This is a genomic window from Dactylosporangium sp. NPDC051485 (assembly GCF_040682015.1).
Lineage (GTDB): Bacteria > Actinomycetota > Actinomycetes > Mycobacteriales > Micromonosporaceae > Dactylosporangium.
Genome location: NZ_JBFAZW010000030.1, coordinates 1 through 57,671, shown reverse-complemented (window position 1 = coordinate 57,671; position 57,671 = coordinate 1). Strand labels below are relative to the sequence as shown.

At 72.7% G+C, this 57,671-nt stretch carries 47 protein-coding genes and 1 pseudogene (1 of these 48 running past the window's edge); 29 read left to right on the top strand and 19 right to left on the bottom strand.

Annotated features, from left to right (window positions below):
* Positions 1–12,060: the 5' portion of a type I polyketide synthase gene (locus AB0M46_RS19205; RefSeq protein WP_363337677.1), read on the bottom strand. Its footprint begins 1,395 nt before the window's first position; only the first 12,060 of its 13,455 coding nucleotides appear in the window; it begins with the start codon at positions 12,058–12,060; the stop codon falls past the left edge of the window.
* A 186-nt stretch (positions 12,061–12,246) separates the two neighbouring features.
* On the opposite strand from AB0M46_RS19205, the gene AB0M46_RS19200 reads away from it, so the two are divergent.
* The gene (locus AB0M46_RS19200; RefSeq protein WP_363337675.1) at positions 12,247–12,648 is read left to right on the top strand and encodes a nuclear transport factor 2 family protein; all 402 of its coding nucleotides are present in this window, start codon (positions 12,247–12,249) and stop codon (positions 12,646–12,648) included.
* Between the two features lie 98 nt (positions 12,649–12,746).
* Here AB0M46_RS19200 and AB0M46_RS19195 read toward each other — a convergent pair whose 3' ends face one another.
* Positions 12,747–14,006, bottom strand: coding sequence for a cytochrome P450 (locus tag AB0M46_RS19195; protein ID WP_363337673.1), 1,260 nt, complete (start codon positions 14,004–14,006; stop codon positions 12,747–12,749).
* 223 nt (positions 14,007–14,229) lie between these two features.
* Between AB0M46_RS19195 and AB0M46_RS19190 the strand changes: the two genes are divergently transcribed.
* The 3 genes from AB0M46_RS19190 (at position 14,230) to AB0M46_RS19180 (ending at position 17,984) form a co-directional block, all read left to right on the top strand.
* Positions 14,230–14,994 (top strand): SDR family oxidoreductase, encoded by a 765-nt coding sequence (locus AB0M46_RS19190; RefSeq protein ID WP_363337671.1) that lies wholly within the window; start codon positions 14,230–14,232, stop codon positions 14,992–14,994.
* A gap of 243 nt (positions 14,995–15,237) precedes the next feature.
* Positions 15,238–16,443 (top strand): acyl-CoA dehydrogenase family protein, encoded by a 1,206-nt coding sequence (locus AB0M46_RS19185; RefSeq protein ID WP_363337670.1) that lies wholly within the window; start codon positions 15,238–15,240, stop codon positions 16,441–16,443.
* Positions 16,444–16,493: 50 nt separating this feature from the next.
* Positions 16,494–17,984: an NAD(P)/FAD-dependent oxidoreductase gene (locus tag AB0M46_RS19180; protein ID WP_363337668.1), complete on the top strand. Its 1,491-nt coding sequence runs from the start codon at positions 16,494–16,496 to the stop codon at positions 17,982–17,984.
* Positions 17,985–18,059: 75 nt separating this feature from the next.
* Here AB0M46_RS19180 and AB0M46_RS19175 read toward each other — a convergent pair whose 3' ends face one another.
* Positions 18,060–18,593 (bottom strand): flavin reductase family protein, encoded by a 534-nt coding sequence (locus AB0M46_RS19175; protein WP_363337666.1) that lies wholly within the window; start codon positions 18,591–18,593, stop codon positions 18,060–18,062.
* Positions 18,594–18,781: 188 nt separating this feature from the next.
* Between AB0M46_RS19175 and AB0M46_RS19170 the strand changes: the two genes are divergently transcribed.
* Both AB0M46_RS19170 and AB0M46_RS19165 read left to right on the top strand, forming a co-directional pair.
* The gene (locus AB0M46_RS19170; RefSeq protein ID WP_363337664.1) at positions 18,782–20,290 is read left to right on the top strand and encodes an aminotransferase class III-fold pyridoxal phosphate-dependent enzyme; all 1,509 of its coding nucleotides are present in this window, start codon (positions 18,782–18,784) and stop codon (positions 20,288–20,290) included.
* 165 nt (positions 20,291–20,455) lie between these two features.
* A complete protein-coding gene (locus tag AB0M46_RS19165) occupies positions 20,456–20,788 on the top strand; it encodes a helix-turn-helix domain-containing protein (protein ID WP_363337662.1) in 333 nt (110 codons plus the stop codon).
* A 1-nt stretch (position 20,789) separates the two neighbouring features.
* Here AB0M46_RS19165 and AB0M46_RS19160 read toward each other — a convergent pair whose 3' ends face one another.
* Positions 20,790–23,096 carry a BTAD domain-containing putative transcriptional regulator gene (locus AB0M46_RS19160; RefSeq protein WP_363337660.1) on the bottom strand — a complete coding sequence of 769 codons (2,307 nt, stop codon included), beginning with the start codon at positions 23,094–23,096 and terminating at the stop codon, positions 20,790–20,792.
* Between the two features lie 354 nt (positions 23,097–23,450).
* Between AB0M46_RS19160 and AB0M46_RS19155 the strand changes: the two genes are divergently transcribed.
* The 6 genes from AB0M46_RS19155 to AB0M46_RS19130 all read left to right on the top strand — a co-directional run bounded on the left by AB0M46_RS19155 (position 23,451) and on the right by AB0M46_RS19130 (position 30,223).
* Entirely contained in the window at positions 23,451–23,915 is a 465-nt protein-coding gene (locus tag AB0M46_RS19155) for a nuclear transport factor 2 family protein (RefSeq protein ID WP_363337658.1), read from the top strand.
* Between the two features lie 91 nt (positions 23,916–24,006).
* Positions 24,007–25,743 (top strand): fatty acyl-AMP ligase, encoded by a 1,737-nt coding sequence (locus tag AB0M46_RS19150; RefSeq protein WP_363337656.1) that lies wholly within the window; start codon positions 24,007–24,009, stop codon positions 25,741–25,743.
* Complete coding sequence (locus AB0M46_RS19145) at positions 25,740–26,696, top strand: beta-ketoacyl-ACP synthase III (RefSeq protein WP_363337654.1); 957 nt, start codon at positions 25,740–25,742, stop codon at positions 26,694–26,696. Before AB0M46_RS19150 ends, AB0M46_RS19145 begins: the two co-directional genes overlap by 4 nt.
* A complete protein-coding gene (locus tag AB0M46_RS19140; protein WP_363337652.1) occupies positions 26,693–28,249 on the top strand; it encodes an acyl-CoA carboxylase subunit beta in 1,557 nt (518 codons plus the stop codon). Before AB0M46_RS19145 ends, AB0M46_RS19140 begins: the two co-directional genes overlap by 4 nt.
* Positions 28,246–28,446, top strand: coding sequence for a hypothetical protein (locus AB0M46_RS19135; RefSeq protein WP_363337650.1), 201 nt, complete (start codon positions 28,246–28,248; stop codon positions 28,444–28,446). The genes AB0M46_RS19140 and AB0M46_RS19135 overlap by 4 nt, the downstream gene beginning before the upstream one ends.
* A gap of 25 nt (positions 28,447–28,471) precedes the next feature.
* Complete coding sequence (locus tag AB0M46_RS19130) at positions 28,472–30,223, top strand: biotin carboxylase N-terminal domain-containing protein (RefSeq protein WP_363337648.1); 1,752 nt, start codon at positions 28,472–28,474, stop codon at positions 30,221–30,223.
* Positions 30,224–30,312: 89 nt separating this feature from the next.
* On the opposite strand, the gene AB0M46_RS19125 is transcribed toward AB0M46_RS19130, so the two are convergent.
* The gene (locus AB0M46_RS19125; RefSeq protein ID WP_363337646.1) at positions 30,313–31,218 is read right to left on the bottom strand and encodes an NAD-dependent epimerase/dehydratase family protein; all 906 of its coding nucleotides are present in this window, start codon (positions 31,216–31,218) and stop codon (positions 30,313–30,315) included.
* A gap of 74 nt (positions 31,219–31,292) precedes the next feature.
* Here AB0M46_RS19125 and AB0M46_RS19120 point away from each other — a divergent pair.
* From AB0M46_RS19120 to chrA, 3 genes and pseudogenes are all read left to right on the top strand, one after another.
* Positions 31,293–31,397 (top strand): annotated as a pseudogene (locus AB0M46_RS19120) (DUF6223 family protein); the annotation flags it as partial.
* 37 nt (positions 31,398–31,434) lie between these two features.
* Positions 31,435–32,196 carry a metalloregulator ArsR/SmtB family transcription factor gene (locus tag AB0M46_RS19115; RefSeq protein ID WP_363337644.1) on the top strand — a complete coding sequence of 254 codons (762 nt, stop codon included), beginning with the start codon at positions 31,435–31,437 and terminating at the stop codon, positions 32,194–32,196.
* A 97-nt stretch (positions 32,197–32,293) separates the two neighbouring features.
* Positions 32,294–33,475 (top strand): chromate efflux transporter, encoded by a 1,182-nt coding sequence (gene chrA, locus AB0M46_RS19110; protein WP_363337642.1) that lies wholly within the window; start codon positions 32,294–32,296, stop codon positions 33,473–33,475.
* A 203-nt stretch (positions 33,476–33,678) separates the two neighbouring features.
* Here the strand turns inward: chrA and AB0M46_RS19105 are convergent, their stop codons facing one another.
* From AB0M46_RS19105 to AB0M46_RS19090, 4 genes are all read right to left on the bottom strand, one after another.
* A complete protein-coding gene (locus AB0M46_RS19105) occupies positions 33,679–34,482 on the bottom strand; it encodes a histidine kinase (RefSeq protein ID WP_363337640.1) in 804 nt (267 codons plus the stop codon).
* Positions 34,479–35,597, bottom strand: coding sequence for a DUF418 domain-containing protein (locus AB0M46_RS19100; RefSeq protein WP_363337638.1), 1,119 nt, complete (start codon positions 35,595–35,597; stop codon positions 34,479–34,481). The genes AB0M46_RS19105 and AB0M46_RS19100 overlap by 4 nt, the downstream gene beginning before the upstream one ends.
* Before the next feature lie 66 nt (positions 35,598–35,663).
* On the bottom strand, positions 35,664–36,314 hold the full coding sequence (locus AB0M46_RS19095) for a response regulator transcription factor (protein ID WP_363337636.1): 651 nt from the start codon (positions 36,312–36,314) through the stop codon (positions 35,664–35,666).
* Positions 36,315–36,318: 4 nt separating this feature from the next.
* Entirely contained in the window at positions 36,319–36,897 is a 579-nt protein-coding gene (locus AB0M46_RS19090) for a TetR/AcrR family transcriptional regulator (RefSeq protein WP_363337634.1), read from the bottom strand.
* Between the two features lie 88 nt (positions 36,898–36,985).
* Here AB0M46_RS19090 and AB0M46_RS19085 point away from each other — a divergent pair, with 88 nt between their 5' ends.
* On the top strand, positions 36,986–37,681 hold the full coding sequence (locus AB0M46_RS19085; RefSeq protein WP_363337632.1) for an SDR family oxidoreductase: 696 nt from the start codon (positions 36,986–36,988) through the stop codon (positions 37,679–37,681).
* 50 nt (positions 37,682–37,731) lie between these two features.
* Positions 37,732–38,463, top strand: coding sequence for a glucose 1-dehydrogenase (locus tag AB0M46_RS19080; RefSeq protein WP_363337630.1), 732 nt, complete (start codon positions 37,732–37,734; stop codon positions 38,461–38,463).
* A gap of 722 nt (positions 38,464–39,185) precedes the next feature.
* On the opposite strand, the gene AB0M46_RS19075 is transcribed toward AB0M46_RS19080, so the two are convergent.
* Together AB0M46_RS19075 and AB0M46_RS19070 are read right to left on the bottom strand one after the other, a co-directional pair.
* Complete coding sequence (locus tag AB0M46_RS19075; protein ID WP_363337628.1) at positions 39,186–39,602, bottom strand: PIN domain nuclease; 417 nt, start codon at positions 39,600–39,602, stop codon at positions 39,186–39,188.
* Entirely contained in the window at positions 39,593–39,817 is a 225-nt protein-coding gene (locus AB0M46_RS19070) for a hypothetical protein (RefSeq protein WP_363337626.1), read from the bottom strand. Before AB0M46_RS19070 ends, AB0M46_RS19075 begins: the two co-directional genes overlap by 10 nt.
* 257 nt (positions 39,818–40,074) lie before the next feature.
* Here AB0M46_RS19070 and AB0M46_RS19065 point away from each other — a divergent pair, with 257 nt between their 5' ends.
* From AB0M46_RS19065 to AB0M46_RS19050, 4 genes are all read left to right on the top strand, one after another.
* The gene (locus AB0M46_RS19065; protein WP_363337624.1) at positions 40,075–40,368 is read left to right on the top strand and encodes a hypothetical protein; all 294 of its coding nucleotides are present in this window, start codon (positions 40,075–40,077) and stop codon (positions 40,366–40,368) included.
* Positions 40,369–40,439: 71 nt separating this feature from the next.
* Positions 40,440–41,366 (top strand): helix-turn-helix transcriptional regulator, encoded by a 927-nt coding sequence (locus AB0M46_RS19060; RefSeq protein ID WP_363337622.1) that lies wholly within the window; start codon positions 40,440–40,442, stop codon positions 41,364–41,366.
* A 78-nt stretch (positions 41,367–41,444) separates the two neighbouring features.
* Positions 41,445–41,855, top strand: coding sequence for a nitroreductase family deazaflavin-dependent oxidoreductase (locus AB0M46_RS19055; RefSeq protein ID WP_363337620.1), 411 nt, complete (start codon positions 41,445–41,447; stop codon positions 41,853–41,855).
* 39 nt (positions 41,856–41,894) lie between these two features.
* Positions 41,895–42,248 (top strand): VOC family protein, encoded by a 354-nt coding sequence (locus AB0M46_RS19050; RefSeq protein ID WP_363337618.1) that lies wholly within the window; start codon positions 41,895–41,897, stop codon positions 42,246–42,248.
* A gap of 1 nt (position 42,249) precedes the next feature.
* On the opposite strand, the gene AB0M46_RS19045 is transcribed toward AB0M46_RS19050, so the two are convergent.
* Complete coding sequence (locus AB0M46_RS19045; RefSeq protein ID WP_363337616.1) at positions 42,250–42,894, bottom strand: CPBP family intramembrane glutamic endopeptidase; 645 nt, start codon at positions 42,892–42,894, stop codon at positions 42,250–42,252.
* A 31-nt stretch (positions 42,895–42,925) separates the two neighbouring features.
* Here AB0M46_RS19045 and AB0M46_RS19040 point away from each other — a divergent pair, with 31 nt between their 5' ends.
* The 4 genes from AB0M46_RS19040 (at position 42,926) to AB0M46_RS19025 (ending at position 47,510) form a co-directional block, all read left to right on the top strand.
* Complete coding sequence (locus AB0M46_RS19040) at positions 42,926–44,023, top strand: endonuclease/exonuclease/phosphatase family protein (protein WP_363337614.1); 1,098 nt, start codon at positions 42,926–42,928, stop codon at positions 44,021–44,023.
* Between the two features lie 109 nt (positions 44,024–44,132).
* Positions 44,133–45,107, top strand: a complete 975-nt coding sequence (locus AB0M46_RS19035) for a hypothetical protein (protein ID WP_363337612.1) — start codon at positions 44,133–44,135, stop codon at positions 45,105–45,107.
* Positions 45,104–45,595 (top strand): hypothetical protein, encoded by a 492-nt coding sequence (locus AB0M46_RS19030; RefSeq protein ID WP_363337610.1) that lies wholly within the window; start codon positions 45,104–45,106, stop codon positions 45,593–45,595. Before AB0M46_RS19035 ends, AB0M46_RS19030 begins: the two co-directional genes overlap by 4 nt.
* A 16-nt stretch (positions 45,596–45,611) precedes the next feature.
* The gene (locus AB0M46_RS19025; protein ID WP_363337608.1) at positions 45,612–47,510 is read left to right on the top strand and encodes a DNA recombination protein RecN; all 1,899 of its coding nucleotides are present in this window, start codon (positions 45,612–45,614) and stop codon (positions 47,508–47,510) included.
* A gap of 49 nt (positions 47,511–47,559) precedes the next feature.
* On the opposite strand, the gene AB0M46_RS19020 is transcribed toward AB0M46_RS19025, so the two are convergent.
* The 6 genes from AB0M46_RS19020 to AB0M46_RS18995 form a co-directional block, all read right to left on the bottom strand.
* Positions 47,560–49,212, bottom strand: a complete 1,653-nt coding sequence (locus AB0M46_RS19020; protein ID WP_363337606.1) for a PQQ-binding-like beta-propeller repeat protein — start codon at positions 49,210–49,212, stop codon at positions 47,560–47,562.
* A 193-nt stretch (positions 49,213–49,405) separates the two neighbouring features.
* Positions 49,406–50,323 carry a hypothetical protein gene (locus tag AB0M46_RS19015; protein WP_363337604.1) on the bottom strand — a complete coding sequence of 306 codons (918 nt, stop codon included), beginning with the start codon at positions 50,321–50,323 and terminating at the stop codon, positions 49,406–49,408.
* Positions 50,324–50,326: 3 nt separating this feature from the next.
* Complete coding sequence (locus AB0M46_RS19010) at positions 50,327–51,112, bottom strand: MerR family transcriptional regulator (RefSeq protein WP_363337602.1); 786 nt, start codon at positions 51,110–51,112, stop codon at positions 50,327–50,329.
* Between the two features lie 124 nt (positions 51,113–51,236).
* Positions 51,237–52,472: an Ig-like domain-containing protein gene (locus AB0M46_RS19005; protein WP_363337600.1), complete on the bottom strand. Its 1,236-nt coding sequence runs from the start codon at positions 52,470–52,472 to the stop codon at positions 51,237–51,239.
* Positions 52,473–52,627: 155 nt separating this feature from the next.
* Positions 52,628–53,005 (bottom strand): DUF427 domain-containing protein, encoded by a 378-nt coding sequence (locus AB0M46_RS19000; RefSeq protein WP_363337598.1) that lies wholly within the window; start codon positions 53,003–53,005, stop codon positions 52,628–52,630.
* 10 nt (positions 53,006–53,015) lie between these two features.
* Positions 53,016–53,570 (bottom strand): TetR/AcrR family transcriptional regulator, encoded by a 555-nt coding sequence (locus AB0M46_RS18995; RefSeq protein ID WP_363337596.1) that lies wholly within the window; start codon positions 53,568–53,570, stop codon positions 53,016–53,018.
* A 100-nt stretch (positions 53,571–53,670) separates the two neighbouring features.
* On the opposite strand from AB0M46_RS18995, the gene AB0M46_RS18990 reads away from it, so the two are divergent.
* From AB0M46_RS18990 to gsmA, 4 genes are all read left to right on the top strand, one after another.
* Positions 53,671–54,885: an MFS transporter gene (locus AB0M46_RS18990; protein WP_363337594.1), complete on the top strand. Its 1,215-nt coding sequence runs from the start codon at positions 53,671–53,673 to the stop codon at positions 54,883–54,885.
* 67 nt (positions 54,886–54,952) lie between these two features.
* Positions 54,953–55,135 (top strand): hypothetical protein, encoded by a 183-nt coding sequence (locus AB0M46_RS18985; protein ID WP_363337592.1) that lies wholly within the window; start codon positions 54,953–54,955, stop codon positions 55,133–55,135.
* A 4-nt stretch (positions 55,136–55,139) separates the two neighbouring features.
* Positions 55,140–55,772, top strand: coding sequence for a VOC family protein (locus AB0M46_RS18980; protein WP_363337590.1), 633 nt, complete (start codon positions 55,140–55,142; stop codon positions 55,770–55,772).
* Positions 55,773–56,080: 308 nt separating this feature from the next.
* Positions 56,081–56,734 (top strand): sporangiospore maturation cell wall hydrolase GsmA, encoded by a 654-nt coding sequence (gene gsmA, locus AB0M46_RS18975; RefSeq protein WP_363337588.1) that lies wholly within the window; start codon positions 56,081–56,083, stop codon positions 56,732–56,734.
* Positions 56,735–56,857: 123 nt separating this feature from the next.
* Here gsmA and AB0M46_RS18970 read toward each other — a convergent pair whose 3' ends face one another.
* A complete protein-coding gene (locus AB0M46_RS18970) occupies positions 56,858–57,307 on the bottom strand; it encodes an ester cyclase (RefSeq protein WP_363337586.1) in 450 nt (149 codons plus the stop codon).
* Between the last annotated feature and the right edge of the window lie 364 nt (positions 57,308–57,671).

Genomic DNA, 57,671 nt, shown 5'->3' with positions numbered 1-57,671 from the left:
CGCTCCCCCGCGGATCGCCAGTTGCGGCTCGCCGGCGGCAAGCGCGGCGCGGACGGTGCCGGCGTCGGCGGACTCGGCCTCCAGCAGCACGATCCGGCCGGGGTGCTCGGTCTGTGCGGAGCGCACCAGTCCCCACACGCCGGCAAGTTCCGGCGCGGCCGCGTCGCGGGTGACGACGACCAGCCGCGAGCCGGCGTACCGCTCGTCGGCGAGCCACGTGCGTACCAGCGCGAGGGCCGCGTGGATCGCCGCGGCCGGGTCGGCGGCGTCGCCCGCGACAGGCGCGACGACGACGGGCGGCGGGTCCTCCGGCAGCTGCCCGCCCGGGTCGACGAGTGTCCACAGCGGCGTCTCTGCGCCCGGTTCCGGCGCGGGGATGGGGGTCCAGCCGGGCCGCAGCAGCCCCGGCAGGGTAGCTGCTGCGGTGAGCGGCCGCAGCGTCAGCGTCCCGATCTCGATGACGGGCGCGCCGGCGGCGTCGGTGGCGGTCAGGGTGACGGTGTCGGCGCCGGTACGGGCGAGGCGTACCCGCAACGCGGCGGCTCCGGCCGCGTGCATCCGCGCCCCGGCGAAGCCGAAGGGCACCACGGCCGGTCCGTCACCGGCGACGCCGGGCAGCAGCGGGTGCAGGGCGGCGTCGAGCAGCGCCGGGTGCACGGCGAACCGGCCGGCCTCGTCGGCCTCGTCGAGTACCACCTCGGCGTAGATGACGTCCGCATCGCGCCAGACCCGCCGCAGCCCGCGGAACCCGTCGGTGTAGCCGTAGCCCAGGCTGGCGAGCCGGTCGTAGGCGCCATCAAGCGATACCTCGGCGGCCCCCGCCGGTGGCCACGCCGGGTCCGGCGCCTGCGGGCCGGGCTCGGCGGTGGCGGCGAGCGTACCCGTGGCGTGTGACGTCCACGGCTCGTCCGCGCCGACCCGGGCGTGCATCTCGACCGGGCGCGCGCCGTCCGGGCCGGGCGCGCCGACGCTCAGCTGCAACTCGACGCGGCCGCGGGCCGGCACGACCAGCGGTACGGTCAGCGACGCGTCGGCGACGACCGGACAGCCGGCCTCCTCGCCCGCGCGCAGCAGCAGGTCGAGCACCGCAGTGCCGGGGAACACGACGTTGCCCCGCAACGCATGCCCGGCGAGCCACGGCTGCCGTTCGAGGGACACGGTACCGGTGAGCACGAGCCCGTCACGGCCGGCGAGCGGCACCGCGGCGTCGAGCAGCGGATGGTCCGGCCCGCCGGCGGCCGGTGCGGGCGCGGGCAGCCAGTACCGGCGGCGCTGAAACGCGTAGGTGGGCAGGTCCACGCGGCCCGAGCCCGGGTACACCGCGGCCGGGTCGAGACCGGCCCCGGCCACGCGCATGGCGGCGAACCCGGCGGCGGCGGTGCGCGGCTCAGGCTGGCCGGCGCGCAGCAGCGGGGCGAGCGTGGCGCCGGGCAGGGTCTCGGCGGCGAGCGCGGTGAGCACGCCGTCGGGGCCGAGTTCGAGGCAGCGGCGCACGCCGAGGTCGTCGAGGGCGCGAAGGCCGTCGTGGAAGCGGACGGTACCGCGGATGTGGCGGGCCCAGTAGTCGGGTGTACCCAGCTCGGCCGGGCTGGCGACCGCACCGGTGAGGTTGGAGACGATCGGGATGCGCGGCTCGCGGAACGTGACACCGTCGATGGCGGCGCAGAACTCGTCGAGGACGCCGTCCATGTGCGGGGAGTGGAAGGCATGGCTGACCGGCAGTCGGCGGACCTTCCGGCCGCGGGCCCGCCAGGCGGCGGCGATCGCGTCGACGGCGTCGGCGTCCCCGGCGACGACGGTCGCGGTGGGGCCGTTGACGGCGGCGACAACGGCCTCGCCGGTGGGCGGCAGCGTCGCGCGGACCTCGTCCTCGGCGGCCTGCACGGCGGCCATCGCGCCGCCCTCACGCGCGGCCTGCATGAGCCGGCCGCGGGCGGCGACGACGGCGCACGCGTCGGCCAGATCCCACACGCCCGCGGCGTGCGCCGCGGCGACCTCGCCGATGGAGTGGCCGAGCAGCACGTCGGGCCGGATGCCGTAGGCCTCGGCGAGCCGGAACAGGGCGACCTCGATCGCGAAGAGCGCCGCCTGTGTGTACCTGGTCTGGTCGAGCAGCGCCGCGTCCGCGGTGTCCGGCTCGGCGAACATCACGGTGCGCAGCGGCCGCGGCAGGCCGGGATCCAGGTGCGCGCAGACGGCGTCGAGGGCAGCGGCGAAGACGGGGCTCGCCGCGTACAGCTCACGGCCCATGCCCGCACGCTGGCTTCCCTGGCCGGTGAACAGCAGCGCGGTCCGCCCGCCGGTATTCTCCCCGCGCAGCACGCCGGGCGCGTCCTGGCCGGCGGCGAGCGCGGCGAGCCCGTCGAGCAGCTGGGCGCGGCCGGCGCCGAGGACAGCGGCCCGGTGCGGCATGGCGGTCCGGGTGGTCGCGAGGGCGTGCCCGACGTCGCCGGTGCGCAACCGCGGGTTTGCGGTCAGGTGGTCGTACAGCCGGCGGGCCTGCTCCGGCAGGGCGTGCTCGGCCCGCGCGGACAGCACCCACGCCTCGACGGGCAGCGGTGGGACTCCGTCGGTGGGCGGCGCGGCTGCCGCCGCGGCGGGTTCCTCGATGATCACGTGGGCGTTGGTGCCGCTGATGCCGAACGACGACACCGCAGCGCGGCGCGGCCGGTCCTGAACCGGCCACGGCTGCTGCTGATGCAGCAGACGGACCCCGCCGGCATCCCACTCCACGTGCGGCGACGGCTCCTCCGCATGCAGGGTCCGGGGCATCACACCGTGGCGCATCGCCTGCACCATCTTGATAACCCCGCCCACACCCGCAGCCGCCTGCGCGTGACCGATGTTCGACTTCAACGAACCCAGCCACACCCCAGCCGACCCATACACCTCCATCAACGCCTGGACCTCGATCGGATCACCCAACCGAGTACCAGTCCCATGCCCCTCCACAACATCCACATCGGACGCCATCAGCCCACCGGCCGCCAACGCCTGCCGCATCACCCGCACCTGCGCCGGACCACTCGGCGCCGTCAAACCATTCGACGCACCATCAGAATTCACCGCACTACCACGAAGCACAGCCAAAACCCGATGCCCACGCTCGATCGCCGTCGACAACCGCTCCACCAACAGCCAGCCGACACCCTCACCCCAGCCCGTACCATCCGCACCCGCACCGAACGAACGACACCGACCATCGACCGACAGCCCACGCTGACGGGAAAACTCCACAAAGGTGCCGGGACCAGCCATGACCGTCACCCCACCGGCGAGTGCCAACTCGCACTCACCCTCCCGCAGGGCGTTCGCGGCCAGGTGCAGCGCGACCAGCGAAGACGAGCAGGCGGTGTCGACGGTGACGGCAGGTCCCTCGAGCCCGAACGTGTACGCGACGCGGCCCGAGGCGACGCTGGCGAGGTTGCCGGTGAGCAGGAACCCCTCCAGCTCGGCGGGGGCGGCGGCGCGGTGCGCGGCGTAGTCGTCGTACATGACGCCCGCGAACACCCCGGTACGGCTGCCACGCAACGCCTGCGGATCGATGCCAGCATCCTCGAACAACTCCCACGCCGTCTCCAACAGCAACCGCTGCTGCGGATCCGTAGCAGCAGCCTCCCGCGGCGACATCCCAAAAAACCCGGCATCAAACAGATCCGCGTCATACAGAAACCCACCGTGCCGCGTATACGACGTACCCAAATGCTCCGGATCGGGATCGTAGAGAGCGGACAGATCCCAACCACGGTTACCCGGAAACTCACCAATCGCATCAACACCGTCAGCGACCAGCCGCCACAAATCCTCCGGCGCACGGACACCACCCGGATACCGGCACGACATACCCACAATCGCGATCGGCTCGGCGGACGGCCGCGGCGCCTCCACCACCGTGGCCTGCGCGGGCCGTTCGCCGGTCAGGCGGCGCAGCAGAAACGCGGCCAGCGCGGCAGCCGACGGGTGGTCGAACACGACCGTGGTGGGCAGCCTGATCCCGCTGGCCACGCCGAGGCGGTTGCGCAACTCGACGCTGCCGAGGGAGTCGAGGCCGAGGTCGCGCAGCGCGTGCTCGGGGTTGACGCGGGCCGGCGGGTGGCCGAGGACGGCGGCGGCGGTGTCGCGGACGAGGTCCAGCACGAGCTGCCGGCCGTCCTCTTCGGACAGTCCGGCGATGCGGCGGGCGAGGCCGCCGCCTGCGCCTGTGCCGGGGCCGGCCGCCGGGCGGTGGGTGCGGCCGCGCAGGATCACCGGCCGGTCCTCGGCTCGGGAACCGATGAGCCGGACCGGGACGAGCAGCGGGTCGCCGGGGCGGGCGAGTGCGGCGTCGAACAGCGCCAGCCCTTCGGCCGGGGCGAGCGCGGCGATCCCGGCGCGCCGCCAGCGCTCGACGTCCGCGGCGCCGAGCGAGGCGCCCATGCCGGCCCCGTCCCACAGGCCCCACGCGAGCGACACGGCCGGCAGGCCGCGGGCGCGGCGGTGGGCGGCGAGGGCGTCGAGGTAGGCGTTGGCGGCGGCGTAACCGGCCTGGCCGGCGGTGCCGACCAGCCCCGACACCGACGAGAACAGCACGAACGCGGCCAGGTCGAGGCCGGCGGTGAGCTCGTGCAGGTGCCAGGCGGCATCGGCCTTCGGGCGCAGCGCAGCGCCGAGCCGTTCGGCGTCGAGGGTGTCGACGACGGCGTCCGCGAGGACCCCGGCGGTGTGCACCACGGCGATCAACGGGCGCTGCGCCGGGATACCGGCGAGGACCGCGGCGAGGGCGTCGCGGTCGCCGGCGTCGCACGCCGCGAACGTCACCCGGGCCCCGGCCGCTTCGAGGTCGTCGCGCAGCGGCGCGGCGCCGTCGGCGTGCTCGCCGCGGCGGCTGAGCAGGAGCAGGTCCCGGGCGCCGTGGCGGTGTACGAGGTGCTGGGCGATGAGGCTGCCCAGGGCGCCGGTGGCGCCGGTGACCAGGACGGTTCCGGCGTCCCACGCAGGTGCGGGGCCATCGCCGGCGGCCGGGGCCGGTGCGAGCCGGGGCACGTGCAGCCGCCCGCCGCGGACGGCGACCTGCGGCTCGCCGGCCGCCAAGGCGTCGCGCACCGACCGGTCGCCGGCATCGGTGTCGACATCGACGTCGATGATGGTGATCCGGCCCGGGTGTTCGGTGTGCACGACCCGCAGCAGGCCCCACACCGCGGCGCCGGCGAGGTCGGTAACGTCTTCGCCGGGTCCGGTGGCGACGGCGTTGCGGGTGAGGACGGCGAGCCGCGCCCCGTCGTCGGCGGCGAGCCGCTGCTGGACGAGGCGCAGCACGCTCAGCGTCTCGTGGCGTACGGCCTCCGGGTCGCCGGTGCTCGCCCCGGCGCGGATGACGGTGACGCCGTCGCCGTCCGGGCGAGCAGCCGGCGGGGCGATACCCGGCCAGTCCAGGACGTGCAGGCGGGCGCCGGGTGCGGCGGCGGGACGCATGGTGAGGCCCCGGACGGTGGCGACGGGGGCGCCGGAGAGGTCGGTGAGCACGAGGGTCCGCGGGCCGTCCGGCGGTGCCATGACGCGGACGCGGATGTCGGCGGCGCCTTCGGTGTGCAGCTCGACCCCGGTCCAGGCGAACGGCAGGTGGACCCGCCCGTCGGTGGCGGTGTCGAGCACGACCGCGTGGAGCGCGGCGTCGAGCAGCGCCGGGTGCAGGCCGTAGCGGCCGGCCTCGCCACGCACGGCGTCCGGAAGCCCGGCCTCGGCGTACAGGTCGGCGCCGTGGCGCCACAGCGCTCGCATGCCGCGGAACGCGGGCCCGTACTCGTAGCCCAGCGCGGCAAGCCGCTCGTATGCGTCGTCGACCGGCTCGGGCGTGGCGCCGGCCGGCGGCCAGTGACCGCCCGCCGCCCCGTCGGGGGCGGACACCGGCTCGGGGCTCGACGGCGCCGGGGTGAGGCGACCGGAGGCGTGCCGGGTCCAGCCGGTATCGCCCTCGGCGGGCTCGGGCGCCGCGTGGATCGTGAGGGCACGGCCCCCGCTGACGTCCGGCGCCGCGACCACCAGCTGCAGGCGCATCGGCCTCAGCGGCAGTGGCTCCTCGATGGTGAGTTCGTCGACGACCGGTGCCGCGCAGCGCGCCCCCGCCGCGGCGGCCAGTTCGAGGAACGCGGCGGCCGGCAGCAGCGCTGCCCCGCCGACGACATGGTCGGCGAGCCACCCGTGCTCCCCCGGTGCCAGCCGCGCCACCAGGACGGTCTCGTCCCGGCCGGCGACGGCGACGGCGGCGCCGAGCAGCGGGTGGCCAGCAGGTTCCAGACCGACGTGCAACGGGTCCCAGCCGGCGTCGGGCGCGAGCCAGTACCGCTCGCGCTGGAACGCGTACGTGGGCAGGTCGACGATCCCGGCGCCCGGCGCGAGCGGGCCGGTGCCGATCTGCGCCCTGGCGGCCCAGCACTGCGCGACGCCCTCGACGTACGCGGCGGGCTCGGGCCGGTCGCGGCGCAGGACGGCCACGGCGGTGACCGGATCGTCGGGCAGGCAGTCGGCGACAAGCGCGGTGAGCACGGCGTCCGGCCCGGCCTCGACGAACAGGTCCGCCCCCGCGGCCCGCAGCCCGCGTACCGCGTCGGCGAAGCGGACGGTGGCGCGGATCTGCTGCGTCCAGTACTCGGGCGAGGTCAGTTCCTCGGTGGTGGCGGGCCGGCCGGTGACGGTGGAGACCAGCGGCACGCGCGGCGCGTGGTAGGCGACCAGCTCGGCCACCGCGCGGAACTCGTCGAGCGCCGTCGTCATATGCGCCGAGTGGAAGGCGTGACTGACTCGCAGCGGGCGGACCCGCCTGTCCCGGGCCGCCCACCGCCGCGCGGCGGCGTCAACGGCCTCGGCGTCACCGGAAAGGACCACGGCCCGCGGCCCGTTGACCGCGGCGACGTCGACCGCTACGCCTGCGGCCTGGTCGGCGAGGTCGGCGGTGACCTCCTCCTCGGTGGCCTCCACGGCGAGCATCGCGCCGCCGCGCCGGGCGGCCTGCATGGCGTGCCCGCGAGCCGCGACGAGGCGGGCCGCGTCGTCGAGCGACCAGACCCCGGCGACGTGCGCGGCGGCCAGCTCACCGATCGAGTGCCCGGCTACCAGGTCGGGCAGCAGGCCATGCTGTTCCAGGAGCCGGGCCACGGCGACCTCGACAGCGAACAGGGCCGGCTGGGTGTACGCGGTCTCGTGCAGCACGGCGTCCCCGCCGAAGATCACCTCGCGCAGGGGCCGGTCCAGGTGCGGGCCGAACGCGGCGCACACCTCGTCGAACGCGGCGGCGAACACCGGCGACGCGGCGTACAGCTCGCGGCCCATCCCGGTGCGCTGGGCGCCCTGTCCGGTGAACAGCAGTGCGGTGTGCCCGGCCCGGGCGGCGCTGCCCCGCACGACGCCGGGCGCCATGTCGCCGCGCGCGATCGCGTCGAGGCCGGCGAGCAGCGCGGGCGCGTCGGCGCCGACGACGGCGGCCCGCTCGTCGAACGCGGCGCGGGTCTCGGAGAGTGACCGGGCGACCGCCGCCGGATCGACTTCCGCGGCGCTGGCGAGGTGGTCGCGCAGCCGGGCCGCCTGCGCGGCAAGCGCGTCGGCGTCGCGGCCCGACACCGCCCACGCCACCGGGATCGCGTCGTCCGGCCCGGTGCGGCCGTCTGCCCCGCTGGTCGATTCCCCGCCGCCCCGGCTTTCACCATCGGCTGCGGCTTCGCCACCGGACCCGCCGCCGCCGGCACGGGTGGCTTCAACGCCCGGCTGCGCTGGGTCGCCCTGTTCGAGGACGATGTGCGCGTTGGTACCGCTGATGCCGAACGACGACACCCCGGCACGGCGCGGGTGTCCGGTCGCCGGCCACGACCGCTCTGCCGTCAGCAGCTGCATGGCGCCCGCGGACCAGTCCACGTGCGGCGTCGGCGCGTCGACGTGCAGCGTCCGGGGCAGCACGCCATGGCGCATCGCCTCGACCATCTTGATGACCCCGGCAACGCCCGCGGCGGCCTGCGTGTGGCCGATGTTCGACTTCAGCGAGCCGATCAGCAGCGGCGCGGCGCCGTCACGGTCCCGGCCGTACGTGGCCAGCAGCGCACCGGCCTCGATCGGGTCGCCGAGGGCGGTGCCGGTGCCGTGCGCCTCGACCACATCGACGTCCACAGTGGACAGGCTGGCATCGGCGAGCGCGGCGCGGATCACCCGCTCCTGGGACGGCCCGTTGGGGGCGGTCAGGCCGTTGGAGGCGCCGTCGGAGTTGACGGCGGTACCGCGGATCAAGGCGAGGACCGGGTGACCGGCGCGGCGGGCGGCGGCGAGAGGGGCCAGGACCAGCACCCCGACGCCCTCGGCCCACGAGGTGCCGTCCGCGGCGGCAGCGAACGCCTTGCTGCGCCCGTCGGCGGCCAGCCCGCCCTGCCGGGAGAACTCCACGAACATGCCGGGTGTCGACATCACCGCCGCGCCGGCCGCCAGCGCCAGGGTGGACTCCCCGGACCGCAGCGACCGTACCGCGAGATGCAGCGCGACCAGCGACGACGAGCACGCCGTGTCCACGGTGACGGCGGGTCCTTCGAGCCCGAGCGTGTACGCGACGCGCCCGGACATGACGCTCGCCGTGGTGCCGGTCAGCACGTGCCCGTCGACATCGACGCCGGCGCTGTGCATGCGGGGGCCGTAGTCGAGGGCGGTGGCGCCGACGAACACGCCGGTACGGCTGCCACGCAGGGCTCGCGGGTCGATCCGGGCCCGCTCGACGGCCTCCCACGCGGTCTCCAGCAGCAGCCGCTGCTGCGGGTCCATGGCCAGGGCCTCGCGCGGCGAGATACCGAAGAACCCGGCGTCGAAACGGTCGGCGCCGCGCAGGAACCCGCCGTGGCGGGTCGCGGACGCGCCGGGTTGCCCCGGTGCACCGTCGAGGAGGCGGTGCAGGTCCCAGCCGCGGTCGTCGGGGAACGTGCCGATCGCGTCGACGCCGTCCGCGACGAGCCGCCAGAGGTCGTGCGGGGACTCGACGCCGCCCGGGAGGCGGCACGCCATCCCGATGACCGCGATCGGCTCGCCGGTCAACGCAGCCGCGGCCGGCGCGGCGGCGCCAACGGCGCCAGAGCCCGCGATCCGTTCGGCGAGGTGATCGGCGAGGGCCCGCGGGGTTGGCCGGTCGTAGAGCAGCCCGCCCGGCAGCCGCAGCCCGGTCGCCGTGGCGAGGGCGTCGGCCAGCTCGACCGCCATGAGTGAGTCGAATCCGAGATCCCGGAAGCGGGTGTCCAGACCGATCCGCTGCCCCGGCGCGGCGCCGAGCACCGCGGCGACGTGGCCCTCGACGGCACCGGCGAGCGCACGCCGCAGCGACTCGCCGGTGAGCCCGGCGAACGGCCCGCCGGCCGGAGCGTCCACAGTGGCCCGTGTCGTGGACGGTGCGGGGGCGGCGGGATCGGACACCGCACCGGCCGGCGCCGGCGGTACCGGCGCTTCGGTGAACCAGTGGCGGCTGCGCTGGAACGGATACGTGGGCAGGACGACCCGGTGGGTCTCGCGGCCGGTGTAGAGGGCGGCCCAGTCGACGCCGGCCGCCCCGCGGACAAAGACTCGGGCGAGTGCCTCGACGACGGTGCGTGCCTCGTCGCGTCCCTTCCGCAGCGACGGTACCGCCGCGACGTCCGCGTCGCCGATCAGCGCGGCGCCGATCTGGGCGGAGCAGACGCCGTCCGGGCCGAGTTCCAGGTAGGTGGTCGCGGCGCCCGACCGCAGCGCGTATACCGCGTCGAGGAAGCGCACCGGCTGGCGGACCTGCTGCACCCAGTACTCCGGATCGGTGGCCTCGGCGTCGGTGAGCCGCCGCCCGGTCACCGTCGATACGATCGGGATCTGCGGCGGGTGCAGCCGCAGGCCGCCCATGACGGTGCGGAAGTCGTCGAGCATCGGCTCCATCAGCGGCGAGTGGAAGGCGTGCGAGACGGCGAGACGGTGGGTGCGGCGGCCGCGGGCGGCGAGCGCGGCGCCGACCGCCTCGACCGCCTCCACGGCACCGGAGACGACGACCGCGGCGGGTCCGTTGACGGCGGCGAGCGCGGCGCGGCCGGCGTGCGGGGCCAGCAGTGGGGCCACCTCGTCCTCGGCGGCCTCCACCGCAAGCATCGCCCCGCCCGGCGGGAGGGCCTGCATGAGCCGCCCCCGGGCGGCGACGACGGCGGCGGCGTCGGGCAGGGACAGCACACCGGCGACGTGGGCGGCGGCAAGCTCGCCGATGGAGTGCCCGGCGAGCGCGGCGGGGCGCACGCCCCACGCCTCGGCCAGGCGGAACAGGGCGACCTCGACCGCGAACAGCGCCGGCTGGGTGTATCCGGTCTCGTCGAGGCCGTCGCCGGTGGCGATGACGTCGGCGAGTGGGCGGGGCAGGTGCGGGTCGAGGTGGGCGCGCACCTCGTCGAAGGCGCGGGCGAACACGGGGACGGCGGCGGCCAGGCCGAGGCCCATGCCTGCGCGCTGGCTACCCTGCCCGGTGAACACGACGGCGAGGTCGCCGGGCGTGGGCCCGCCGGTCACGAGGCCCGGGGCGGGCCGGCCGGCGGCGAGCGCGTCGAGCTGGGTGGCCAGCTCGCCGGGGTGGTCGCCGATGGCGACGGCGCGGTGCGGTAGCGCGGCACGCCCGGACGCGAGCGACCATCCGACCGCCACCACGTCCGCCCCGGCTTCCTGCCCGCCCGGCTCCGAAGCGGTGTCCGGGGCGGCGACCGGGTTGGCGAGTGGGCGCAGCCGATGGGCCTGCGCGGCGAGGGCGTCCGGACCCTGCGCGCTCACCGCCCACGGCACCAGCGGCACGGCGGGACCGTCCGGGGAGGGTGCCGGCGCGGCGGTGGCGTGCGGCGGGGCCTCGGCAACAACGACGTGGCAGTTCACGCCGCCCATGCCGAACGCGCTCACCCCGGCCACGAGCGGCCGCTGCGGCCGCGGCCACGGGCCGAGGTGCTGCTGCACGGCGAGGCCGAGCTCGGGGAACGGGATCGCCGGGTTGGGTTGGTCGAAGTTGCGGCTCGGCGGCAACTGCCGATGGCGCAGGGCGAGCAGCACCTTGACGAGGCCGGTGACACCGGCCGCGGCCTCCAGGTGGCCGACGTTCGTCTTCGCCGAGCCGATGCGCAGCGCGTCGCCCGGCACGCGCCCGGCGCCGAGGACCGCGCCGAGGGCCGCGGCCTCGATCGGGTCGCCGACCGGGGTGCCGGTGCCGTGCGCCTCGACGTACTGGACGTCGTGCGGGTCGACGCCGGCTCGGCGGTACGACTCCCGCAGCACCTCCTCCTGCGCGCTCGCGCTGGGCACGGTCAGTGCGGGCGCGGCGCCGCCGTGGTTGACGGCCGAGGCACGGATGACGCCGAGGATACGGTCTGCGTCGGCGAGGGCGCGGTCGAGCGGTTTGAGTGCGACGACGGCGCCGCCCTCGCCGGGGGCGTAGCCGTTGGCACGGATGTCGAAGGCGTAGCTCTCGCCGTCCGGGGACAGCGCGCCGAACCGGCGGGCGGTCAGGTCACGCTCGGGCAGCAGGCCGATGCTGACGCCGCCGGCGAGCGCCATGACGGACTCGCCGCCGCGCAGGCTCTCGCAGGCCAGGTGCACCGCGACGAGCGACGAGGCCTGTCCGGCGTCGACGGTGGCGCTCGGGCCTCGCAGGTCGAGGAAGTAGGAGACGCGGTTGGCGATGACGCCGCGGCTCAGGCCGGTCATCGAGTGCTGGGTGATGGCCTCGGCTCCATGCTGGTAGGCGAGGTGGGCGTAGTCGTCGCGCAGCGCGCCGACGAGCACCGCGGTACGGCTGCCGCGAAGTGTCGACGGGTCTGCGCCGGCGTCCTCCAGGGCTTCCCAGGCCAGCTCCAGCACGAGGCGCTGCTGCGGGTCCATCGAGGCGGCCTCGCGCGGGGAGATGCCGAAGAACGCGGCGTCGAAGTCGGCCGCGCCGGTGAGCCGGCCGCCACGGGTGCCGTCCGGGCCGGTCTGCAGCCCGCTGGCGCCCTCGCGCAGCAGCGTCCAGAATGCGTCCGGGTCCGGGGCTCCGGGCAACCGGCACGACATGCCGATGATGGCGATCTCCTTCATTGCCTGCCTTCCGCGCGACGTCGCAGCCAGCCTTCCCGGCGGCTCCCAGCGCGTAGTAACGAGGCAGTAACGACTCGTTTCGGTACACGAATGAGCGGAGGGTTGCCTCACGGTGGGGAGACGGTTGCGTACCGCCGGTTACGGTCGGCCGACGTCGTACACCAGCGCATCGGGGAGTGGACCGCCATGACCGTCACCCACGAACAGCTCGTCACCGCGGCCGAGGAGCACGGCCGGCGCTACGTCGAGGCCTTCAACTCAGGCGACATCGAAACGATCAACGGCATGTACACCGAGGACGCCATCTCGGTGTGGCAGCCCGGAGTGCCGCTGTCCGGGCAGGCACGCAAGGACAACCTGGCCGAGTTCATGAGCCAGAGGCCGAAGATGACCGCGACGCTGCGCGAGGCGCATGTGACCGGCAACACCGCGCTGCTCGTCGTGGACTGGCAGATCGACCTGGTCACCGAGGACGGAGCGGAGCACCTCGACGGCGTGGGCCTGGACGTGCTGCGCCTCGGCGAGGACGGGCAGTGGCGCTTCGCCATCGACAACCCGTTCGGTCAGACGCCGGTCCCCGCCGCCTGACGCGGACAGCGCACAGCAGCGAAGACAGAGCAACGCCGCCCGGGCCTCGCGCCGGGCGGCGTTTGCCGTGTTGCCGCTGTGTTGACGGGTGCGCGGCCTCAGGCCGCGACCGGGGCGGGCGCGGTGAGGTACACCGGCACCGAGTCGTGACCGTTGGAGACGAACGACTCGACCGGCGCCAGCGCCGCGTCGGGGTCGGCCAGCCGCAGGTCCGGGAAGCGCTCGAACAGTGCCGGCACGGCGACGTTGGCCTCCAGGCGGGCCAGCGGCGCGCCCAGGCAGAAGTGCACCCCATGGCCGAAGGACAGGTGGTCTGCGCGGTTGGGACGGGTGATGTCGAACTCGGCGGCGGTGGTGCCGAACACCTTGGGGTCGCGGCCGGCGCCGGCGAAGCTCACCAGGATCGCGTCGCCCTTGGCGATCGTCACGTCGCCGAGGTCGATGTCCTCGACCGCGAAGCGCAGCGGCAGGCTACCCAGCGGCGACTGCACCCGCAGCGCCTCCTCGACCGCGTCGGACCAGCTCGCCGCGCCCGACTCGATCAGCTTGCGCTGCTGCGGATGGGTGAGCAGCAGCACCGCCGTGTGGTCGATGAGGTTCACGGTCGTCTCGTGGCCGGCCGTGTACATCAGGAAGATCGTGTCGATGAGCTCGAGCTCGGACAGCCCGGCCGTGTTGTTCTCGTCGTCGCGGACCGCGATGAGCGCGCTGGCCAGGTCGTCGGCCGGGTTGGCGCGCTTGAGCGCGATGAACTCGGCGGCCAGCCCGTACAGCGCCATCTCGTTGGCGCGGGCCTCCTCCTCGGTCGCCGAGGTCTGGAAGATGGCCTGCATCTTGTCCAGCAGGTCGTCGCGCATGCCGGCGGGGATGCCCAGCAGCTCGGAGATGATCAGCGTGGGCAGCGGGTAGGCGAACTCCATGCGCAGGTCGACCTGTCCTCCTACGGGCATGGCGGCCATGCGGTCCAGCAGCCCGGCGGTGACCTCCTCGATGCGCGGGCGCAGGGCCGTGGAGCGGCGCGCGGTGAACGCCTTGGCCACCAGCCGGCGCAGCCGGGTGTGCTCCGCGCCGTACGCGGTGATCATGTTGTGGTCCTGCACCCAGATGGCGAGGGGCCACGACCGCGCCAGTTCACCCTCACCGTTCTCCCACGCCGGCCAGTGCTGGTAGGCATCGCGGGACACCCGGGGGTCGGTGAGCAGCCGCTTGATGAGGGCGTGGTCGGTGATGGACCAGGCGGGAACGCCACCCGGGAGCTCGATCCGGGCGGCAGGCCCGAGGGCGCGCAACGCCTCGGCCTCGCCGTGGATGTCGCGTCCGGCCGGGTCGATCGCGTAGGGGCACACTGCTTCGGTCACGGCTGACTCCTGTAATGACCGTCGGGAATACCTGGACAATGCGGCACCCGCAAGCGTACGGAGAATGCTGTAATCAACCGCTCACGGCGCAATCTATCGCCGTGAACACTAACCTTGAGGTAAGTGGGGACTTAGAGGTCTGTACTTGTGTGCCGCCATTCCTTGCGCAACGCTGGCGACCGAGTAAACGATTTGGACGCACCGCTGGGTTCGAGAGGGATGCATGAGCACCTACGCAGGCAAGAAGGTAGTGATCACCGGCGGCACGATCGGCATGGGTCTGGCGACCGCCAAGGCGGTTGTCGACGGCGGCGGCGAGGTGCTCGTCACCGGGCGTAACGAGAAGAACCTCGCTGCGGCGCAGGCCGAGCTTGGCGATGCCGCCCGCGTAGTGCGTTCCGACACGGCCGTGCTCGCCGACATCGAGCAGCTCGGCAAGGCCGTCGAGAAGGAGTTCGGCCAGATCGACCTGCTGTTCGTCAACGCCGGCTTCGCTCAGCCCGGCCCGTTCGGGCACGTGACGGAGGAGCTGTTCGACGCCACGTTCAACGTCAACGTCAAGGGCGCGTACTTCACCGCGCAGCGCATCGCGCCGCTGGTCAAGGACGGCGGGTCGATCATCTTCACCACGTCGATCGCGAACGGCTCGGGCAACCCCGGCATGGGCCCCTACTCGGCCGCCAAGGCCGCGGTCCGCGCCTTCACCAAGGTCATCGCGGCGGAGCTGCTGCCGCGCAACATCCGGGTCAACGCGGTGAGCCCCGGGTTCATCCACACCCCGACGGCCGGCATTACCGGCGCGTCGCCGGAGCTGCTGGCGACCTTCGAGAAGCTTGGCGACCAGCTCACCCCGATGCGCCGGCACGGCTCGTCGGAGGAGGTCGCCCGGGCGGTGCTGTTCCTCGCGTTCGACGCCACGTTCACCACGGGTGAGGAGCTCAACGTCGACGGCGGTCTCGGCCAGCGCATCACCCGTCCCCAGGGGTAGTCCACTGCCGCATTGCGACGGCGCCGCGAACAACAGTGTTGTTCGCGACGCCGTCGCTTTTCGCGTCGTCGTTTTCGCGCCATTATTCCGGCCGTCGATCATCGCCCGGTAATCGCGCCGCGAATGCGCTCCAGCGGCCGCCCGATTACCCGTTCATGACCGTCTTCGCGGGCAGCTCTGCCAGTATTCCCAGCGGTCGCTCCGGACGCGTCACCGCGCGTCGATGGACAAGGGAGAACACTGATGACCACCACCCAGAACGACGTCACGCCCACGCAGCCTGACGTCACGGCCGTGATCGAGGCCGTCCGGCAGATCGTCCCGCGGCTTCGCGACAACGCCCTGGAGGCGGAGGACCGCCGCTGGCTGCCCGACGAGAACCTGAGCCTGCTCGAGGACGCCGGAGTCCTGCGGATGGCCACCCCGGCATACCTGGGCGGCCTGGGCTTCTCCGTTGCCGACCAGGCCGCCGTGCTCGCCGAGATCGCCCGGGGTTGCGTGTCCACCAGCTGGATCGCGAGCGTCTGGACCTCCACCGCCTGGATGGTCACGCTCTTCCCGGAGGAGATCCAGAAGGAGGTCTTCACCAACCACTCGGTCCGCATCTCCGGCGGCTTCACGCCGTCCGGCGTGCTCACCCCGACCGACGGCGGCTACGTGCTCAACGGCGCCTGGAAGTTCAACTCCGGCTGCCGCGGCGCCCACTGGAACGTCGCGACCTCGGTCATCGAGCGTCCCGACGGTTCCTACGAAGAGGCCATCGCGATCGTGCCGATGTCGCAGTTCAGCATCGCCGACGACTGGAACGTCTCCGCGGTCGCGGGCACCGGCAGCTGCACCTCCAAGGCGGAGAACGTGTTCGTGCCTGAGCACCGGGTCGTGCCCGGCGACGCGGAGGCGTTCGAGGCCGCGTTCGCCGAGCTGCCCCCGGACTGGCAGCCGAGCGGCCGCGAGTACGGCCTGTACAGCTACATCATCGCGCAGGGCACCGCGACCCTCATCGGCGCCGGCCGCGGCGCTCTCGACGTGTTCCTGCAGCGCCTGCCTGGCCGCGGCATCACGTACACGCCGTGGACCGACCAGTCGCAGCACCCGCTCACCCACATCCAGGTCGCGACCGCCGAGGCCAAGATCAGCGCGGCCGAGGCGCTCATGGGTCGTGTCTACGACACGCTCCAGCGCCGCGCGGACGCGGGCGAGCTGCCGACGCTGCAGGAGAAGGCGGCAACCCGCAGTCACTCGGCCTATGCGGTACAGCTGGTCAAGGAGGCCGTCGACATCCTCTTCAACGCCAGCGGCGCCACCGCGATCCAGCGCAACGTGCACATCCAGCGCTTCCACCGCGACCTGCAGGGTCTCGCCCTGCACGGCATGATCCTGCTCTCCTCCAGCCTCGAGGTGCAGGGCCGCGTCCTGCTCGGGCTGGACCCACAGACCCCTCTCTTGTAACGCATCAGTCCCGTGCAACAGGCACGGGACCTGACCGATCGGGGACCCCTTTGACCAACGACCGTGTCGTGCCCGGCGCCAGCAGCGCCGGGCACCTCACACGCCGCTCCCTCGTTCGGACGGCAGGGCTGTCCGCCCTCGCGCTGTCCGCCGGTGGGTTAGGCATCCTCACCTCGCCGGCCGCGGCGGCGCCGTTACCGGCCGACCCGGGCAGCGGCGACACCAACGCGGTGCTTCCGGGCCGCGACGTCATCGTGGTGGGCGCAGGCTACGCCGGCGTCGTGGCCGCCCGCGAACTGCGGGCACGCGGCTTCCGTCCGGTGATTCTGGAGGCGCGCAACCGCATCGGCGGTCGCACCTGGACCAGCACATTCCAGGGCCAGCAAGTCGAGCTCGGCGCGCAGTGGATCGGGCCGGCCCAGCCGCTCGTCAACGCCGAACTGCAGCGCTACGGCGTCGGCACGCTCACCGGCACCCCGCCGACGCGGCTGCTCATGCCCGGCCTGAACGGGCCGCAGCAGGTCGGCTTCGAGGCGGCCGACACCCGCTACGGCGCCCTGATGGAGAGGCTGTTCGAGGGATCGAGGGATCTCTTCCCGCAGCCGACGAACCCGCTGTTGCGCAGCGACCTCGTCAGCGCCATGGATTCCGTGTCGCTGCGGGCCCGGCTGGACCAGCTCGGCCTGTCCCCCGAAGACCGGCTGTGGCTCAGCGGTACCACCGCGGGCTACTCGGGCGGTGACAGCAACATCGGCGCGTACACGGCACTCGCGCAGTGGTGGGCCCTCGCCGGCTACAACCTGGCCGGCTACGACGCGGCGATGTCCAAGCGGATCGCCCCCGGCATGACCGGCCTGCTGCAGCGCATCCTCACCGACGCGAATGCCGAGCTGCACCTCAACTCGCCGGTCGCCGAGATCACTGACACCCCGGCCGGGGTGTTCGTCACCACCACGACGGGCTTCACCTACTACGCGGTCGCGGCGGTCATCGCCGTGCCGGTGAACGTTTGGAAGACGATCCGCTTCTACCCGGGCCTGTCGGCGGTGCGCGCCCAGGCCACCACCCAGGGCGTCGGCGTGCCCAACAGCAGCAAGATCTGGATGAAGGTGACCGGCTTGCCGGACCGGGTGGTCGCGCGCGGCACGGAGGGCGACCCGTTCACGACGCTGCTGTCGCAGGGGGACGTCTCCGGCGGGCAGATCATGGTCGGCTTCAACAGCCTGCCCCGGGTCGACGGCGACAGCATCCCGGCCGTCCAGGCCGCGCTGCGGCACTTCCTGCCGGAGGCGTCGGTAACCGCGGTGCTGGCCCAGGACTGGGGCCGTGACCCATACTCCCTCGGCAGCTGGGCCCTGCGGCGTCCGGGCCAGCTGTCCACGCAGCTGCCGGCGATCCAGGCCCCCCAGGGGCGGCTGGCGTTCGCGACGGGCGACATCGCATCCGGTTGGGTCGGGTTCGTCGAGGGCGCGATCGAGTCCGGCTTGCGTGCCGCCGGACAGGTGGCCGCGATGGCCGGCAGCCCCTACGCCGTCGCCTGACACCTCGGCATCCTCCAGCTGTTCTGTTCTGTTCTGATGTCCTGTCCGGCTGCCCTTCACCCGGGCGGCCGGACCTCAGCGAGTGATACGTACCCCCGGTGCCGCGGGCTTCGCGGCACCGGGGCGGAACTTGCCGCCGTAGAAGATCAGACCCTCGCCGGCCGGACCGGTGAGGCTGCTGAGCACCGAGCCGATGAAGATCGAATGGTCGCCGGAGTCATGGGCTTCGATGATCTCGCATTCCAGCCAGGCCAGGGCGCCGGCCAGCAGGGGCGCGCCGGAGAGCGGGCCCGGATACCAGTCGACGGCGGCGAATTGGGACGGGCCGAGCGGGCGGGACTTGTCGGCGAAGTAACGTGCAAGGGCCTCCTGATCGGCGGCCATGATGGACATCGCGAAGCGCCGCTCGGCGCTGATGGAGCGATGCATGACGGCACTGTGGGCGACGCAGCACAGCACGAGCGACGGCTCCAGCGACACCGAGCTGAAAGCGTTGGCGGTCATACCGTGAATGTGCTCCCCGCCAACCGTGAGCAACATGACACCGGTGGCGAACCTCGACATCACGTCGCGCAAGCTGGCAGGGGTTGCCTGCTGCTGATCGGACACGGACAAACCCCCGTCTGATCAATGCACGAACTTGCTGGAAGCCTATTCGACAAATGGGCATCGGCCGGTCATCGGGCGGCAATCGCGGGGCGCCCCACCTGCGCTTACCGGTGCGATACCGCGCACTGCCGGCCGGCCGACGCACCGGCGGTACCGTCCCTGACAAAACATGCGGACTGGAGGGTCACATGCCTGCGACAACGCACGAAACCGAGCTCGCCGAGCCGCAGATGGCCGGCCTGCTGGCGTTTCTGGGAATCGACGTCGAATTCGTCCGGGCCGAGCGCAACACACTGTATTTCACCGACGCGGCCGGGGTGACGACGCCGGTGCTGGACTACGCCGGCGGCTACGGCGCGCTGGTCCTGGGCCACAACCATCCGGAGATCGTCGGCGCAGCCCGCGAGTTCCTCGACGCGGGCCGTCCGGTGCTCGCCCAGGCGTCGCGGCAGTCCGACACCTCGGCCGTCGCGAGCGCGCTGAACCGCATCCTCAACCGCGAGTTCGGTACCGGCGAACCGTACTTCGCGATCTTCGCCAACAGCGGTGCCGAGGGCATCGAGGTGGCGATGAAGCACGCCGAGTTCGACCGGGTGCTGCGGGTGCAGGCGCTGTCGGGGGAGATCTCGGCGCACCTGGACGCGGCGGGCGAGCTCGTCGACCAGGCGCTGCGCGACAAGGTCCTGGCGGAGCTGGCCGAGCAGGCGAGCCGGCCGCCGGTGTTCCTGGCGTTGCGGGGTTCGTTCCACGGCAAGCTCGCCGGATCGGTACAGCTGTCGCACAACCCGTCGTTCCGGTTGCCCTTCTCGGGCATGGCGGCGCAGGCCCGGTTCGTCGACCTGGGCGTTGCCGGGGCGGTGACCGACGCGCTCGCGGAGGTCGCGGCGAGCGTGTCCGATGTGGTCGTGGAGGGAGACGAGCTGCGGGTGATTCGCCGCCCGTTCCCGGCGGTCACCGCGTTCGTGCTGGAGGTGATCCAGGGCGAGGGTGGCATCCACGAGGTGCCCGCCGAGATCGCGGCGGAGTTGCGCCGGGCGTGCGACGCCGCGGACTGCCCGATCGTGATCGACGAGATCCAGTCCGGCATGGGCCGCACCGGTGCGTTCTTCGCCGCCTCGCACGTCGGGCTGCGGCCGGACTACGTCGTGCTGGCCAAGGGCCTCGGCGGCGGGCTGGCCAAAACGGCGGTCACGCTGATCCGGCAGGGCTTCTACCGGCCGGACTTCGAGCTTGTGCACAGTTCGACGTTCGCCCGCGACGGGCTGTCCACGGCGATCGCGCTGCGGACGCTGTCGGTGCTGGAGCGCGACGAGGGCGAGGTGTACCGCCTGGCGCGGCACTGGGGTGAGCGGCTCACCGCGCTGTTCGAGGAGCTGCGCACGGAGTTTCCGGACGTGGTCGTTGATGTGCGGGGCCGCGGGCTGATGCTCGGGCTGGAGTTCGCCGACCAGTCCGGCTCGGCCGTGGACGGGCTGCGCGATCTGGCCACGAGCGGCATGCTCGGCTACGTGATCGCCGGGCATCTCTTCCGGGCGCACCGCATCCGCACGTTCCCGACAGCGAGCGCGGTGAATACGCTTCGGTTCGAGCCTTCCGTATATCTCTCGGATGCCGAGGTCGACCACCTTGCTCAGGCACTACGCGGCGTTTGCCAGATTCTGCGCGATCAGGACATCGCCCGTCTCGTTACAATGTGACCGATTCGGCACGTTGCACTCGCATGCGCCACATGGCACCGTATGAACTGGCTCCATTCCGGACATCTGGCGACCGGCCGCCCGACCCGGCGGCCGGACCGATGACCGGAGTTCCGCCGCGCGCCGCGCGGCGGAGGTCAGGACGGGGACAGCAAGGGTGGGTGCATGAGTGTGCGAGCCAGGCCGGCGTTCTGCGGCCTCGACGCGGCGATGGAGATCATCAGCGGCAAGTGGAAGGTTCTGATCCTCTGGGCGCTGCGCAACGAGACGCAGCGCTTCGGGGCGCTGAAGCGGCAAGTGCCGGGGGTCAGCGAGAAGGTGCTGACCCGGCAGCTGCGCGAGTTGGAGGCCGATGGCATCGTGCTGCGGGAGGTCCGCAACGACGACGCCAGCCTCCGGGTCGAATACTCGCTGACCGATCGTGGCGTCGCCCTCAACGAGGCTCTCGAATCGCTCGGCGCGTGGGGCCGCAAGTATCTGGCGCCCACCCGCCGCTAACTCAGCCCGCCGCGCTCGACGGCGCCCCGTGGGTGAGCATTCGGGGCGGGTGCATCGACAGCAGCGAACGCAGGTACTGCCGCCGGTCGTCGGGACGCGAGTCCAGGTTGACGTGCAGCAGCTGGCGCAGCCAGCCCAGCGCCGTGCGCGGCTCGGCGGTCCCGCCAGCGGTCTCCAGCAGCCGGTCGACGGCGGCGTCGGACAGCGGCTCCAAGGTCAGCGTGGTGATGTGCCGCTTGCCGCCGCCCCAGTCCGGGCGCAGCTCGAACAGACTCGGGTGCGCGGTCGCCACGACCAGCAGCGGCGCGTCCGCGAAGTCCGCCAGCCGGCTGATGAGGTTGAGCACCGGCTCGCTCGCGCGGTGCAGGTCGTCGACGAGCAGCACGAGCGTCCGCTGCAGGGTCACGGGTCCGAGCAACCTCCACCAGGCCTCGAGCTCGACGGCGTCGTCGGTCAGGTGAGCCCGGTCGGCGTCCGGGTCGATGTACGCGGTCAGGCAGGCCAGCAGCCACTCCACCCGCGCCTCGTCGGTGACCAGGTCGCGTATCGTGCGCTCCAGCTTCTCCAGCCGCACGGCCACGGTGTCCGACGGCTGCACCTGGCACAGCGCGAGCACCAGCTCGCGGCACATGTCGAACACGTCACCGGACGCCGAGCGCCCGGCCCCCACGTTGAACCGTGCGGTGTAGGCCCGCGCGCCGATCGACTGGCCGAACTCGGTGAGGAGCCGCGTCTTGCCGATGCCGGCGTCGCCGACGATGGTCACCAGGTGCGAGGTGACCTGGTGCCGGGCCCGCTCCATCAGGTCGGACAGCAGCGACAGCTCGAACTCCCGCTCGACCATGGGCATGGCGTCGGCCTCGGCGTCGCGGCGTACCCCACGGGCGACCCACTCGCCAGGCTCGACGGCTTGGTCGCAGACGAAGACAGCCTCGGTCGCCTGGCGGGTGCGGTCGCAGAGGCGGATCTCGCCGGCGGCGGCGTGCGCGAGCAGCGCGTGGCAGCGGTCTACCACCTGCCCCGTGACGGCCACCGGCGCGCTTCGTTCGCCCGGGCTGTACCGCATCAGCGCGGCCCCGGTGACGACGGCGGCCCGGAAGGCGATGTCGGCGCCGGCCGGCGCCGGGAACACACGCAACCCATCACGCACGGCGAGGGCGGAGAGGACCGCGCGCCGCTCGGCGCAGTCGCCCTCGGGCACGGGGAACGTGGCCATCGACACCAGGCCGATGGTCGCGGCGACCTTTCCGCCGAACTGCTCGATGCTGTCGCGCGTCCACAGGGCCAGCCGCTCCAGATCGCCATCGACGTCGTCTCCAGACGCGCCGGCGCCGACCTCGCTGCGCACGAGCAGCACGCTGACGTCCTCCCGGCTGCCGCCCTCCGGCGGCGCGAGTGGCGCGAGCGGCAAGGACGGCACAGGCGGGGCGGACGGCCCAGATTGCGCGGGCGGCACAGACGGGGCCGACGGGGCCGGCGCGGTGTGCTCTCGGACCGCGGCCGGGGCAGCCGGGGCGCCCGGAATGGCTGTAGCGGTAGAACGCGCGGCCAGTTCGAGCGCCGGGTCCTGGGCGAGGATCTGCAGCTGTAGCAGCTGCAGCTCGCGGCCGGGCTCCAGGCCCAGCTCCTCGACCAGCGCGGCGCGGGTGCGGCTGTACACGTTGAGCGCGTCGACCTGGCGCCCGCTGCGATACAGCGCGAGCATCAGCTGCCGGCACGAGCGCTCCCGTAGCGCGGAGGCGTGTTCCACGACCGCCTCCAGCTCGCCGAGCATGGCCTGGTGCCGGCCGCAGGCCAGTTGCGCGTCGAAGTAGTCCTCCATCGCGTCGAGCCGTGAGTTCTCGGCAGCGGCCAGCTCGGGCCAAACGATGTCGGCCTCGACGAGATCGGCGAGGATCGGGCCGCGCCACAGTGCCAGGGCGTCACGCAGCACGTCGGCGGCCACCTCCGGCTCGCCCGCGGCCAGCCGTTCGCGGCCCCGCTCGACCATGCCCTGGAAGCGGAACAGGTCGACGTCGTGGACCGGCACGACAAGCCGGTAGCCGGGCGGCTGGGTGAGCAGCGAGACCGAGCCATCGGCGGCGGTGAGCACGCGCCGCAGCCCCCAGACGGCGTTCTGGAGGATCTTGCGCGCCGATGGTGGTGCGTCGTCGACGGGCCACAGGGCGTTCAACAGCTGGCTGGCCGCGGCGACCCGGTTGGCCCGCAGCAGGAGGTAGCCGAGCGTGGCGCGCTGCTTGGTGCCGCCCAGCGCCAACGATTCGCCGCCCTCCACGACCTCCAGCGGTCCTAGGACACCAAATTGCATAGCTCCCCCGCGGCTTATTCGCAATGAGGCTCGATCATATTTACAGACACCAATATATAAGCTTCGTTCCAACCTAACGATTAATCTGGAGTGAGACACCTCACAGAATTCGCGTGCACCTAGCGCAACCGCTCGGGATTAACCGCACGTGATGCGGACGTAACAAATCCTTAACAAAGGACAGCGGCCCGGCAATTGATCACATCGCCACTTGTGCACACGAAGCCGACCATACCGCGGCATGGTACCCAGAAGTAAGTACGGACTCTGAGGTAACTAGGTCTCGGCGCCGGTAATCCCGCGTTCACCGGCCCACTGTGCGGATGGTTACCGCACCGTTACCGCGTTTCGTCGGTGTCGTGGAACGCTTCTAAAGCGAGCGCCCGCCATCATCTGACCATTGAGCCACAGGAGCAGCCCGCCATGGACAGCATCGCGAACTCCGTGATTCCCGACGACCCCGACCTGCAGAACGACCTATTCGTTCGAATCTTCAATTCAGGCGACGGCGCGCTGTACGACTCGATGTACACGGCCGACGCAATCTCGAACATTTCCGGTGCCCCGCTGTCCGGCGAGGCGCGCACAAAGTTCTTCGTCGACTTCCTGTCCACCGGGCCGAAGATCCAGTCGAAGGTGTCGCAAACATACACCACGGGCGACACGTCGCTCTTGATCGTCGACTACCACCTCGAGATCCCCAACCCCGACGGCACCGTCACCCCGGTGCACGGCACCTGCACCGACGTGCTGATCCGCAACACCGACGGCGACTGGCGGCTGGCCATCGACCGCCCGGTGCCCGAAGAGCACGCCTGAGCAAGCGGGCCAGCCCCGGATGCCGTGCCCACGAGCCGGCTCCGGGGCGGCCGGTTCCACCGTGCCGGTGTGAAGAAGGAGACCCGAAAACATGAGCAATGCCAGCCCCGAGACGGCGCGCACGCTGCCCGAGGCGCTGCGGCTGCGCGGCGAGCACCAGCCCGACCAGGTCGCCTACGTCTTCCTGCGCGACGGCGAGGTGCCGGACGAGACCATGACCTACGGGGAACTCGCCGGCGCGGCCGGCACGCGGGCCGAGCTGCTGGCCGCAGCCGGGCTCGCCGGGCGCAGCGCGGTGCTGCTGTACCCGTCCGGCCTGGAGTTCGTGCGCACCCTGCTCGGCTGCATGGCCGGCGGCGTGGCCGGCGCGCCGGTCCAGGTGCCCCGCCGCCGCAACGGGCTGGTCCGGCTACGGCGCATCGCCGACAACGCCGGCACCACCACGGTGCTCACCACCACCGCCGTCAAGGCCGGCCTGGAGCGCAGCTTCGGCGACAGCCCCGAGCTGTCCGGCCTGACCCTGCTCGCCACCGACGGCCTCACCACCGACGGCGACAGCGCGCGCCGGATAGGCGCACCGGACCAGGACGCGATCGCGCTGCTGCAGTACACGTCCGGCTCCACCGGTGACCCCAAGGGCGTCGTGGTGTCGCACCGCAACTTCATGCACAACGCCCGCGAGACCGACGAGCTGTGGCCCTGCCAGCCCGGCGGCACCATCGTCAACTGGCTGCCGCTGTTCCACGACATGGGCATGCTCTTCGGCGTCGTCATGCCGCTGTGGGCCGGCATCCCGTCGTACCTCATGGCGCCCGAGTCGTTCATCCGCCGCCCGGCCCGCTGGCTGGAGGCGATCGCCCGCTTCGGCGGCACCCACGCCGCAGCGCCGAGCTTCGCCTACGAGCTGTGCGTCCGCGCCGCCGCCGAGGGCCAGACCGACGACGTCGGCGACCTGTCCCGGTGGCGGGTCGCGGCCAACGGCGCCGAGCCGGTGCGCTGGCAGACCGTCACCACGTTCATCCGGGCCTTCGCCCGCAACGGCTTCTCCCCCAAGGCGATGTGCCCCGGCTACGGCCTGGCCGAGAACACCCTCAAGGTCACCGGCACCAGCCAGCACACCTCCCCCGGCGCGCTGTGGGTCAACCCGGCCGCGCTCAGCGACGGCGTGGTCGAGCCCGTGCACGGCCCGGAGTCTGTGCCCGCGGTCAGCTGCGGCTCCACCGTGCCGGGCACCACCGTGCGGATCGTCCAGCCGGAGACCCTGACGGAGCTCCCGCCCGGGCGGGTCGGCGAGATCTGGGTCGCCGGGCCCTGCGTCGCCGGCGGCTATCTGGGCCGGCCGGAGCTGTCCGAAGAGGTGTTCCGCGCCCGGATCCGCGGCGGCGACGGCACGCCACACCTGCGCACCGGGGACCTCGGGTTCCTGCACGAGGACGAGCTCTACGTCACCGGGCGCCTCAAGGACCTCATCATCCGCAAGGGACGCAACTACTACCCGCAGGACATCGAGGAGTCCACCGAGCAGGCGGTCGCCGGGCTGCACCCGAACTGCGCGGCGGCGTTCTCGGTCGACGACGGCACCTCCGAACGGCTCATCATCCTCGTCGAGGTCGACGGGCGCGTCATCAAGAACATCGGCCCGGCCACCGCGCGCGACCTCGTCCATGCCGCTGTGTGGGAGCGGCACCGGCTGTACGTCGACGAGATCCTGCTGCTGCGCCGCGGGGCGCTGTCGAAGACCTCCAGCGGCAAGGTCCAGCGCCGCGCGTGCCGGCAGCGGTACGAGGAGGGCACGCTGGACTCCCTGCCGATCGAGGAGTCTCAATGAACTCCGCCGGGTCGGCGATCCTCGGCGTCGGCGCGTACCGCCCGGGCCGGGAGGTCGGCAACGACGAGATCTGCCAGCACATCGACTCCTCCGACGAGTGGATCCGCAAGCGATCCGGAATCGTGATGCGGCGCTTCGCCGCGCCCGGCGAGACGGTCATCACCATGGCCGTCGAGGCCGCCCGCAAGGCGATCGCGCAGTCCGGCACCGATCCGCGGTCCGTGAACATGGTGCTGCTCGCCTCGATGTCGTTCCTGGAGCAGTCGCCGGCCGCGGCACCGCGCGTCGCCGAGCTCATCGGCGCCCGGGATGCGGCCGGGCTGGACATCCACGCCGCCTGCGCCGGGTTCACCTACGCCCTCGCCATCGCCGACGCGGCGGTGCGCGCGGGCCAAGCCGACCGGGTCGTGGTCGTGGGCTCGGAGCGGATGAGCGACATCGTCGACCCCGCCGACCGCGGTACCGCGTTCCTGTTCGGTGATGGCGCCGGCGCGGTCGTCGTCGGGGCCGCGGACACCCCGGGAATCGGGCCGGTCGTCTGGGGTTCCGACGGCACTCGGCACGAGTTCATCGCCCACGACGGGCCCTGGCCCGGGCAGCACTACCTGCGCATGGCCGGGCCGGAGGTGTTCCGCTGGGCGACCCAGCTGGTACCGGAGCTGGCCGGTCGCGCGCTCGAGGCCGCCGGGGTCACGGTGCAGGAGCTGGCCGCGTTCATCCCGCACCAGGCGAACCTGCGCATCGTTGACGCCGCCGCCCGGGCGCTCGGCCTGGGCCCGCACACCGTGGTGGCCCGTGACATCGTGCACGCCGGCAACACCTCGGCGGCGTCGATCCCGATGGCCATGGACGAGCTGCGCTCCCGCGGCGCGGTCGGCAGCGGCGACCGGGCGCTGCTGGTCGGCTTCGGCGCCGGCCTCACGTACGCCGCGCAGGTGGTGACGCTGCCGTGAGCACCGCGGAACGCCTCCAGGAGCTGGTCCGCCGACGCGAGGCCGCCCAGCGGCCGTTCGACCCGCGGGCTGTGCAGCGCCAGCGCGACAAGGGCAAAATGACCGCCCGCGAGCGCATCGAGGGACTGCTGGACCCGGGCAGCTTCGTCGAGCTCGACGCGCTGGCCCGGCACCGCTGCCACAACTTCGGCATGGAGGAAGAGCGCCCGTACGGCGACGGCGTCATCACCGGACATGGCACGATCGACGGCCGGCCCGTGTGCGTGTTCGCCCAGGACTTCACGGTCTTCGGCGGCAGCCTCGGCGAGGTGTACGGCGAGAAGATCATCAAGGTGCTGGAGTTCGCCATCCGCAACGGCACCCCCGTCATCGGCATCAACGACTCCGGCGGCGCCCGCATCCAGGAGGGCGTGGTCTCCCTGGCCTACTACGCCGAGCTCATCAAGCGGCAGGTCGAGGCGTCCGGGGTGATCCCGCAGATCTCGCTCATGACCGGCCCGTGCGCCGGCGGCGCGGTCTACGCCCCGGCGATCACCGACGCCGTGGTCATGGTGGACGGCCTGTCCCACATGTTCGTCACCGGGCCGGAGGTGCTGCGCACCGTCACCGGCGAGAAGGTCGACCACGAGACCCTTGGCGGCGCCCGCAGCCACAACACCGTCTCCGGCAACGCCCACCACCTGGCCGCCGACGAGAAGGAAGCGTTCGAGTACGTACGACAACTGCTGAGCTACCTGCCCTCGAACAACATGGCCGACCCGCCGGTGTTCGCGGCTCCCGCCGAATCCGGCCGGACAGCGACCGACGCCGCGCTCGACGCGCTCATCCCCGACGACCGCAACCGCCCGTACGACATGCATCAGGTCATCGCGGCGGTGCTCGACGACGGCGAACTGCTGCCGGTGCAGCCGCTGTTCGCCCGCAACATCATCTGCGGCTTCGGCCGGGTCGACGGGCACAGCGTCGGCGTCGTGGCCAACCAGCCGACGCACCTGGCCGGTGCGCTCGACATCGACGCGAGCGAGAAGGCCGCCCGGTTCATCCGGCTCTGCGACGCCTTCCACGTGCCGGTGCTCACGTTCGTCGACGTGCCGGGCTTCCTGCCCAGCCGCGAGCAGGAGCAGGCCGGCATCATCCGGCGCGGCGCGAAGCTCATCTACGCCTACGCCGAGGCGACGGTACCGATGGTGACCGTGGTGACCCGCAAGGCGTACGGCGGCGGGTACGGCGTCATGGGCAGCAAGCACCTCGGCACCGACGTCAACCTGGCCTGGCCGACAGCCGAGATCGCGGTGATGGGCGGCGAGGGCGCGGTGAGCGTGCTGTACCGGCGGGCGCTGCGGGACGCCGAAGACCCGGCGGCGGAGCGGGCCCGGCTGCGTGAGGAGTACGACCGCACCCTGTGCAACCCGTACGTGGCCGCGGAGCGCGGCTATGTCGACGCCGTCATCCTGCCCAGCGAGACCCGGTCCCAGGTCGCCGTGGCGCTGCGGGCCCTGCGCGACAAGCGGGTCAGCCGGCTGCCGCGCAAGCACGGGAACATCCCGCTGTGAGCGCGGCGACGACAGGCACACCGGCCCCGCGGGACGACGAGGTGGCCGCCGTGCTGGCGGTGTTGCAGGCCGTGGCCGCCGTGGCCGCCGCGCAGGAGCGGCCGGCGCCGGCCCCGTCGCGGCGGATGCCGGCGCTGCGCGGGCCGCTGCCGGCGGTACGCGACGCGCGGGCCTGGCGGCACAGCGGCTGGCGGTGACGGTGAACGCAACGGAGGAGAGGCTGTGCGCAAGGTACTGATCGCCAATCGCGGCGAGATCGCCGTCCGGATCGCCCGGGCCTGTCACGACGCCGGCCTCGCCGCGGTGGCCGTGTACGCCGACCCCGACCGCGACGGGCCGCACGTCGCCGCGGCCGACGAGGCGTACGCGCTGCCCGGCGACACCCCGGCCGCCACCTACCTCGACGCCGAACGGCTGCTGGCCGTGGCCGCCACGGCGGGCGCCGACGCGGTGCACCCCGGCTACGGGTTTCTTTCCGAGAATGCCGCCTTCGCGCAGGCGGTCATCGACGCCGGCCTGACCTGGATCGGCCCGCCGCCGGCCGCGATCCGGGCGCTAGGCGACAAGGTTTCGGCCCGCGCCATCGCCCGGCGGGTCGGCGCGCCCCTCGCGCCCGGCACCATCGAGCCGGTCGCCGGCCCCGATGAGGTGGTCGCGTTCGCCCGCGAGTACGGCCTGCCGATCGCGATCAAGGCGGTCCACGGCGGCGGCGGGCGCGGCCTCAAGGTCGCCCGCACCCTGGAGGAGATCCCGGAGCTGCACGCGTCCGCGGTCCGCGAGGCAACGGTCGCGTTCGGCCGCGGCGAATGCTTCGTGGAGCGGTACCTGGAACGGCCGAGGCACGTCGAAACCCAGTGCCTGGCCGACCGGCACGGCACCGTCGTCGTGGTGTCCACAAGGGACTGCACGCTGCAGCGGCGCCACCAGAAGCTCGTCGAGGAGGCCCCGGCCCCGTTCCTGACCGCGACCCAGGACGCCGAACTGCGCCGCGCCTCCAAGGCGATCCTGGCCGAGGCCGGCTATGTCGGTGCCGGCACCTGCGAGTTCCTGGTCGCCGCCGACGGCACGATCTCGTTCCTGGAGGTCAACACCCGGCTGCAGGTCGAGCACCCGGTCAGCGAGGAGGTCACCGGCATCGACCTGGTCCGTGAGATGTTCCGCCTCGCCGACGGCGAGCCGCTCGGCTACGCAGATCCCCCGGTCCGCGGCCACGCCATCGAGTTCCGCGTCAACGGCGAGGACCCGGGCCGCAGCTTCCTGCCCGCCCCGGGTACCGTCGTGCGCTTCGACCTGCCGTCCGGTCCCGGCGTGCGGGTCGACGCCGGGGTGCGCGCTGGCACCATCGTCGGCCCCAGCTGGGACTCGCTGCTGGCCAAGCTCATCGTCACCGGCGCCACCCGCGAGCAGGCGCTGCAGCGTGCCCGCCGCGCACTGGCGGAGTTCACGGTCGAGGGCATCGCGACGGTACTGCCGTTCCACCGCACGGTCGTCACGGAGCCCGACTTCACGGCGGCCCCGCTGCGGGTACACACCGGCTGGATCGAGCAGGACTTCGACAACCGCATCGCACCGTATGCCAGTCCCGAGGACGCCGCGCCCGCCGGCCAGGAGCCCACGGCCGAGCGCCGGACTGTCGTGGTCGAGGTCGACGGCCGCCGGGTGAGCGTGTCCCTGCCTACCGAACTGTTCTCCGCCCCCGACTCGGCACCGGCCCGCCCCCGGCGACGCGCGTTCACCGCGGCGTCGTCGGCTGCCACGGGTACCACCCTGACCGCACCCATGCAGGCCACCGTGGTCCGGGTCGAGGTCAGCGAGGGCGACCAGGTCGAGGAGGGCTCCCTGATCGCGGTGCTGGAGGCCATGAAGATGGAGCAGCCGGTGACCGCACACCGCGCGGGAACGGTGAAGGACCTCCGGGTAACCCCCGGCACCACGATCCGCCAGGGCGCCCCGGTGTGCGAAATCGCCGGCTGAGCCGCGCGGTCATGCGTCGCACCGGCCAACCGCCCGGCACGGTGGCCGTACGGCGAAGCCGGCGTCGAACAACAGACAGCGCCCGCCGCTCAGGCGAAGGTCTCGCGGATGGCGTCGTCCAGCGGGCGGCCGGTGGGCGGGTCGACGTACAGGTCGGCGGTCAGCAGCGCGGCCAGGTGGCGCAGGTTCAGCCCGGACTCCTTGCGGGCCAGCGACTGCGAGACGTCGGCCAGGCGCAGCGTGGCGCCCAGGGCCCCGGCCGACAGGCGGCCCGCGCGGCGGGGGCGGCCGGTGGCGGCGGCGATGCGGGCCATCAGGTCGTGCCAGGCGATGTTCTCGTCGGCGACCGGGATGTCGGCCCCGCTCCCCTGCTCCAGGGCATCGGCGGCGGCCTCGCCCACGCCGCGGGCCGACGTCGCCGCGGTGCCCCCGGGCGGGGCGAGCAGCGGGGAGCGCGAGCGGGCCCAGCGGTCCAGCGCGCCGGCCCAGTTGGGCAGCCGGTCGCCGGCCCGGCCGAACACGAACGGCAGCTCCAGGACGGCGACCGGCAGGTCCGGGCCGGCCGCCGCCCGCGCCTCGGCGGCCTGCTCCAGGCGGCAGCGCACGTAGGTGTGGCGGGACGGGAGGTCCCACTCGGGGTGCTTGCGGTGGAAGTAGGTGTAGTACGACCCCGTGACGACGCCGCGGGTGAGACCCTCGGCGCGGGCGGCGGTGAACAGGCGCACCACCGGCTCGACCATGTCCCGGCGCAACAGCGGGTGGATCGGCTTGCGTAGCGGGCGCTGCTCGTCGGTGCGGGCGGCGTAGACGACGCCGTCGTGGCCGGCCAGCAGCGGGCGCAGCTCGTCCACGGGGGCGGGCCCGAGGTCCAGGGCGTGGTCGGCGCCCGGCCCCTTCGCCCGGGCGGTGGTGGTCACCTCGTGGCCGCGCTCGCGGAGCACGGCCGCGACGTGCGCGCCGATGAGACCGGTACCGCCCACGACAAGAATTCTCACCGGTAGATATTAACCGGCTTGGTTCTGTGGGGTGACGAGGCCGCATTCGTAGGCGATGACGACGAGGCGGACCCGGCACCGGCAACGGCGTCGTCGGCGCCGCCGCGGCGGTGGTGCTCGGGCTGGCCGCAGTCGTCCTCGGCTGGCTCGCGCTGGCCCGCGGCCGCCGCACCGCCTGAGATTTTACATCAAATCGACTTGATGTATCGTCGGGACATGGGTCGGGTTCGGCGTGCGGACGGTGCAGGCCTGCCGGCGTTCCTGCAGGCGGCGGGGCACCCGGTGCGGTGGCGGCTGCTCGGCGAGCTCGCGCGCAGCGACCGGCAGGTGCATGAGCTCACCGCGCTGCTGGGCGAGCAGCAGAGCCTGGTGTCGTACCACCTGGGTCTGCTGCGCAAGGCCGACCTCGTGCGCACCCGGCGCAGCGCCGCCGACGGCCGGGACATCTACTACCGCCTCGACCTCACCCGCTGCGGGCACCTGCTGGCCGCCGCCGGCGCCGCGCTGCACCCGGCCCTGCGCTACACGCCACCGGCAGCACCCGCGCCGACGCCGGCGCGGGTGCTGTTCCTGTGCACGGGCAACAGCTCCCGGTCGCAGATGGCCGAGGCCCTCCTGCGCCGGCGCTCCCACGGCACCGTCGAGGCGTTCAGCGCCGGCAGCAAGCCCAAACCGATCCACCCGGACGCCGTGGCCGTCCTGGCCGGGCGCGGCATCGACCTGAGCGCCGCCCGCCCGAAGCACCTCGACGAGTTCACCGGCGAGCGGTTCGACCGGGTGATCACGCTGTGCGACCGGGTCCGGGAGGTCTGCCCCGAGTTCCCCGGCCGCCCGGCCGCCGCGCACTGGAGCATGCCCGACCCGGCCGCCGACCCCGCCGGGCGCCCGGCATTCGACCGCGCCGCCGACGAGCTCGCCGAGCGGATCGAGTTCCTGCTGCACACCCTCGCCGCCGAAGCCGTCCTGGAGGCGTCATGACCGGCCGCACCGAGACCACCGGCAACGTGCGCCCGCGCGTGGCCGGCGTCGGCGCCGACGGGCGGCAGATCGTGCGCGACGACCCGGCCGGCGCCGCGTGAGCGACGCACCGCGCGCGAGCGTCGACCGGCCGGCGGTGAGCCTGGCCACCGTGCTCAAGGAGTGGGGCCGGATCGGCTGCCTCGGCTTCGGCGGCCCGCCCGCCCACATCGCCCTGCTGCGCAAGCTGTGCGTCGAGGACCGCAAGTGGCTCGACGCGCAGGAGTTCGAGGACGCCATCGCGGCCTGCAACCTGCTGCCCGGCCCCGCCTCGACCCAGCTGGCGATCTTCTGCGCCTGGCGGGTCCGGGGCAGGGCCGGCGCGCTGGCCGGCGGGGCCGCGTTCATCGTGCCGGGGCTGATCGCCATCCTCGGCCTCGCCGTGCTGTTCCTGGGCGACCCGCCGGTCTGGGTGAAGGCCGCCGGGGCCGGCGCCGGGGCGGCCGTGGCCGCGGTCGCCGTGCAGGCCGGGGTGAGCCTGATGCCCGCCGGGTGGCGGCGCGCGCCGCAGCAGAGCAACCGCCGGCGGTGGGTGCTGTACCTGCTGCTGGGGGCCGTGGCGGCGGCCACGATCGGGCCGTGGCTGGTGCTGCTGCTCATCGCCTGCGGCATCGGCGAGGTAATCGCGCAGCGCGTGCCTGCCCCGGCGCGGCGCGGCCCGGCCCGCGGGCTGCCGTTGCTCGCCGCGGCGGGGCTGGGCGGCGGGCTGCTGCTGACGGTCGCGTGGGTGGCGATCAAGGTCGGCGCCCTGTCGTACGGCGGCGGCTTCGTCATCATCCCGCTCATGCGCGCCGACGCCGTCGAGCACTACCACTGGATGACCGGCGAACAGTTCCTCAACGCCGTCGCCCTCGGCCAGATCACCCCCGGCCCGGTCGTGCACACCGTCGCCGTCGTCGGCTACGCGGCGGCCGGCATCGGCGGCGGCCTGCTCGCCTCCGCCGTCGCGTTCAGCCCGTCGTTCGCGTTCGTCCTGCTCGGCGCGCACCGCTTCGACCGGCTGCGCGACAACCGGGTCGTCCGGGCGTTCCTCGACGGCGCCGGCCCGGGCGCGATCGGCGCCATCCTCGGCTCGGCCATCCCGCTCACCCTGACGCTCACGCAGATCTGGCAGTACTGCGTCCTCGCCGGCGCCGCCGTCCTCATGCTGGCCCTGCGCCGCGGCCCGGTCCTGACCCTGCTGAGCGCCGGAGCCGCAGGCGTCGTCATCGTCCTCGCCGGCGGCGCCCTGCCCCACTGACCGCCGCGCCGCCCCACGAGGAGACCCCCGCGGCCCGCCCGCCTACACCGAGCCCCGGCGGCTACGAACGGCGGTCCCGTTGCGCGTCCCCGAGTACCGCGTCGCGCTTGTCGGCTGCCTGGAACGGGGCACCCACATCGCGCGGGCGAACCCGCCACCGCACGCTCCCGTGCCGAACAGGAGCCGGGGCGTCGCGCTTCCCGTCAGCCGATGCCGGCCAGCGGGAGCCGCACCGTCACGCGGGTCGGGCCGCCCGCGGGACTGTGCACGCGCAGGGTGCCGTCGACGGCGTCGAGGCGCTCGGCGATGCCGCGCAGGCCGGTGCCGGCCGACACGTCGGCGCCGCCCCGGCCGTCGTCCTCGACCTCGATGCGCAGGGTCGCGGCGGACACCACGAAAGCGACCGAGGCGCGGGTGGCGGCGCTGTGCTTGACGACGTTGCCGAGGCATTCGGCGACGGCGAAGTACGCTGCCGTCGCCACCGCGGCCGGCAGCGAGGCCGGCGGGGCGCCGGTGACGGTGACCGGCACGGCGAGGTCCAGGGCCAGCGCGCGGACGGCGTCGCCGAGGCCCCGGTCGGCGAGCACGGGCGGGTGGATGCTGTGCATGACGGCCCGCAGGTCGTCCAGGGCGGCGACGGCGGTGGTGCGGGCCTCCTCGACGAGCTTCGCGGCGGCGTCGGGGTCGTGGCGCAGCAGGCCGCCGGCAAGGCCCAGGGTCAGCGACAGGGAGGCCAGCCGGGCCTGGGCGCCGTCGTGCAGGTCCCGCTCGACCCGCTCGAGCTCGGCCGCCTGCCGGTCCACGGCGCCCCGGCGGGAGCGGACCAGGGCGGTGATGCGCTCGCGCCGGTCGAGCCAGAGGTGCCCGGCGAACAGCAGCGACATGCCGAGCATGGTCCAGGCCGGCCAGAAGTAGCCGCCGCCGGTGACCGCGTAGACGGTCAGGTCGGCGGCGGCCAGCACCGCGCAGGCCACGCCGGTCCGGGCGGGCCGGAATGGCAGCCTCATCGGTAGGCGAACGTGCGCAGCAGGGTCTCGGCGGGACCGCGGCCGCGCATCGCGTGGGCGGCCAGGGCGGACACGACCCACACCGCGACCGCGGCCAGGACCGCCGTCCACGTGCCGGTGAGGTGCAGCGCCCACGGGGAGAACAGCGCGACCCAGCAGATCGACTGGAAGAGGTACCCGCTGAGGGAACGCCGGCCGAGCGCCACCACGGGCGCCAGGAAGCGCGGCACGCTCGAGACGAGGCCGAAGAGCGCGACGTAGCCGACGCCGCCGTATTCGCCGGTCACCGCGTGCAGTCGGGCCATGGCCTCGACGGTACCGGGGTCGGCGTGGATCAGGCCCGCGCACATCAGGGCGTAGGGCAGCGCGCCGAGCGTCGACAGGCCGAGCGACCACGCGGCGGCGTGCACCAGCAGGCGGCGGTGGGCGGCCGGGTCCTCCAGCACGCGGCGGCGGCCGGCCCAGATGCCGAGCCAGACGATGACGACGAAGCCGAGCACGGTGGCGGTGTGCAGCGGCCACTCGGTCAGCCGGTCGAGGATCGAGCGGGCGTAGGAGTGGGCGGCCAGGGACGGGTTCGGGCTGTTGACGATCCCGGCGGTGCCGCCGCGCCAGCCGATCGCCCCGGTGACGGCCAGGAACCCGGCGTACGCCGTCTGGTAGCCCCAGAGCCAGAGCACGACGTGGTGAAAGCGGTCGCCGCGCCGGACGAGCAGCAGGGTGGCGACGATGCCGACGATGCCGTAGGCGCCGAGGAAGTCGCCGAAGTACAGCAGCGTGGCGTGCACGGCCCCGAAGGCGATCAGCAGGGCGTTGCGGCGCAGCAGGACCCGGCTGGGGTTGCGCCGGGCCAGCTGGACCAGGCCGTAGCCGAACATGACGGCGAAGACGGGGTAGGCGCGGCTGTCGACGAACGTGGCCATGAGGAAATTGGCGATCCGCTGCGGGCCGTGCGGCGCGGGGTCGAGGCCGGGCTGGCCGGCGAAGGCGAAGTTGGCCGCGTTGGCCAGGGCGATGAACAGCAGCATGGCGCCGCGGGCGAGGTCGGGGGCGAGGGCCCGCTCACTGTTGCGGACCGGCCCGGGGGGCGGCGTTTCGAGGACCGTCGTTGTCATGCCCTCAGCCTGGCCGGGCGCGGGGGCGGCTTCGAGGACACTGCCATCCCACCCGCAGTGGTACTACTACCTCTCTCCCTCGAGGTAGGCGAGCACGGCGAGGACGCGGCGGTTGTCGTCGTCGGAGGTCTGCAGGCCGAGCTTGGCGAAGATGTTGTTGGTGTGCTTGGCCACGGCCTTCTCGGTGATGAACAGCGCGGTGCCGATCGCGGCGTTGGAGCGGCCCTGGGCCATGTGGGCGAGGACCTCGCGCTCCCGCGGGGTGAGCCGGTCCAGCGGCAGCACCCGCTCGCGGCTGTCGAGGAGCCGGGCCACGACGGTCGGGTCGAGCGCGGTGCCGCCGGCCGCGACCCGGCGCACGGCCTCGACGAAGTCGCCGACGTCGGAGACGCGGTCCTTGAGCAGGTAGCCGATGCCGCCCCGGCCGTCGGCGAGCAGTTCGCGGGCGTAGAGGCGCTCGACGTACTGCGACAGCACCAGCACCGGCAGGCCGGGCACCCGCGACCGGGCGGCGAGCGCGGCCCGCAGGCCCTCGTCGGTGTGCGTCGGCGGGAGGCGCACGTCGACCACGGCGACGTCGGGCGGGTCCTCGATGAGCGCGCGCAGCAGGTCGGGGCCGGTGCCGACGGCCGCGACGACGTCGAAGCCGTGCGCCTGCAGCAGCCGGATCAGCCCGTCGCGCAGCAACGCCAGGTCCTCGGCCACCACCACCCGCACCGCGTCACCCTACAGCTCGGTCACCCGCAGCGGCGTCGAGCAGGGCGGTGGCCGCGCGGACCGCGAGGCCGCGCAGCGGCTCGGCCCGCATGACGGCGCGCACGGCCGAGCCGTCGAAGAGCATCGTGAGCTGGGCGGCCAGAAAGTCCGGGTCGGGGGCGCCGAGCGACGTCGCGTGCTGCTGGAAGTACGACTCCAGGAGCTTCTTGAAATGCAGCGCGACGGCGGCGGCGGGGTGCCCAGGGTCGTGCAGCTCGATGGCGGTGTTGACGAACGGGCAGCCGTGGAACGCCGGGGTGCCGGCCTGCTCCTCCAGGCGGGCGAAGACGTGCAGGATGCGCTCGCGCGGCGGCATGTCCGCGGCCGGGTCGGGGAAGTAGCTCGCGACGGCCACCGGGCCGTGCGTGCGCAGGCTCTCCGCGATGACGTCGTCCTTTGTCGCGAAGAGCTGGTACATCGAGCGCTTCGACACGCCGGCGGTCTGGCACAGCCGCTCCACGCCGACGGCGGCCGGGCCCTCGGCGTAGAAGAGGTCGGCGGCCGCCCGCAGCAGGCGCTCGCGGGACGGGGCGATGGAGGTCACAGGAGCAGATTAGCGCGCGGCTCGACAGATGGAAACCGAGCGGTTTACCGTGGTGGAAACCGAACGGTTTCCAAGAGAGGAGCTCCCCATGCAGATCGACGACGCGGTGGTCCTGGTCACGGGCGGCAACCGGGGCCTGGGCAAGGCATTCGTGCTGGAGGCGCTGGCCCGCGGCGCCCGCAAGGTCTACGCGGCGGCCCGCGACCCACGCTCGGTGGACGCGCCCGGCGCCACGCCGCTGGCCCTCGACGTCACGGATCCGGAATCGGTACGGCGAGCCGCCGCCGACGCGGGCGACGTAACCCTGGTGATCAACAACGCCGGCATCAGCGCCCGGGCCAGCATGCTCAACGGCGACCTGGACGACATCCGCCGCGAGTTCGAGACCAACTTCTTCGGCACCGTGAACGTCACCCGCGCGTTCGCCCCGGTGCTCGCGGCCAACGGCGGCGGCCACCTGCTCAACGTGCACTCGGTGCTGTCCTGGATCAGCCAGGGGACCTCGTACAGCGCCACCAAGGCGGCCGTGTGGCAGGCCACCAACGGGTTCCGGCTAGAGCTGGCGCCGCAGGGCACCGGGGTGACCGGGCTGCATGTGGGGTACATCGACACCGACATGACCGCCGGCCTCGAGGGGCCGAAGGTCTCCGCCGCGGACGTCGCCCGCCAGGCCCTCGACGGCGTGGAAACGGGCGCCTTCGAGGTGCTCGCCGACGAGGTCACCCGCACCGTGAAGCGCGGCCTGTCCGCCGACCCCGCCGCGCTGTACCCGCAGTTGGTGTAGCGACCGGCTCCGGACCTCCCGGGGAGGCTCGCTTCGATAGGTTGATCCGCGTGGACAACGTAACGATCGTGACCGGTGGCAGCAGGGGGATCGGCGCCGCGACGTGCCTGCGGCTGGCGCGCGACGGCCATCGGGTGGTGGTCGGCTACCGCAGCGCCGCCGACGCCGCCCACCAGGTTGTCGACGCCGTCGCCGCGGCCGGCGGCCAGGCCGTCGCCGTGCGGGCCGACACCGCCGTGGAGGACGACGTGGTCGCCCTGTTCGCCACCGCCGCCGACCGGCTCGGCCCGGTCACCGGCCTGGTCAACAACGCCGGCATCGCCGCCCCGCTGACCCGCCTGGCCGACGCCGACACGGCCGACCTTCGCCGTGTGATGGACGTCAACGTCATCGGCGCCTTCCTCTGCGCCCGCCAGGCCGCCCGGGTGATGACCGCGGGAGGCGCCATCGTCAACGTCTCCTCCACGGCCGCCACCCTGGGCAGCCCCGGCAACTACATCCACTACGCCGCCAGCAAGGCCGCCGTCGACGCCCTCACCCTGGGCCTGGCCAAGGAGCTCGCGGCCGACGGCATCCGGGTCAACGGCGTGGCCCCCGGCTTCGTGCACACCGAGATCCACGAGCAGACCGGCGACCCGGACCGCGCCGCGAACGTGGTCTCCCGCATCCCGGTCGGCCGGCTCGGCACCCCGGAGGAGATCGCCGAGGCCATCGCCTGGCTGCTGAGCCCGGCCGCCTCTTACACCACGGGCACGACCCTCCGCGTGGCCGGCGGACTCTAAGCCTCGATCCACCGAGCAGCAGTGACGCCGAAATGCCCTCTGACCTGGAAGGATGGGAGTTCTCTAGGCTTCCATCATCCTGGTCGAGAGGGCATCTCGTAGGTGCGATTGCTGCATGCTCACCGCGCAGTGGGCGCGGTGTTCGACGAGGCGAACGTGGTAGCCTCTTGTCATTCCTGCGTGCCCAACTGAGTGCCTAAGCCTCTGGCGTCAGCGGCACATGAACCCAGGCACTTGCTCAACTCGGCCATCTCCCCGGTCGATACACAGCACGCTGGCTTCACGATCGATCCAGTAGCTCTGGCCAGCCACAACAAAAGACCGGCCGCTCAAGCACGAACCAGCGATCCACCCTGTTCAGCAGGATCATGCGCTCGGCCACGACTCGACCTCCCACAGATCCTCCCTGCCCTCAGGTCAGCCTTCTGGTGTTCGGCAACTCATTGCCGGCTGGACCGAAGATCTCGTCCATCGCGACGGCGCCGCTCAGCACCGGCTGCAGCTCGTGCCGGTAGATCGCCTCCGTCACCTTCCTTGGTCTTCGTGTCTCCGCCGACCCGGACCGACCGCCCGCCACACCTGCACTGGACGCGGCGAACGTCCGCCAGGCGTTTCCGGACGGTGGCAAAGAAACTGGCGCACCGCAAGGAATAGCAAACATTAACGGCTACCTCTGGGGCTATGACACGCGTTCCTCGACAGGTGGTCGGCTGGGGCCGCGCTCAGCCATCCAGAGTTTCGACGGGCTGGCCCGTGAGTGCGGCGATGAGGTCGAAGTCCTTGTCGACGGCGAGGACGGTCAGTCCTGCCTTCTCGGCGGTCGCCGCGATCAGTAGGTCTGGAATCGATGGGGCGCGATGCTGGCCGCGGTCAGCCAGGAGCATTTGCACCTGGAACGCCCTGTCCTCGATAGCGGGTGTCAGGTGCTCGATCGGCATCAAGGACAATGGCGGGGAATCGAACTGTCGGCGCCCGGTGTCTCCGGATCGTGCTGAGTAGCCGAGTTCGAGCCGGGTGATCGTGGAGAGCCGAACCAGTCCACGGCTGATGCGTGCGCTCCACTCGTCGCGGTTTGCCGCTTGGCCGGACAGGAGTCGCACGTACGCGGACTTGTCGACCAGCCAGCTTGTCACCGCCATGCGGCGTCCATCACCGTGGGGTCGGCCAGGTCCACGAAGGCCTCGGCGGATCGTTGCCAGTCCGCGGCGGTAACCTTCCGATCGCGGGCTAGGCCAGCATTCTCCTCGAACTTGCGGCGCAGGTACTCGTTGCGCGACAGGCCGAGGTTGGCGGCTGCGGCGTCGATGCGGTCGACGGCTTCTTGACTCAGATCGCGAATGAGGATGTTGGGCATCGGGCACCTCCGAAAACCGTACGCGATATCATGCTATCACGCACAGCTGCGGGCTGCCGAGCCCGGCCGCGCCGGCGGACGCACCAATCCGGCATCGCGCCACTTCCTCCGGCAGGCTACCTGGCGTCGTTCTGCCACTGTTGGTACAGCTTGAGGGCGTAGATGCACAGCGCTGGCAGGGCGGGTCCGCAGTTGGCGCCGCTGGTGGACGGCAACCGCAACCCAAGGCCGATCACCCAGGCGGATGGAGACCCGCGTTGCACGTGCATGCACGCGTGCAGATTCCCTTGCACCTCCTCATGCGGCTTGGCAGCATGCGCGATGTGATGAGGCCAATTCGCAGCCGGCGATCTCCGGCAACGCGCGCCGCGTCGCGGCCGGTCGACCAGGGAACGGTCATCGTGCTGGTGTCGGCCGGAGCGCTCATGGCGTTCGCCATCGGTACCGCGATGCTGCGGCAGCCGGCGCTGTCGGCCCTGGCCGGCTCAGGCGGCATCAGCCTGGTCGGCCGCGTGGCCGGACGGGTGCTGCCCCGCCGTCGGCGGCGCTGAGCGTCAACCGTGTCGTTTCCCCTCGCTCCAATTCGCCCCATGCGATCGGGCAGACATCTACCGGAGGACCTGTGGCAGGACGATCGCGAACGTCGGCCGACGCGCAACGCCGGCTACTGACACTCCCGCAGCTGCTCGGCGATCAGTTACGCCGTCTGCGGATGGAACGCGGGATCGGCCGGGAGGCGGCCGGGGAATGCCTGGACGGGTCCGTATCGAAGATCAGCCGGATCGAGGTCGGCGAGGTCGGCATCAAAGATCGCGATCTGGATCGGCTGCTGGACCTGTACGGTGTCGCGGACTGGCGCGAACGGGCGGCGATTCAGCACATCGCCGCCGTGTCCGGCAGCCGGCAGTGGTGGCATCAGTACGGTGACGTCGTCGCCGACTGGTTCGACTGTTACCTGGCGCTGGAGTGGACCGCCGAGATCATCCGCACCTACGAGCTGCGGTTTGTGCCCGGGCTGCTGCAATCACCGGCGTACGCGAGGGAGGTGATCCGGCTACGCTACTGCGACCCGGCGGAGGTCGATCGCCGGCTGGCGCTGCGACTGCACCGGCAGCGGATGCTCTTCGAACGGGAACGCCCGGTGCTCTGGGCGATCATCGATGAGGCAGCGCTGCGTCAGCAGATCGGGACTCGCGCGGTGATGGACGAGCAGCTGGCGTTTCTCTCGGAAGCGGCGCAGCGGGAAAACGTCCAGATACAGATCCTGCCGATCCGGGCCGGCCTGCGGACCGGCGCCGGGAACTCGTTCACGATGTTCCGTCTCAAGTCGTCCCACCTTGCGGACGTGGTGTACCTGGAGCACCTGGACAACGCGGAGTACCTCGCCGACACGGATCGCTGCGACCCGTACAAGCGGCACCTCACCGAGATCACGGTGGCCGCGCTGAACCCGCGCGAGACCGAACGCGCTCTGCAGGAGATCGCTCAAGGCAGGGATCTGACCATTCCCGACCGTGCGCGCCACCAGATCGTCAGCGCGAGTCGTTGAAACCCGCGATCCGGCTTCGTCGCCCCCTACCTCGGCGTGCTCGGGCGCGGCGGCCGGGGCCCTGCAATGATGGCACTCATGAGTGACTGGAACGACAAAATCATCGAGGAGTTTCGGGCCAACGGGGGTCAGGTGAGCGGCCAGTTCACCGGCGCGCCGCTGCTGCTGTTGCACACCGTCGGGGCCAAGAGCGGGCAGCCGCGGGTGAACCCGATGATGTACCAGAAGATCGACAGCGGCTACGCCGTGTTCGCCTCGAAGGCCGGGGCCCCGACCAACCCCGACTGGTACCACAACCTGATCGCCCACCCGTCCGTGCGGGCCGAGATCGGGACCGGCGAGGTCGACCTCGTCGCCCGGGTCGCCACGGGCGAGGAGCGGGAGCGCATCTGGAGCGCGCAGAAGTCGCAGTACCCGGGCTTCGCCGACTACGAGCAGCAGACCGACCGCCAGATTCCGGTCGTCATCCTCGAACCCGCCGGGGCCTGAAGCGAGCGAACGGCCGCCCGCGGGGGCATGATCGACCCCATGCGCGCGATTCGCATCATGCCGAATCTCCGGGTCGACGACATCGAGTCGGCGAAGGAGTTCTACACGGGCTTCCTCGGGCTGGCGTCCGAGGAGTTCAACATGGGATGGGTGGCCCGCTTCACGTCACCCGAGACGGGGGCCATCGTGCAGCTCGTCACCAGGGACAGGACGTCGCCGGAGGACGCGGCGATCTCGATCCACACGCCCGACGTCGAGGCGGCCTACGCCGAGGCGCAGCGGCTCGGCTACGAGATCGTGCACCCGTTGACCACGGAGGAGTGGGGCGTGCACCGTTTCCTGGTGCGCGCCCCCGACGGCACCGTGGTCAACATCGTGGGGCACGCCTCGTAGGTCAGGACGCGAAGTGGGTGCCGTGGTAGAAGAAGCGGCCCAGGCCCACGGTGAAGATGAGCAGGCCGTAGGCGGCGTGCTCGACGCAGACGGTGAACAGCGAACGGGTCTGCTGGTAGCGGCGGGCGAAGAGCCAGCCGCCCAGCAGGGTCAGGATCACCGCGATCGGGTTGCCGAAGAGCAGGTGGGCCAGCCCGAAGGAGACGGCGCTGGCCCCGGCGGCGATCTTCTCGGTGCGCAGCAGCCGGGCGTAGCGGTGCAGCAGGAACGCGCGGAAGAGCAGCTCCTGCGGGTAGACGGAGACCACGGGGTACGCCACGACGATCAATGCCCACAGGGCCGGGTTGTGCCGCGGCAGGTCGAACAGGTGGGACCGGTCGAAGAGGAACACGGCGGCGACGGCCAGCACCGCCGCGACGGCCCAGAGGCGCAGGATCCGCGGCCACGCGGGGCGCAGGGCCGAGACGCGCCAGAGATCACGGCGGTCGAAGCCGGAGACCCGGCGGAAGTACCACACCACGCCGATCGTCAGCAGCAGCAGGATCGGGATGGGGCCGCCCGGCACGTGCACGAAGGCGAACGCCACGGGAAGCGCGACGAACAACAGGATGAACTCGGCCGCCATCCGGGCGACGGTGTCACCCATAGGTGACGATCTGCTTCTAATCTCATTGACGATGCGCATCGCGAGCTACAACGTCGAGAACCTGTTCAACCGGGCCAAGGCGCTGGACCAGCGCACGTGGGCGGCCGGGCGGCCGGTGCTGGAGGCGTTCGCGCGGGCCGGGGAGCTGCTCGAGGAGCCCGTCTACACCGACGAGGTCAAGCGGGAGATCCTGCGCGAGCTGGCCCGGCTGGGGCTTCGCAACGGGGACCTGGCCAGGTTCGCGCGGCTGCGGCAGAACCGGGGGCGGCTGCTGAAGCGGGCCCGGGACGGGCGGGTCGAGGTGGTGGCCGGCGGGCGGGCCGACTGGATCGGGTGGGTGGAGCTGACCACCGACCGGTGCGACGAGCAGGCGCTGCTCAACACCGCCCGGGTGATCCTCGACGTGCGGGCCGACGTGCTCGGCGTGATCGAGGCGGAGAGCCGCCACGCGTTGAAGCGGTTCACCGAGGGCGGCCTTCGCGGGCTGTACCACCACATCATGGTCATGGACGGCAACGACGAGCGGGGCATCGACGTCGGGGTGATGTCGACGCAGGCCTTCCCGCTGGTCGGGCAGCGGACCCACGTCGACGACGAGGACGAGCGCGGGAGGGTCTTCAGCCGCGACTGCCCGGAGTACCACATCGACATCGGCCGGGCCGAGCCCCTGGTCGTGCTGGTGAACCACCTCAAGAGCAAGGGCTACGGCGGCAAGGTCGCCTCGGACGCGACCAGGCGGCGGCAGGCGGCCCACGTGCGGCGGATCTACGAGGCGCAGCGCTCGCCGTACGTGGTGGTGCTCGGGGACCTCAACGACACGCCGGAGAGCGATCCCCTCGCCCCGCTGCTGCGCGAGAGCGACCTGCGCGACGTCTCGACCCATCCGGGCTTCTCCGACGGCGGGCGGCCCGGGACGTACGGCTCCTGCACCGCCCGCAACAAGCTCGACTACGTGCTGCTCTCCCCCGCCCTGTTCGCCGCCGCGACCGGCGGCGGGATCGAGCGCAAGGGCGTATGGGGCGGCCGCAACGGGGTGCTGTGGCCCATCTACGACACCATGACGAAGGCGGTGCACGCGGGATCCGACCACGCCGCAATCTATGCGGACATCGATCTGAACAAATTGTAATCACATATCTGGTGAAATTTGCGCTCAGAGTAGCCGAGACATCGCCCCTCGTGAAACTCTTGACCCCAGACGAAGATCACACCAGCCGGGGGTCGGAAGCGGAGGGGAGATGACGGCGACTGCGGCCACCACCAGCCTCGCCTCCGGCGAGCCTCCGATCAACTTCGCCGCGCACCAGCTGCGGGCCGGCAACCTCGCGGGGGCGCGCGACGACTTCGAGCAGATGCTGGCCATGCTGCTCGCGGCGATCTACCCCGGCGCCCGGGCGATCAGCGCCAACCCCGGCGACTGGGGCATCGACATCCTCCTCGGCGAGCTGTCCGGGCTCGTGGTGATCTGGCAGTCGAAGTACTTCTGGCCGATCGTGACCCGCTCGCACCAGGGCCAGATCCGCGAGTCGTTCGACTCCGCGGTCGCCGCCGCCGCGCGCAACGGCTACCGGCTGGCCCAGTGGGTGCTGTGCGTGCCGGCGAGCATGGACGCGCCGACCGCGCAGTGGTGGGACAACTGGCGGGCCCGCCGGCACCGCGAGACCGGCGTGCAGATCGAGCTGTGGCACGAGAACGCGCTGCGCAACCTGCTGATCAAGCCCGACTGCGCGCACGTGCGCCGGCACTTCTACGACCCCTACGCGGCGCCCGCGGGGCCCGTCCAGCCTCCGCGCGTACCGCTGCACGACCTCGCCGCCGAGGACGCCGACGCCCTCGAGCCCGCGCTGTTCGTGCGGCAGCTGCGCGCGGCCGGGCACCTGGAGGTCGGGGCGGCCAAGCGGGAGTACTTCAACGCCGACCTCCTGGCCCGCGAGATCCTCGACAAGCGGGTCCCGGCGGAGCTGGAGGCCCTCGACGAGGCCGACGGCGTGGTGCACGGCATCTGGGAGGCCGACTTCAACGCGCACGCGACCCGGCACCCCGCCAACCCGCTGCTGCCCGGCCTGCACGCCTCGGTGATGCGCGAGATCAGGGAGACGGGCGCGTTCCCGGCGGGGCTGCGGGCCGGGCCGGTGCACCGCTGCGGGCTGATGCACCGGGTGGTCGAGCAGCGCCGGGCCGGCTGGGTGGCGCACTGGCGGGAGCTGCTGTGACGCCCGACGATCTCACCCTCTTCCGGCAGGCGCGGCTGCTGCTGGTGCTGGCGGTCGCGGGCGAGCCGATCGACGCCGAGCGGCTGGGCGTCTACGAGTTCCTCGCCGGGCACCCGCTGCTGCTGGCCCGGGCCGACGACGACCCGGACCGCACGGCGCTGCGGCTGGCCGGGTTCGACGACCGGACGGTCGGCTACGCCAGCCCCGCGCAGCGCTTCGCCACCGCGCAGCTGCACCTGGGCCGCGACCTCGGCGCGCTGGTCGCCCGCGGGCTGGTCGACGTGGCCGCCGCCGGGCGGGTGACCTACCGGCTCACCGGAGAGGGCGCGATCATAGCCGGGCGATTCACGGCGATGTATGCTCAGTCATACATCACAGCGGTACGCATCGTCATCAGGCGGCTCCGCCGTCTCAGTGGTCGTAAACTTCGGGAGGGCCTGCGCATCTGGCTCGTCCCGGTCATCTTCCCCATCGAGGATCGGCCATGACCATCGAGGATCGGCCATGATTGGTCTGCGCACCCACGGCATCCGGATCAGACGACTGCGCCTGCACGGCGACGACCGCGCCTACGACGTCGACTTCCGCGCCCCCGACGACGCGCCCCGGCCCCTGTCGATCCTCGCCGGGGCGTTCAGCACGGGCAAAACCACGATCCTCGAGTTCGTCGACTACTGCCTCGGCGCGGGCGACCACCCGCGGCACCCGGAGATCACGCCCAAGGTCAAGTCGGCCGCCCTCGAGGTGGAGCTGTCCGGCTCGCCGTATCTCATCGAGCGCGCCGTCGGCGAGCCGTCGATGTTCGCCTACGTGCGGGCCGGCCGCCTCGACGAGCCCGGCGCCGCCCCGCGGGTGCGCCGGCCGCTGCGCCCCGCCGGGCTGCCCGACAGCCTGTCCAGCCTGCTGCTGTCGCACTGCAAGCTGCAGGGCGTGCGGCTGTCCCACGACATCGACGACCCGCTGAGTTTCCGCGACCTCATGTGGCTGTGCCTGCTGCCCAACGAGCGCCTCGACGGCAAAGACCTGCTGTTCGAGAGCGTGCCGATGAAGCACCTCAAGCTGCGCCAGGTCGTCGACGTGGTCTTCGACGTGCACGACGACCAGACCGTGGAGATCGGCCGGCGCATCCGCGCCGTCGAGGCCGAGCTGGCCGCGGCCCGCACCGCGTACCGGGCCGCCGAGCAGCTCGTCGAGGAGCAGCACGTCGGCACCCGGGCCGACCTCGAGGCGCTGCACGACTGGGCCAAGGAGGAGCTGGCCGCCAGCGCCGGGGCCCTCGCCGACCTCGACGCCCGGGCCCGCGCCGCCACCGGCTTCGCCGCCGAGCAGCGGGAGCGGCACCGGGAGGCGGCCCGCGCCGCCCAGCGGGCCGACGACGAGCTGCGCGACCGCGAGACGCAGCTGCAGCGCATGATCCCGCTGCGCGGCAGCTACGCCGACGACGTCAGCAAGTGGACCATGATGAGCGAGGCCGACCGGCTCTTCGAGACCGGGGCGAGCGCCTGCCTGAGCTGCCAGGCCCCGCTGGCCCCGGCCGACGAGCGCTGCCCCGCCTGCCGGTTCCCGGTCGGCCCGGTCGACGTCGCCGGCGAGCTGCGCGCGGCCAAGACCCGCCTCGGCGAGCTGACCCGGCACCTGGAGGAGCTGGAGCGGGAGATCCCGCAGCTGCGCTCGGCCGCCTCGCGGGCCCAGGAGTCCGAGTCGCGGGCCGCCGCCGAGGTCGACGCGGCCACCGCCCACGCGGTCACGCCGTTGCTGGCCGAACGCGACGCCATCGCCCGCCGCCGCGAGGAGGCCGCGGCCACCCTGCAGCGCGCGGTGAGCGGCCTGCGGCTGATGCAGGGCCTGGAGCGGCGGGCCCAGGGCATCGTGCAGATGATGGACCAGATCGCGGCCGACCGGGAGGAGCTGGCCGCGGGCGGCACACAGGCCCGCCGGACCGACCGGTCGGCGGTCGTGCGCCGGGTCGGCGAGCGTTACCGCGCGATCCTGGCCGAGTTCCGCTACCCGAAGCTCGCCGACGCCTACCTGGCCGAGGACCTGACGCCGTACGTGCGCGGCGAGCCGTACACGGCCGCGTCCTCCGGCGGGCGCACCCTCATCGCGCTGGCCTGGCAGCTGGCCATGTTCGAGACGGCGTGGGAGTCCCGCTCGTCGCACCCCGGGTTCCTGCTGCTGGACAGCCCGCAGAAGAACCTTGGCGCGCTCGGCGACCTCGAGGACGGCCAGACCATCCAGCGCATCTACCGGCACATCGAGGACTGGCTGGCCGGCCGGGGCGTCGGCGCGCAGGTGGTGGTGGCCGACAACGCGCCCCCGCCGACCGCCGCCGACGACGTGATCGTGCGCTACTCGCGGCGCGCCGACCAGCCACCCTACGGCCTCATCGACGACGACTTCTGAGCCGTCAGCGCCACCACCGCGCCGAAGCACGGCGCGCCGGCCAGCCGCCCTACGGCCTCATCGACGACGACTTCCGAGCGGTCAGCGCCACCACCACCGTGCCGTAGCGCTTCGCCCCGGTGTTGCCCATCATGTGGTACCGCTGGATCGCCTGCGCCTCGTCGGTCCCGGCCCACAGGACGTCGACCCGCAGCGTGGTCCTCGGCGATGAGAGGGTGCACGTGGCGTCGCCCTCACGCTGGGCGGTGACGGGCTGGCCGGCGAAGCGCTCCCGCAGGTCGGCCGGGGGCAGCACCTGGCACGGGTCGGGGCGCTGCGCGGCGCCGCCGAGGTAGCCGGCCGGGCGGTCCACCGGTCGGATGCGGTACCAGGCCAGCTCCCCGCCATCGCGGACCAGCAGCGCCGAGCCCGGCTGCGCCGTGGCGGTCGCCGGCACCGCCGTGGCGTAGGACGCCGACGGGCCGTCCTCGGAAACGCCGCTCACAACCATGAAGGGCACGGGGGCGGGGGCGGGCCCGACGGCGTACAGGCGGCCACCCGCGCGCACCAGGGCCCGGACGGTCAGCTCGGCCCGCCACCGCTGCTCGCCGTCGGCGAGCGCGAACGCCTCGAGGGCGCCGTCGGTGTGGTCGGTCGCGCCGCCGGACTGGGCCACGACCGCGACGCCGCCCTCCACCGCCAGGTCGCAGAACTCGGCGCAGCCGTCGCCGGAGCGCTCGACGAGGCGCTTGCCGTCGGGGCCGAAGACGCTGAACGTGCGGGTGCCGCGGACCAGGGTGGCGCCGTCGCGGACCAGCAGGCCCAGGCCGCCGTCGTCGGCCTCCGGGTCGAGCGCGGCGCCGGCCCGCAGCTTGCCGCCGCGGGCCTCGCGCAGCTCCAGGCGGTCGCCGTCGGCGCAGGCCAGGCGCATGGCCACGGTCCGGCCGTCGCCGGCGGCGGCGCGCAGGTCGCAGCCCTCGGGAAGCTCGGCGCTCCACAGGCGGCCCCCGTTGCCGGCCGCGAGCGCGTTGATCGTGCCGGGGGTTGGGGTGGTGCGGGCGGCCGCTTCGGCGCCGTCGTCGCCCGCCCCGAGCCTGGCCCTTCCGGGCTGCGCCCGCGGGGGCGCCGCCCGGGGCCCGAAGACCATGCGGTCCGGGCGTCCGGCCCGCGGCGCCGGCTTTTCCGACGTATCGGCCGCCCATCGCATCGGGGAGGCCGCCTGAGCCGGCTCGGCGACCAGCACCGCGGGCCCGGCCGCCATGGCGGTGGTACGCGTGCTCAGCGGCATCCGCCAGCGCACCTCGCCGCTGCGGGTGGACAGTGCGGTGAGTTCTCCAGCCTTGGTGCCCTTGTGAAACGTGTTCACGAGCACCGAGCCGCCACCCAGGTCGGACTGGGCCCACAGCACCGTGCCCAGCGCCCCGCCCGCCTCCAGCGCACGCCGCCACCGCTGGGCGCCGGTGTGCGCGTCCAGCCCGGCCAGTTCGGTCCCGGCCTGCGGCTGGGTGACGAGCACGTCCGCGGCGGGGTCGTACCCGACCACGACCGGCAGCGACACCCCGAAGGCGGCGCCGCGCTCCAGGTCGCCCGGGCGCGGCGCGTGCTCGGCCGCCGCCGGCCCGGCGGGCGGCGCGGGTGCCGGCTCCGGGTGCGCGGCCACGCTGGCGGTGAGCACCGCCGCCGGAACGACCAACAGCCCCGCCGTCGCCAACGGCCTCCTCAAGACGCCTCCCCATGTCCTCGGCTACATCCGACATAGACGCTAATTCCGGACATATCGGAAGACGCGCAGCGACATGCGGCGGTTCAGCCGGACGGGGGCACGAGGTGCCGATAGCGCCCGAAGGCCTTCGCCGCCCGGCTGCTCGAATCCTGAGATAGGTCACCGCCGGCCGGGCGTTCTGCGCGTGGCGGTGTCAGCTGAGCGTGGCAGCCAGCTGGTCGTAGGTCGCAGCGAGCTGTCGCAGTGTCTGGGTGGCGGATGCCGTGTGCCCGGCGACGATGTCGTGCTGGAGGCTGCCAACCAGCCGGGCTTGCCGGGTGGCGATGGCGGCGGCCCGGTCGTGGCCGAGGCCGACGAGGACGGTGGCAGCGTCGGCGAGCCGCCGGGCGCCCACTCTGATCGCGAAATTGGCCAGGTGACCGCGCGTTGCCTCGTCCAAGCCGCCGGTGACCTGGTCGGCGAGCCGGTGGGCCGCGGCGGCGCCGCCGATCGTTCCGGCCGGCACCGGGAGGTCGTCGCGTCCGCGCAGCCAGGCGGCGGCGCCGGGCAGGGCCGTGCGCAGCGCCGCCTCGACGGTGACCTCGCGGACCCGGTGGAAGTCGCTGCGCATGGTGTACGGGGTCGTCCGGTAGCCGATGGTGTCGGCGCGCCATGCGGCCAGGAAGTCCTGGATGGGCAGGGTCGCGTAGGGGCAGCCGTGCGGGTCGTGGAACCGCACCAGGGTGTCGTCAACCTCCAGCACCGCGACGAAGTGGTCCGACTCGATCGGCCCGGTCATCCCGGGCAGGTGGCGCAGCAGGCCGAACTCCACCGGCCCGGCCAGGACCGGGCCGGCCTTGACCGCGTCGCGCAGCGTCGCCAGGGCCTGTTCGTCGTCGTCAGCGCCTTGCCGGCGGCAGGTCCACCCCAGCAGGCCGATCGCGTCATCGAGTCCTCGGTCTGGGTCCCAGCCGTAGGGGTCGAACAGCGGCAGCCGGCCGGCGAGTAATTCGAACCCGAACGGGGATCCGGTCAGCACCTCGATCACCGAGGGAGACGGCGCCTCCGGGCCGAGCGCCATCGCCAGCGAGTTGGCGTAGCAGTAGGGCCCGGAACCGATGTAGGAGTGCATGCCTTAGCTTCCTTCACAGGTGGTGATGGGGTAGGTGACGTCGAGGAACGCGCCGTCGGTGCCGGGCCGGATCTCGACCGGGCTGCCGATACCGACCAGGCGGTTCGCGTCGATCCATGCCTCCAACGCGTCGTAGACGCGCAGGATGTCGGGGAACCCGGCGTCGGCCTCGGCGACCGGCAGGTGAACGTCGGTACCGGCCGCCGACAGCCGTACCCGCAGGTCATCGACAGGTTCGACAGTGCCGCTGAACGGCACCGCGACCTCGACAGGTCCGTCGCTGTCGTGAGTGACAAAGCCGTGGAAGTGCACCAGGGCTGGACCGCCGCCGGACAGGCCGGCTGCCTGCAGCCGGACCCGGATGCGTTCCTGCGCCTCGGTGACGAAGGCTTCCAGCTCACCGATGTGCACGCGCCGTTCTTGGCACAACAGCTTGCGTTGCGGCCTCGCTCGCAGTCCCGGAGCCGTGACCGGCTGGGAGGCGTCACCGAGTGTTTCGATCAGCTCGCGGCGATGCCGAAGCTGTATCTCCTGGGCAGCCAGCCAGGCCCGCAGTTCCGCCTGGCGGGCCTGCGGGCTGAGCGGCAGCAGCGTGGCGATGCGAGCCAACGGCAGGTTCAGGCTGCGCAGCCGTACGATGAGCCGGCCACGGGGAATCTGGCCGCGGTGGTAACGGCGGTACCCGGTGACAGGGTCGATGCCGGCGGGCACCAGCAGACCCTGCTCGGCGTAAAGGCGCAGCGCCTTCGGCGACAGCCGGGTCGCGGCGCCGAACTCGCCGGGCAGCATGAGATCGACATCGTCCACGCGGCAAGCCTGAGCCATGCCCTTGGGGCGAGGTCAAACGCGTTCGCCTTGACAGCAAAGCGGGGGGTGGGCCGGGATCCCGGTCCACCCCCCGCTCAGCACGCCGTTACCAGGAGCCCCAGGCCACGTTCCAGTCGCCGAGGCCGTCGGTCAGGGGGAGCTGCTTCGGGGTGTTGCGCACCTCGACGATGTCGCCCGTGTCGAAGGTGTCGTAGAACCACTGGGCGTTGGCCGGGGCCACGTTGATGCAGCCGTGCGAGGTGTTGGCCTTGCCCTGCGAGGGGATGTTCCAGTCGGCCAGGTGCACGTACTCGCCGGAGAGCGAGATGCGGCAGGCCAGCTTGACCGGCTCCTCGTAGAAGTTCGGGTTCTTCTTGTCCGTGATGCCGTAGCTGGCCGAGCTCATCGTGATGACCGGCTCCTTGGTCATGAGCACGTGCACGCCGGAGCGGGTGAAGAAGTCGATGGTCTCGCCCTTCGAGCCGGTGGTGGTGCCACCCCTGCCCAGGCTGACCGGGATCTGCTTGACCATCTGGCCGTCGATGAAGCACTGCATCTGGTGCGTGTTGGAGTCGGCGATGGCGATGCGGGACGGGCCGATGGAGAAGTTGGCGCTGGCGTTGCCGCCGCCGTAGACGCCGCCGCCCAGGTCGACGCCGAGGACGTTGACGCTGACCTTGACCTGCGTGCCCTTGGCCCAGTACTTCTCCGGCCGCCAGTGCGCGCTCTGGTTGCTGACCCAGTGCCACTTGCCCTCGACCTCGGGCGAGGTGGTGACCTTCATCGCCTGTTCGGCGGCCTTCTGGTCCTTGACGGCCTTGTTGAAGAACACGATGACCGGCTGGCCGACGCCGTAGACGCCGCCGTTCTTCAGCGCGAGCATCGGGTTGGCCTGGAAGGTCACCGACGCGACCGAGGCCGGCTTCAGCGTGGTGAAGCTGCTGCTCTCGTTGACGCCCTTGCCGCCGCCGTCCTGGCCGGCCACGGTGACGGTGTACGTCTGGCCGTACGACAGCGTCCCGCTCGACGTCCACGTCTTCTTGTCGTCGGAGAGCTTCCCGTCGAGGTTCTTGCCACCCGTGGCGACGGTGACGGTACTGAGGGTGCCGTTCTCGATCGCGACGGTCACCTGGCTGCCCGGCGAGACGTCCTTGCTGTCCGCGGCCGGCTGGACAGTGACCTTGGCGGCCGCGCCGCCGCCACCCTCCCCGCCCCCGCCCGGAGCGCCGGGCGACTCGGAGCCGTTCCACGTGCTCTTCTGGTCGCCCTTGTCACACGCGGCGAGCGTGGCCGCCGCGGCGACTCCGACGCCGGTGGCCAGCATTCTGCGACGACTCAACATATTGTCCCCTCCCCGTTCGCGAACGGTACTCACTTGCGGCGGCCGCGCAAACCCCAGGCCGATATTGCGAGCAATGTCCGTTCGCGTCGTTGCATCGCGGTCCCGAAGCCTAGACGGGGAGGAGGCCCGGCCGGGTTGACCGGCCGGACCGTCGGTTACTGGACAGACACGACCGTGATCTCGAGCTTGTCCGGGTAGAAGGCGACCCGCTTCGCGATCGGCGCCACGGCCTCGTACGGCTCCTCGTAGCTCCACACCGCGTTGTCGAGCGCGCCCTCGGGCGTGACCACGGAGTAGTACGACGCGTCGCCCTTGTACGGGCAGTACGTGGCGTGCTCGGTGCGCTCCAGCAGGCTCTGGTCGACGTCGGCGAGGGGCACGTAGTACACGACGGGATAGGTGGACTCCTGCAGCGCGAGCGCTTCGGTGGTGTCGGCGACGACGCGCTCGCCGGCGCGGACCACGACCCGCACGCCGGACGGCTCGACCGTGATCGGGTGGTCGGGGCCGGGAATCAGCTGTGGACGACTCATGCGCTCCACGCTATTGCGGCAGCAGCCGGTCGACCAGCCGGGTGGCCAGGTCCCCGTCGAGGGTCCAGGGCAGGAAGATGGCCCGGTAGACGATCGGGGCGACCAGCCCGTCGATCACCTCGTCGGCGCTGACCGGGCTCGCCGCGTCATTGTCCTGCCGGATCCGCTCGACGATGAGCAGCGCCTCGGCCCGCCGGTTGCGCAGGCAGTCGGTCTCCTGCTCGCCGGCCGTGGCCGAGCCGCCGCGCAGGATGGAGGCGTTGAGCGGCTTGCGGTAGTGCTCGACGAGCTCCGCGGCCCAGGCGGCCAGGTCGGCCCGCAGGTCGCCGGAGTCCGGCAGCGGCCGGTCCGGGTCCAGCCGGTACGTCGCGATGTCGTTGAGCAGCGCCGGCGCGTCGCCCCAGCGCCGGTAGATGCTCGTCGGGTTGACCCCGGCCCGCTCGGCGACCATCGGGATCGTCACCTTCTCCGCCCCGCGCTCGCGGACGAGTTCCTCCACGGCGTACCGGATCGCGGAGAGCACGGCGGCGCTGCGACCGCCGGTGCGGCGCACTGGGGCAGACATGGTGTGACCGTCCTTACTAAAGCAATGACTCTTGCTTTAACGGCGTTCCGCTGGCGTACCTTCAGCGTAACGCAAGGATCGTTGCTTTAGGAGTCGCGCAGTGTCTACCGCAACACTCGAGCGCCCGATCGCCGCCGGCCGGCGCACCCTCTCCCCGGGCGTCGCGTTCGCCGGCGCCGCGCTGGCCTTCGCCTCGCTCTACCTCGCCGCCGGCGCGCCCACCCCGCTGCTCGTGCTCTTCCAGCGCGAGTGGGGCTTCGCGCCCCGGGTGCTCACCGTGGCCTTCGCCGCCTACGCCTTCGGCCTGCTCGCCTCGCTGGTGCTGGTCGGCTCGCTGTCGGATCACATCGGCCGCCGCCCGGTGCTCATCGGCGCCCTCGCCGTGGAGCTGGCCGCCATGCTCATGTTCGTCTTCGCCCCCGGCATCGGCTGGGTGATCGCCGCCCGGATCGTGCAGGGCGTCGCCACCGGCGCGGCCAGCAGCGCCTTCACCGCCGCCCTGGTCGAGCTCGCCCCGCCGGCCCACAAGCGGCTGGGCGGCATCCTGGGCGCGGCCGCCCCGGCCGGCGGCCTCGGCCTCGGCGCCCTGCTGACCGGCGCCGCGGTGCAGTTCACCCACGAGGCGAACCTCATCGTCTTCACCAGCCTCGCCGTCGTCATGGCGCTGGGCACGCTGACCGCGGTGCTGTCGGCCGAGACGGTGACCCGCGCGCCGGGCGGCCTGGCCGCGCTGCGCCCGCGGGTCTCGGTGCCGCGCGCCGCCCGGGCCGACTTCCTGGCCCACGCCCCGGCCCACCTGGCCTCGTGGATGCTGGCCGGCCTGTTCATGGGGCTGTCGCCGATCATCCTGCGCGACGTGTTCCACCACAGCAGCGGCCTGTTGAACGGCGCCACCGCCTTCGTGCCGCCGGCCACCGCGGCCACCGCCGCCTACCTGCTCAGCCGCTACCCGGCGAGGGGCGTGGTGCGGTACGGCACCCTCGGGGTCCTCATCGGCACCGCCGTGGTGCTGCTGGGCATCGGCACCGGCACCCTGCCCCTGCTGTGGGTGGGCGGCCTGATCGGCGGGGCCGGCTTCGGCGCCACCTTCTCCGGCGCGCTGCGCGCCGTCGGCCCGCTCGCCGAGGCCCACCAGCGGGCGGGGCTGTTCGCCGCGGTGTTCCTGGTGGCGTACCTCTCCTTCGGGGTCCCGGCCATCGTCGCCGGTCAGCTGGTGGCGCCGCTGGGCCTGCTGAGCACCGTCATGTGGTACGGCGCCGCGATCATCCTCGCCGCGCTGGCCGCCCTGGCCGCGCAGTTGCGCCTGGCGAGGTAATCCTCACGGACGCGGTCCCCCTGCCGATGGCAGAGGGACCGCTTCGCTTGCAAGGAGGTCCACCGCCATGCGCATCGGCGACAGCATCACGTTCAGCGTCCCCGCCGCCGGCACCCGGGTCGACCCGGCCACCCGCCAGGCCCAGGTCAACGCCCAGGCCGACACCCTGTCCCGGCTGATCGGGACCAAGCACAACCTCCAGGTCGCCGCCAACGTCTCCGACGGCAAGGGCGTCGACCTGTATATGTGAGCGGGTGAGCACCCACCTCTTCCAGGCCGCCGTGGCCGGCCTCGGCTGGCGCTACGTCCTCGGCACCCTGCGTGCCACCGTCGCCGTGGCCTCCCTCGCCGAGGCCGCCCGCGCCGCCGCGGCGTGCGCCGCCGTGACCGGCGACGCCCGGCTCGACCTGCGCCCCGACCGGCTCGTGCTGACCCTCGAACCGTGCACGGCGGAAACGGTGGCGCTGGCCGGCCGGCTGACCGAGGCCCTCCGCGCGCTGGATCTGGCGACGGTACCGGCACAGACCCAGCGCGTCGAGATCGGCGTCGACGCCCTCGACATCCCGGCGGTGCGCCCCTTCTGGAAGGCGGCCCTCGCCTACGTCGACACGCCGGACGGCCCGGACGCACACGGCGCCCCGCTGATCGACCCCCTGGACCTGGCCCCGGCCGTGTGGTTCCAGCAGATGGACGCCCCGCGCCCGCAGCGCAACCGCCTGCACCTGGACGTCTCCGTCCCGCACGACGAGGCCGAGTCCCGCCTGCGGGCCGCCCTGGACGCCGGCGGCACCCTGGTCTCGGCCGCCCACGCCCCGGCCTTCTGGGTCCTCGCCGACGCCGAGGGCAACGAGCTGTGCATCACCACGTGGCAGGGCCGCGACGGTTGACGCCCGGCCCCGGCCGTCGTCAACTCGCCGTGGCGGGCGTGACGAACGCCGTCGCGCGGCAGCGCGGGCGACGGCGACGGCCTGAGCGGGGCTGCGCCGGTTGACGCTCGGCCCCGGCCGTCGTCAACCTCGCCGCGGCGGGCGTGACGAACGCCGTCGCGCGGCAGCGCGGGCGACGGCGACGGCCTGAGCAACGGACTCGCACCGCCTCGGGCAACCGGGGCGCTCCCCGGGCGGCGGACCTTGGTCAGTGCCATTGCCCACCGACCGGGGAGCCAACGACCATGCCGCACCGCACGATCAGGCGCGTGCTCGCCGCCACGCTGACGGCGCTCGCCAGCAGCATGGCCCTGCTCGCGGCGGCCGGGCCCGCCGCCGCGAGCCACGCCGGCGGACCCGACGGCCTGCTGTCCTGCCGCGCCCGGGGCGCCGCCTGCGCCCGGCCCGACGCGCCGGTGGCCGCGCTGCCCGAGCCCAACGGGACCATGAGCAACGCCGAGTTCGTCGCCGCCGCGGCGCCCGGGGCGCAGCGCAGCCAGCGGGAGTACGGCGTGCCCAGCTCCGTCACGATCGCGCAGGCCATCCTCGAGTCCGGCTGGGGGCGAAGCGCCCTGGCCTCGGTCGACCGGAACTTCTTCGGCATGAAGTGCTTCGGCGTCGGCTCCTTCGCCGTCGGCTGCAGCGAGCACTCCACCAGCGAGTGCACCGCGGCCGGGCAGTGCTTCCCCGCGACCGCGTCGTTCCGCACGTACGCGAGCGCCGCCGACTCCTTCCGCGACCACGGCGCCACCCTCGCCGGCAACGCCCGCTACGCCGCCGCCTTCGCCTACCGGGGCGCCCCCGACCTCTTCATCGCCGAGGTCGCCAAGGCCGGCTACGCCACCGACCCGCAGTACACCGCGAAGGTCACCGCCATCATGACGAAGTTCAACCTGTACCAGTACGACCTGGCCGCCAGGTGATCGCAGGTTCTCTTGGGGCCGGCGAGCCCGGCGATGCCGAAATCCATCAGGCCGGGAACTGCGCAGGGAGGGGCCGTGCACGTCGTTCGGCCCCTCCCTGCCTTCAACGGCGTACTCGTCGACCTACTCGGTGGGGATGATGCCGAGCTGCTGGAGGACCTTCACGCCGTCGTCGAGTCCGACCTCTTCGACGATGAATCCGTCGGCGACCTTGAGGACGGTCGTGCCGGTGAAGCGCAGCGTCTTGCCGGACGCCGCCGGCACCGAGCCGATGGGCAGGTCGTCGAAGACGATCGGCCCGGTGTGGGTGCCGCCGCCTTCCCACTGGCCGACCACGTAGTCGCCCTCGGCGATCAGGTCGGCGGTGCCCCAGAAGTTGAGGTCCGGGAACGCGGTGCGGAAGTTGGTGGCGAACGCCCGCACTTCGTCGCGACCGCGCATGGGCTTGTGCAGCGAGTACTCGAAGCGGATGTCGGGGTGCGCGAGCTCGTCGATGACCGCGGGGTTCCAGGGGTTGCCCCAAAACTCGGTGAACCAGCGTCCGACGAGTGCCTTGTTCTCTTCCAGCGACATGAGGTCGTCCCTTTTCTCCAGTGGGTGATCGTCGGCCGGTTTGCTGGCCGCCGACACTGGGAAGACGCGTCTGGCGGGTGTTTCGTGAGACCGGCCGCCGGGGACTTCTCTACTCAGATCGCAGCCCGAGCGACAGAGAGAAACTCGTTACGGACGTCGCCCGGCGCGGGCGACGAGCGGCTCGAGGAGCACGTCCTGGATCAAGGCACGGTCCACCAGCGCGGTGTCGGTGTCGAGCCAGGAACGGCATGCGCTGCGAGCATCGCGAGCGCAGCATCGTGATGGAACGGCCCGGAGGCGTCGAGACGGATCGTGCTCATTCGGGCCAGACGCCGGAGGTGCCGCGTCGGTGCGAGCCGATCAG

What these genes read in the sequence shown, in the direction of transcription:
- AB0M46_RS19200 (WP_363337675.1), top strand. Translation starts at nt 12,247, where the DNA reads ATGACCGTCACCCACGAACAGCTCGTCACCGCGGCCGAGGAGCACGGC.
- AB0M46_RS19190 (WP_363337671.1), top strand. Translation starts at nt 14,230, where the DNA reads ATGAGCACCTACGCAGGCAAGAAGGTAGTGATCACCGGCGGCACGATC.
- AB0M46_RS19185 (WP_363337670.1), top strand. Translation starts at nt 15,238, where the DNA reads ATGACCACCACCCAGAACGACGTCACGCCCACGCAGCCTGACGTCACG.
- AB0M46_RS19170 (WP_363337664.1), top strand. Translation starts at nt 18,782, where the DNA reads ATGCCTGCGACAACGCACGAAACCGAGCTCGCCGAGCCGCAGATGGCC.
- AB0M46_RS19165 (WP_363337662.1), top strand. Translation starts at nt 20,456, where the DNA reads ATGAGTGTGCGAGCCAGGCCGGCGTTCTGCGGCCTCGACGCGGCGATG.
- AB0M46_RS19160 (WP_363337660.1), bottom strand. Translation starts at nt 23,096, where the DNA reads ATGCAATTTGGTGTCCTAGGACCGCTGGAGGTCGTGGAGGGCGGCGAA.
- AB0M46_RS19150 (WP_363337656.1), top strand. Translation starts at nt 24,007, where the DNA reads ATGAGCAATGCCAGCCCCGAGACGGCGCGCACGCTGCCCGAGGCGCTG.
- AB0M46_RS19145 (WP_363337654.1), top strand. Translation starts at nt 25,740, where the DNA reads ATGAACTCCGCCGGGTCGGCGATCCTCGGCGTCGGCGCGTACCGCCCG.
- AB0M46_RS19115 (WP_363337644.1), top strand. Translation starts at nt 31,435, where the DNA reads ATGGGTCGGGTTCGGCGTGCGGACGGTGCAGGCCTGCCGGCGTTCCTG.
- AB0M46_RS19105 (WP_363337640.1), bottom strand. Translation starts at nt 34,482, where the DNA reads ATGAGGCTGCCATTCCGGCCCGCCCGGACCGGCGTGGCCTGCGCGGTG.
- AB0M46_RS19100 (WP_363337638.1), bottom strand. Translation starts at nt 35,597, where the DNA reads ATGACAACGACGGTCCTCGAAACGCCGCCCCCCGGGCCGGTCCGCAAC.
- AB0M46_RS19085 (WP_363337632.1), top strand. Translation starts at nt 36,986, where the DNA reads ATGCAGATCGACGACGCGGTGGTCCTGGTCACGGGCGGCAACCGGGGC.
- AB0M46_RS19075 (WP_363337628.1), bottom strand. Translation starts at nt 39,602, where the DNA reads ATGGCGGTGACAAGCTGGCTGGTCGACAAGTCCGCGTACGTGCGACTC.
- AB0M46_RS19070 (WP_363337626.1), bottom strand. Translation starts at nt 39,817, where the DNA reads ATGCCCAACATCCTCATTCGCGATCTGAGTCAAGAAGCCGTCGACCGC.
- AB0M46_RS19055 (WP_363337620.1), top strand. Translation starts at nt 41,445, where the DNA reads ATGAGTGACTGGAACGACAAAATCATCGAGGAGTTTCGGGCCAACGGG.
- AB0M46_RS19050 (WP_363337618.1), top strand. Translation starts at nt 41,895, where the DNA reads ATGCGCGCGATTCGCATCATGCCGAATCTCCGGGTCGACGACATCGAG.
- AB0M46_RS19045 (WP_363337616.1), bottom strand. Translation starts at nt 42,894, where the DNA reads ATGGGTGACACCGTCGCCCGGATGGCGGCCGAGTTCATCCTGTTGTTC.
- AB0M46_RS19040 (WP_363337614.1), top strand. Translation starts at nt 42,926, where the DNA reads ATGCGCATCGCGAGCTACAACGTCGAGAACCTGTTCAACCGGGCCAAG.
- AB0M46_RS19035 (WP_363337612.1), top strand. Translation starts at nt 44,133, where the DNA reads ATGACGGCGACTGCGGCCACCACCAGCCTCGCCTCCGGCGAGCCTCCG.
- AB0M46_RS19025 (WP_363337608.1), top strand. Translation starts at nt 45,612, where the DNA reads ATGATTGGTCTGCGCACCCACGGCATCCGGATCAGACGACTGCGCCTG.
- AB0M46_RS19015 (WP_363337604.1), bottom strand. Translation starts at nt 50,323, where the DNA reads ATGCACTCCTACATCGGTTCCGGGCCCTACTGCTACGCCAACTCGCTG.
- AB0M46_RS19010 (WP_363337602.1), bottom strand. Translation starts at nt 51,112, where the DNA reads ATGCTGCCCGGCGAGTTCGGCGCCGCGACCCGGCTGTCGCCGAAGGCG.
- AB0M46_RS19005 (WP_363337600.1), bottom strand. Translation starts at nt 52,472, where the DNA reads ATGTTGAGTCGTCGCAGAATGCTGGCCACCGGCGTCGGAGTCGCCGCG.
- AB0M46_RS19000 (WP_363337598.1), bottom strand. Translation starts at nt 53,005, where the DNA reads ATGAGTCGTCCACAGCTGATTCCCGGCCCCGACCACCCGATCACGGTC.
- AB0M46_RS18995 (WP_363337596.1), bottom strand. Translation starts at nt 53,570, where the DNA reads ATGTCTGCCCCAGTGCGCCGCACCGGCGGTCGCAGCGCCGCCGTGCTC.
- AB0M46_RS18985 (WP_363337592.1), top strand. Translation starts at nt 54,953, where the DNA reads ATGCGCATCGGCGACAGCATCACGTTCAGCGTCCCCGCCGCCGGCACC.
- AB0M46_RS18970 (WP_363337586.1), bottom strand. Translation starts at nt 57,307, where the DNA reads ATGTCGCTGGAAGAGAACAAGGCACTCGTCGGACGCTGGTTCACCGAG.